Annotated in this window: 57 protein-coding genes and 2 pseudogenes (1 of these 59 cut by a window edge); 10 read left to right on the top strand and 49 right to left on the bottom strand. The window is 43.7% G+C overall.

Features of this window, described 5'->3' with window-relative positions; genetic code table 11:
- Window positions 1–340: 340 nt before the first annotated feature.
- The 18 genes and pseudogenes from PCORN_RS04930 to PCORN_RS04860 form a co-directional block, all read right to left on the bottom strand.
- The gene (locus PCORN_RS04930; RefSeq protein ID WP_206537425.1) at window positions 341–1,054 is read right to left on the bottom strand and encodes a DUF2238 domain-containing protein; all 714 of its coding nucleotides are present in this window, start codon (window positions 1,052–1,054) and stop codon (window positions 341–343) included.
- An 85-nt stretch (window positions 1,055–1,139) separates the two neighbouring features.
- On the bottom strand, window positions 1,140–1,790 hold the full coding sequence (locus tag PCORN_RS04925; protein ID WP_077913793.1) for a response regulator: 651 nt from the start codon (window positions 1,788–1,790) through the stop codon (window positions 1,140–1,142).
- Window positions 1,787–2,269, bottom strand: a complete 483-nt coding sequence (locus PCORN_RS18230; RefSeq protein WP_241433070.1) for a sensor histidine kinase — start codon at window positions 2,267–2,269, stop codon at window positions 1,787–1,789. The genes PCORN_RS04925 and PCORN_RS18230 overlap by 4 nt, the downstream gene beginning before the upstream one ends.
- Window positions 2,205–2,438, bottom strand: a complete 234-nt coding sequence (locus tag PCORN_RS21230; RefSeq protein WP_077913794.1) for a histidine kinase — start codon at window positions 2,436–2,438, stop codon at window positions 2,205–2,207. Before PCORN_RS21230 ends, PCORN_RS18230 begins: the two co-directional genes overlap by 65 nt.
- Window positions 2,439–2,830: 392 nt before the next feature.
- Entirely contained in the window at window positions 2,831–3,274 is a 444-nt protein-coding gene (locus PCORN_RS04915; protein ID WP_036078095.1) for a GAF domain-containing protein, read from the bottom strand.
- A 24-nt stretch (window positions 3,275–3,298) separates the two neighbouring features.
- Window positions 3,299–4,318, bottom strand: coding sequence for a uroporphyrinogen-III C-methyltransferase (gene cobA / locus PCORN_RS04910; protein WP_051999260.1), 1,020 nt, complete (start codon window positions 4,316–4,318; stop codon window positions 3,299–3,301).
- Entirely contained in the window at window positions 4,315–4,626 is a 312-nt protein-coding gene (gene nirD / locus PCORN_RS04905) for a nitrite reductase small subunit NirD (RefSeq protein ID WP_036078092.1), read from the bottom strand. The genes cobA and nirD overlap by 4 nt, the downstream gene beginning before the upstream one ends.
- A 5-nt stretch (window positions 4,627–4,631) precedes the next feature.
- Window positions 4,632–7,034, bottom strand: a pseudogene (gene nirB / locus PCORN_RS04900) (nitrite reductase large subunit NirB).
- Between the two features lie 121 nt (window positions 7,035–7,155).
- Window positions 7,156–7,581 carry a precorrin-2 dehydrogenase/sirohydrochlorin ferrochelatase family protein gene (locus PCORN_RS04895; protein WP_036078090.1) on the bottom strand — a complete coding sequence of 142 codons (426 nt, stop codon included), beginning with the start codon at window positions 7,579–7,581 and terminating at the stop codon, window positions 7,156–7,158.
- Window positions 7,578–7,901, bottom strand: coding sequence for a CbiX/SirB N-terminal domain-containing protein (locus tag PCORN_RS20745; protein WP_277620164.1), 324 nt, complete (start codon window positions 7,899–7,901; stop codon window positions 7,578–7,580). Before PCORN_RS20745 ends, PCORN_RS04895 begins: the two co-directional genes overlap by 4 nt.
- A gap of 72 nt (window positions 7,902–7,973) precedes the next feature.
- Window positions 7,974–8,189, bottom strand: a pseudogene (locus tag PCORN_RS20740) (sirohydrochlorin chelatase); the annotation flags it as partial.
- Between the two features lie 170 nt (window positions 8,190–8,359).
- Complete coding sequence (locus PCORN_RS04885) at window positions 8,360–8,623, bottom strand: RNA-binding S4 domain-containing protein (RefSeq protein WP_277619741.1); 264 nt, start codon at window positions 8,621–8,623, stop codon at window positions 8,360–8,362.
- Window positions 8,624–8,758: 135 nt separating this feature from the next.
- A complete protein-coding gene (locus tag PCORN_RS04880; protein WP_036078083.1) occupies window positions 8,759–10,330 on the bottom strand; it encodes a putative polysaccharide biosynthesis protein in 1,572 nt (523 codons plus the stop codon).
- Window positions 10,331–10,367: 37 nt separating this feature from the next.
- Window positions 10,368–13,913 carry a transcription-repair coupling factor gene (mfd, locus tag PCORN_RS04875; RefSeq protein WP_036078081.1) on the bottom strand — a complete coding sequence of 1,182 codons (3,546 nt, stop codon included), beginning with the start codon at window positions 13,911–13,913 and terminating at the stop codon, window positions 10,368–10,370.
- A 146-nt stretch (window positions 13,914–14,059) separates the two neighbouring features.
- Window positions 14,060–14,614, bottom strand: coding sequence for an aminoacyl-tRNA hydrolase (gene pth / locus PCORN_RS04870; protein WP_036078079.1), 555 nt, complete (start codon window positions 14,612–14,614; stop codon window positions 14,060–14,062).
- Between the two features lie 302 nt (window positions 14,615–14,916).
- Window positions 14,917–15,120, bottom strand: coding sequence for a hypothetical protein (locus PCORN_RS20735; protein WP_277620161.1), 204 nt, complete (start codon window positions 15,118–15,120; stop codon window positions 14,917–14,919).
- A complete protein-coding gene (locus tag PCORN_RS04865) occupies window positions 15,089–15,679 on the bottom strand; it encodes a tyrosine-protein phosphatase (RefSeq protein ID WP_277620160.1) in 591 nt (196 codons plus the stop codon). Before PCORN_RS04865 ends, PCORN_RS20735 begins: the two co-directional genes overlap by 32 nt.
- A gap of 22 nt (window positions 15,680–15,701) precedes the next feature.
- A complete protein-coding gene (locus tag PCORN_RS04860; RefSeq protein ID WP_036078077.1) occupies window positions 15,702–17,204 on the bottom strand; it encodes a phosphohexomutase domain-containing protein in 1,503 nt (500 codons plus the stop codon).
- A gap of 224 nt (window positions 17,205–17,428) precedes the next feature.
- On the opposite strand from PCORN_RS04860, the gene PCORN_RS04855 reads away from it, so the two are divergent.
- Entirely contained in the window at window positions 17,429–18,493 is a 1,065-nt protein-coding gene (locus tag PCORN_RS04855) for an AAA family ATPase (RefSeq protein WP_065520113.1), read from the top strand.
- Window positions 18,483–19,238: a hypothetical protein gene (locus tag PCORN_RS04850; RefSeq protein WP_036078075.1), complete on the top strand. Its 756-nt coding sequence runs from the start codon at window positions 18,483–18,485 to the stop codon at window positions 19,236–19,238. Before PCORN_RS04855 ends, PCORN_RS04850 begins: the two co-directional genes overlap by 11 nt.
- Window positions 19,239–19,277: 39 nt before the next feature.
- On the opposite strand, the gene PCORN_RS04845 is transcribed toward PCORN_RS04850, so the two are convergent.
- From PCORN_RS04845 to PCORN_RS04835, 3 genes are read right to left on the bottom strand one after another with little or no spacing between them, the layout of a single operon-like run.
- Complete coding sequence (locus tag PCORN_RS04845; protein ID WP_149024259.1) at window positions 19,278–19,610, bottom strand: WCX domain-containing protein; 333 nt, start codon at window positions 19,608–19,610, stop codon at window positions 19,278–19,280.
- Between the two features lie 49 nt (window positions 19,611–19,659).
- The gene (locus PCORN_RS04840) at window positions 19,660–20,208 is read right to left on the bottom strand and encodes a hypothetical protein (protein ID WP_036078071.1); all 549 of its coding nucleotides are present in this window, start codon (window positions 20,206–20,208) and stop codon (window positions 19,660–19,662) included.
- Window positions 20,209–20,263: 55 nt separating this feature from the next.
- On the bottom strand, window positions 20,264–21,442 hold the full coding sequence (locus tag PCORN_RS04835) for a WYL domain-containing protein (protein WP_077913791.1): 1,179 nt from the start codon (window positions 21,440–21,442) through the stop codon (window positions 20,264–20,266).
- Between the two features lie 85 nt (window positions 21,443–21,527).
- On the opposite strand from PCORN_RS04835, the gene PCORN_RS04830 reads away from it, so the two are divergent.
- Window positions 21,528–22,745, top strand: coding sequence for an RtcB family protein (locus PCORN_RS04830; RefSeq protein ID WP_036078070.1), 1,218 nt, complete (start codon window positions 21,528–21,530; stop codon window positions 22,743–22,745).
- 64 nt (window positions 22,746–22,809) lie between these two features.
- Here PCORN_RS04830 and PCORN_RS04825 read toward each other — a convergent pair whose 3' ends face one another.
- The 7 genes from PCORN_RS04825 to PCORN_RS04795 form a co-directional block, all read right to left on the bottom strand.
- Window positions 22,810–23,163, bottom strand: a complete 354-nt coding sequence (locus PCORN_RS04825; RefSeq protein WP_036078115.1) for a DUF2200 domain-containing protein — start codon at window positions 23,161–23,163, stop codon at window positions 22,810–22,812.
- A 160-nt stretch (window positions 23,164–23,323) separates the two neighbouring features.
- Window positions 23,324–23,713 carry a DUF956 family protein gene (locus PCORN_RS04820; RefSeq protein ID WP_036078067.1) on the bottom strand — a complete coding sequence of 130 codons (390 nt, stop codon included), beginning with the start codon at window positions 23,711–23,713 and terminating at the stop codon, window positions 23,324–23,326.
- A 118-nt stretch (window positions 23,714–23,831) separates the two neighbouring features.
- Complete coding sequence (locus PCORN_RS04815; RefSeq protein WP_036078064.1) at window positions 23,832–24,731, bottom strand: PTS system mannose/fructose/sorbose family transporter subunit IID; 900 nt, start codon at window positions 24,729–24,731, stop codon at window positions 23,832–23,834.
- A 41-nt stretch (window positions 24,732–24,772) separates the two neighbouring features.
- Window positions 24,773–25,579 (bottom strand): PTS mannose/fructose/sorbose transporter subunit IIC, encoded by an 807-nt coding sequence (locus tag PCORN_RS04810; protein ID WP_036078062.1) that lies wholly within the window; start codon window positions 25,577–25,579, stop codon window positions 24,773–24,775.
- A 25-nt stretch (window positions 25,580–25,604) separates the two neighbouring features.
- Entirely contained in the window at window positions 25,605–26,588 is a 984-nt protein-coding gene (locus tag PCORN_RS04805) for a mannose/fructose/sorbose PTS transporter subunit IIA (protein ID WP_036078060.1), read from the bottom strand.
- Between the two features lie 271 nt (window positions 26,589–26,859).
- Complete coding sequence (locus tag PCORN_RS04800; RefSeq protein ID WP_036078058.1) at window positions 26,860–27,054, bottom strand: hypothetical protein; 195 nt, start codon at window positions 27,052–27,054, stop codon at window positions 26,860–26,862.
- Window positions 27,055–27,183: 129 nt separating this feature from the next.
- Window positions 27,184–28,197 carry a choloylglycine hydrolase family protein gene (locus PCORN_RS04795; RefSeq protein ID WP_036078056.1) on the bottom strand — a complete coding sequence of 338 codons (1,014 nt, stop codon included), beginning with the start codon at window positions 28,195–28,197 and terminating at the stop codon, window positions 27,184–27,186.
- Between the two features lie 121 nt (window positions 28,198–28,318).
- Here PCORN_RS04795 and PCORN_RS04790 point away from each other — a divergent pair, with 121 nt between their 5' ends.
- A complete protein-coding gene (locus PCORN_RS04790) occupies window positions 28,319–29,197 on the top strand; it encodes a hypothetical protein (protein ID WP_036078054.1) in 879 nt (292 codons plus the stop codon).
- Window positions 29,198–29,242: 45 nt separating this feature from the next.
- Here the strand turns inward: PCORN_RS04790 and PCORN_RS04785 are convergent, their stop codons facing one another.
- The 3 genes from PCORN_RS04785 to PCORN_RS04775 all read right to left on the bottom strand — a co-directional run bounded on the left by PCORN_RS04785 (window position 29,243) and on the right by PCORN_RS04775 (window position 30,738).
- Complete coding sequence (locus tag PCORN_RS04785) at window positions 29,243–29,653, bottom strand: type II toxin-antitoxin system HicB family antitoxin (protein ID WP_206537424.1); 411 nt, start codon at window positions 29,651–29,653, stop codon at window positions 29,243–29,245.
- Between the two features lie 29 nt (window positions 29,654–29,682).
- The gene (locus PCORN_RS04780) at window positions 29,683–29,850 is read right to left on the bottom strand and encodes a type II toxin-antitoxin system HicA family toxin (RefSeq protein ID WP_241433073.1); all 168 of its coding nucleotides are present in this window, start codon (window positions 29,848–29,850) and stop codon (window positions 29,683–29,685) included.
- 120 nt (window positions 29,851–29,970) lie between these two features.
- The gene (locus tag PCORN_RS04775; RefSeq protein WP_036078048.1) at window positions 29,971–30,738 is read right to left on the bottom strand and encodes an SDR family NAD(P)-dependent oxidoreductase; all 768 of its coding nucleotides are present in this window, start codon (window positions 30,736–30,738) and stop codon (window positions 29,971–29,973) included.
- Window positions 30,739–30,834: 96 nt separating this feature from the next.
- On the opposite strand from PCORN_RS04775, the gene PCORN_RS04770 reads away from it, so the two are divergent.
- Window positions 30,835–31,200 (top strand): MerR family transcriptional regulator, encoded by a 366-nt coding sequence (locus PCORN_RS04770; protein WP_036078043.1) that lies wholly within the window; start codon window positions 30,835–30,837, stop codon window positions 31,198–31,200.
- A 50-nt stretch (window positions 31,201–31,250) separates the two neighbouring features.
- Here the strand turns inward: PCORN_RS04770 and PCORN_RS04765 are convergent, their stop codons facing one another.
- The 13 genes from PCORN_RS04765 to PCORN_RS04705 all read right to left on the bottom strand — a co-directional run bounded on the left by PCORN_RS04765 (window position 31,251) and on the right by PCORN_RS04705 (window position 41,507).
- Window positions 31,251–31,607 carry a DUF805 domain-containing protein gene (locus PCORN_RS04765; RefSeq protein ID WP_036078041.1) on the bottom strand — a complete coding sequence of 119 codons (357 nt, stop codon included), beginning with the start codon at window positions 31,605–31,607 and terminating at the stop codon, window positions 31,251–31,253.
- 76 nt (window positions 31,608–31,683) lie between these two features.
- Window positions 31,684–33,876, bottom strand: coding sequence for an alpha-galactosidase (locus tag PCORN_RS04760; RefSeq protein ID WP_036078039.1), 2,193 nt, complete (start codon window positions 33,874–33,876; stop codon window positions 31,684–31,686).
- A gap of 15 nt (window positions 33,877–33,891) precedes the next feature.
- A complete protein-coding gene (locus PCORN_RS04755; protein ID WP_174391358.1) occupies window positions 33,892–35,880 on the bottom strand; it encodes a beta-galactosidase in 1,989 nt (662 codons plus the stop codon).
- 18 nt (window positions 35,881–35,898) lie between these two features.
- Window positions 35,899–36,723 carry a carbohydrate ABC transporter permease gene (locus tag PCORN_RS04750; RefSeq protein ID WP_036078037.1) on the bottom strand — a complete coding sequence of 275 codons (825 nt, stop codon included), beginning with the start codon at window positions 36,721–36,723 and terminating at the stop codon, window positions 35,899–35,901.
- Entirely contained in the window at window positions 36,720–37,577 is an 858-nt protein-coding gene (locus tag PCORN_RS04745; protein ID WP_036078035.1) for a carbohydrate ABC transporter permease, read from the bottom strand. Before PCORN_RS04745 ends, PCORN_RS04750 begins: the two co-directional genes overlap by 4 nt.
- Before the next feature lie 100 nt (window positions 37,578–37,677).
- On the bottom strand, window positions 37,678–38,958 hold the full coding sequence (locus PCORN_RS04740) for an ABC transporter substrate-binding protein (RefSeq protein WP_036078033.1): 1,281 nt from the start codon (window positions 38,956–38,958) through the stop codon (window positions 37,678–37,680).
- Window positions 38,959–39,142: 184 nt separating this feature from the next.
- Window positions 39,143–39,391 (bottom strand): substrate-binding domain-containing protein, encoded by a 249-nt coding sequence (locus PCORN_RS20085; RefSeq protein ID WP_036078030.1) that lies wholly within the window; start codon window positions 39,389–39,391, stop codon window positions 39,143–39,145.
- Window positions 39,392–39,395: 4 nt separating this feature from the next.
- Window positions 39,396–39,944: a substrate-binding domain-containing protein gene (locus PCORN_RS20080; protein WP_241433069.1), complete on the bottom strand. Its 549-nt coding sequence runs from the start codon at window positions 39,942–39,944 to the stop codon at window positions 39,396–39,398.
- Entirely contained in the window at window positions 39,910–40,134 is a 225-nt protein-coding gene (locus PCORN_RS20075) for a LacI family DNA-binding transcriptional regulator (RefSeq protein WP_036078026.1), read from the bottom strand. The genes PCORN_RS20080 and PCORN_RS20075 overlap by 35 nt, the downstream gene beginning before the upstream one ends.
- Window positions 40,135–40,275: 141 nt before the next feature.
- A complete protein-coding gene (locus tag PCORN_RS04720; RefSeq protein WP_036078023.1) occupies window positions 40,276–40,464 on the bottom strand; it encodes a hypothetical protein in 189 nt (62 codons plus the stop codon).
- Between the two features lie 19 nt (window positions 40,465–40,483).
- Window positions 40,484–40,822 carry a zinc ribbon domain-containing protein YjdM gene (locus PCORN_RS04715; RefSeq protein WP_036078022.1) on the bottom strand — a complete coding sequence of 113 codons (339 nt, stop codon included), beginning with the start codon at window positions 40,820–40,822 and terminating at the stop codon, window positions 40,484–40,486.
- A gap of 44 nt (window positions 40,823–40,866) precedes the next feature.
- Complete coding sequence (locus PCORN_RS04710; RefSeq protein WP_051999257.1) at window positions 40,867–41,190, bottom strand: type II toxin-antitoxin system RelE family toxin; 324 nt, start codon at window positions 41,188–41,190, stop codon at window positions 40,867–40,869.
- Complete coding sequence (locus tag PCORN_RS04705; protein WP_036078019.1) at window positions 41,187–41,507, bottom strand: hypothetical protein; 321 nt, start codon at window positions 41,505–41,507, stop codon at window positions 41,187–41,189. The genes PCORN_RS04710 and PCORN_RS04705 overlap by 4 nt, the downstream gene beginning before the upstream one ends.
- Window positions 41,508–41,733: 226 nt before the next feature.
- On the opposite strand from PCORN_RS04705, the gene PCORN_RS04700 reads away from it, so the two are divergent.
- The 5 genes from PCORN_RS04700 to PCORN_RS04685 all read left to right on the top strand — a co-directional run bounded on the left by PCORN_RS04700 (window position 41,734) and on the right by PCORN_RS04685 (window position 47,669).
- Window positions 41,734–42,453, top strand: a complete 720-nt coding sequence (locus PCORN_RS04700; protein ID WP_036078016.1) for a YebC/PmpR family DNA-binding transcriptional regulator — start codon at window positions 41,734–41,736, stop codon at window positions 42,451–42,453.
- Window positions 42,454–43,023: 570 nt separating this feature from the next.
- Window positions 43,024–43,200: a hypothetical protein gene (locus PCORN_RS19265; protein ID WP_159102535.1), complete on the top strand. Its 177-nt coding sequence runs from the start codon at window positions 43,024–43,026 to the stop codon at window positions 43,198–43,200.
- A gap of 65 nt (window positions 43,201–43,265) precedes the next feature.
- Window positions 43,266–45,050, top strand: a complete 1,785-nt coding sequence (locus PCORN_RS04695) for a hypothetical protein (protein WP_036078012.1) — start codon at window positions 43,266–43,268, stop codon at window positions 45,048–45,050.
- 133 nt (window positions 45,051–45,183) lie between these two features.
- A complete protein-coding gene (locus tag PCORN_RS04690; protein WP_036078009.1) occupies window positions 45,184–45,924 on the top strand; it encodes a WxL domain-containing protein in 741 nt (246 codons plus the stop codon).
- Between the two features lie 332 nt (window positions 45,925–46,256).
- Window positions 46,257–47,669 (top strand): MFS transporter, encoded by a 1,413-nt coding sequence (locus PCORN_RS04685; RefSeq protein WP_036078006.1) that lies wholly within the window; start codon window positions 46,257–46,259, stop codon window positions 47,667–47,669.
- Window positions 47,670–47,712: 43 nt separating this feature from the next.
- On the opposite strand, the gene PCORN_RS04680 is transcribed toward PCORN_RS04685, so the two are convergent.
- The 5 genes from PCORN_RS04680 to PCORN_RS04670 form a co-directional block, all read right to left on the bottom strand.
- Entirely contained in the window at window positions 47,713–48,063 is a 351-nt protein-coding gene (locus PCORN_RS04680) for a nucleotide pyrophosphohydrolase (protein WP_077913790.1), read from the bottom strand.
- Window positions 48,063–48,551, bottom strand: a complete 489-nt coding sequence (locus tag PCORN_RS20730; protein WP_277620159.1) for a DNA/RNA helicase domain-containing protein — start codon at window positions 48,549–48,551, stop codon at window positions 48,063–48,065. The genes PCORN_RS04680 and PCORN_RS20730 overlap by 1 nt, the downstream gene beginning before the upstream one ends.
- Window positions 48,511–49,176 (bottom strand): DNA/RNA helicase domain-containing protein, encoded by a 666-nt coding sequence (locus tag PCORN_RS20725; RefSeq protein WP_277620158.1) that lies wholly within the window; start codon window positions 49,174–49,176, stop codon window positions 48,511–48,513. Before PCORN_RS20725 ends, PCORN_RS20730 begins: the two co-directional genes overlap by 41 nt.
- Before the next feature lie 143 nt (window positions 49,177–49,319).
- Complete coding sequence (locus PCORN_RS20070; RefSeq protein WP_241433068.1) at window positions 49,320–49,715, bottom strand: GIY-YIG nuclease family protein; 396 nt, start codon at window positions 49,713–49,715, stop codon at window positions 49,320–49,322.
- A 169-nt stretch (window positions 49,716–49,884) separates the two neighbouring features.
- Window positions 49,885–50,805: the 3' portion of a tetratricopeptide repeat-containing protein gene (locus tag PCORN_RS04670; RefSeq protein WP_036078003.1), read on the bottom strand. The gene runs 219 nt beyond the window's last position; 921 of the gene's 1,140 nt are visible here — the last part of the coding sequence; its start codon lies off the right edge, out of view; its stop codon occupies window positions 49,885–49,887.

Below are 50,805 nucleotides of genomic sequence, written 5' to 3'. Positions count from 1 at the left end.
TCTTGTTTAAAATGATACCAATTATTTTCCAAGCCTTTTTGTTCCATTGGTATTTCCGTTTATTTTGTACGATCTTTTTTTAAGTTACATTCTGTTCTATTTTAGTTGCATAATTTTATTTTTTTTATGCTTTATGGTCTGGATATTTGTCCCTAGTTGCGTTGTTTTTCCTTCTTGATAAAGTGATTATAAGTAGCATTATTGCCATAATGATTGTTAGCGGGACGAAAAATACGACTGCTGTAAAAACCATGTCTCCCAACGAAAATGCCATTGTTTTTCTCCTTCTTTTCAAAAAAGGCTTATAACGAAAAACCATTACAAGCCTTTAATCGTACTATTACTTTTTCACTGTTTTTTTGAATTCGAATTTCTCCATCCAACCTTTTTTACGTTTTAGATTGATGTAGCCGATGGTGGCGAATACGAACGCACCGAGGAAATCAACAAACAAGTCTTCCATCGTATCTGTCACCGCAGCGGTTCCAGCGAGTTTTGTGCCGTCTTCTAGCATTGTTTTTTGCATGTTCATACCTAGCCATCTATCGGAGGCGAATTCGTAAAATTCCCAGACAACGCCAAGTGTTACCGCAAAACATACGGCGAACAAGGCTACGAAAGCTGGGCTTAAATTCATCGTTGTACGTTCGTCTTCGTTAAGAAAAGATATAACAGAAAATCCGAGTGCGCCGAGCATAGCACCACTAAATGTGTGCAAAATCGTGTCCCAATTCGGAATTAAGTAGTAGAAGCTTTGAACTTCTCCAAGGTAAATCGAGCAATATAGAAAAATAATGAATACGAGATACATGTTCCCCGGAATTTCAAATTTAAATCGGCGTCCAAGAATCGATGGTAAAAACATAGCGACTAGCCCTAGGATACATTGGCTGACCATTAATGAATAATCGCTACGCGTTGGCTCTCCGGCTGGCACGCCTGTTTCCGGTGTTGTTATTAAATTGTAGATGGAAAATACTAACGATACTAACAGCGATGCGAAAATAAATATCGCGATGATTTTCGTCCAATTCCACTTTCTAGTTTTCTTCAAATGAATTACACTCCCTTTTCAAAACTTTTATCATTTATTCATTATAATTACTTTTTTGCTAAAAAGGAAGTTTAAACCGAACTTGTTATAAATCAATGAGGTTTTTCTTTATAGCGTATTTAACGATTTCGGCGCGGGTAGTAAGGTCGAGCTTATTCATGATGTTTGATTTGTGTGTTTCCACGGTTTTCACCGAGATGCATAGTTTATTGGCGATTTCTTTGTTGCCGTAGCCAAGCGCGATTAAAGGCAAAACTTCTTGTTCGCGATTGGAGAGTTGGACATAGGAATCACTGACTTCTTCGCCGTTATTTTGTTGTAAAAATTGGCGGACGAGAGCCGTCGTGACTTTTGGATAGATGTAGGTTTCGCCTTGTTGTAAAGCGCGGATGGCATCTAGGAGTTCGTCGTCTTTGGCGTTTTTCAAGATGTAGCCGGACGCGCCTAATTTTAAAGCTCGAAACAGGTATTCTTCGTCGTCGTGCATCGTCAAAATGAGGACCTTGGTGCCTGGAAAGTTCTCCTTGATTCTTTTTGTGGTGACTAAACCATTTTCGCCTGGTGGCATACTAAGATCCATTAAAACAACGTCTGGCGTGTGGCGCTCGGTTTCGAGATAAGCCTCCAGACCGTCTGCAGCGTCCGCTACTACGGTCATATCTTCTTGGGAGTTGATGACAAAAGATAGGCCGCTTCTGACTACGGCATGGTCGTCTACAACGAGTACTTTGATCATGTTGTTTTGCCTCCTTTTAGCTCGATTGGTATTCTGACTAGTACTTTCGTCCCTTGATTGGGCTCTGAACGAAGCTCGAATTCCCCGTGCAAAAGTTCTACGCGTTCTTTCATGTTTAGCAAGCCTAAGCCACTTCCTTCTGCGGTGAAATGGTCTGGTGAAAAGCCAATACCTTGGTCATTTATTTCGAGTACGATCGTTTGTTTCGTTTTGAAAAGGTATACTTCGATTTCGTCTACGTCCGCGTATTTGGCGGCGTTTGTTAGCGCTTCTTGGGTGACGCGGTATAGCATGGTTTCGATGCTTGCTGGGAAACGCGTGCCATAAAGTTCGGAAACAAAAACGACATGGACACCGAAAAGTTGCTCATAGCGTTTAAAATAGGCTTTTAGCGCTGCAAAAATACCGAGATCGTCAAGGGAAGATGGGCGTAATTCTACCGCCATATTGCGAATGTCTTCCAGGGTCGTCGCGAGCATCGAGTCCATTTCCGCAATGCTTGATTCGTAATCTTCTTTTTTTTGTCATGTATTTGATTTTGCGAAGTTCGATGAGCGTGCTGAAAAGGCCTTGCGCCAAACCATCGTGAAGCTCGCGGGATAGGCGTTTTCGTTCGTTTTCCTGAGCATTGATAACGTATTCGGTCATTGTTTTTTTGCTTCAAAAGCTGTTCGGTCTGTTGTTGTTGCGTTAGGTTGCGCAGGAGTAACACGCTGATTCCAGCTGATTCATCGATGAGCGTGTAACTCGCGCTGAATGGAATGTTTTCGCCATTTTTCACGTTCAGGAAGATTTGGAAGGCTTCGTTGTCGATTCGTTTTCGCAAGGAGCAGCCGAGACATGTCCGTTCTTCAAAAATCGAGGTGTAGCCGTTGCAATAAGTGCAGAAATCGTCTAGCTTCACTTCATAGCGGTCGAGCAATTGGTTTGCCGCTGGGTTCGATGCGATGATTTCACTTTTATCCCGTAACAAAAAAAACAGCGTCGCTCATCTGTTCGTAGGCTTTCATGAATAGTTTGGATGTTATTTCCATTTCGCATCATTCCTTTACGGCTAGTAGACTTTGTTGCATTTTGTCGGCAATTGTTTGGAAATCTGTGGGCATCGAGGTTTTTATTTGCGTCAGTTTACGGTAGCCGCCCAACATTACACCGATAACAGCGCCCTCGGACATAATTGGCACGGCGATAATGCTCGCTAAATTTTCAGTGAGTGCAATGGGGTATTCTTGAATTGGCGCGAGTCTATCGGTTTTGAGGTCTTCTGAAATCATTGGTCTCGCGGTCCGCCAAACGATGCCGGCGATGCCTTTGCCAACTTGGAGGACGATTTTTTGATAGCGGTTATTGCGGTTGCCAGCGACGTATTTCCAGCGTATTTCTTTTTGTCCGCCAGCTGCGATTGCGGTGGCAATGCCGACAAAGTCTAGCCCGAATTGCAACCTAATATCGATCAGTTCGTTTGCTATATCTTGTTCTTTCATTAGTATGTCATTCCTCCTTAACTACTACTCTAGAATAACATGCGGAGGTTCGTTTTGGAATATGTGAAAGGTTTCATTTATGCCCAAACGGATTAATTCTTCTTGAAAAATTCGAGCTGGTGTTCCATCGTGTAAAATGACGCCATCCCATTGTTGCTCGGATAGGACGCGGGTGGTGATGTCGTCGAATCTCGCGTCTTGGATTGGGAGCGCATAAATGTGAGCGCCAAGGTCGGTATAGTCGCAAATTTGGTCGAAGGTGATGCCCGTTTCGGATGCTAGTAGGTAGCGTTTGCCGAATAGTGGCGTTTGTTCGAACCAAGAGGTGTCGCTGCGTTCTTTGACGACGTTTCCGATGATGATCATGGCAGGATTCGCCATGTTGGTTTGCGCTAGTTCGGATTCGATCGTCGCGATGGTTCCTGTTAGTACTTTTTGACGGCCTAGCGTTCCCCATTCGATGATGGCCACGGGAAGTTTGGCGAGCTCTGGTTGCGTGGTGATTTTCTCGCAGATGCGCGGGAGATTTTCGATTCCCATGTAAAATGCGAGTGTGCCACCTTGTGCGAGTGTTGTCATGTCAATTTCCGTGAGGGCGTTGTTTTTCTGATGACCAGTTGCAAAAGTGACGTGCCCGTTATGGTCGCGATGTGTTAGGGGAATTCCCGCATAGATTGCCGCGGCGGAACTGGACGTGATGCCTGGGATGACTTGGTAGGTCAAACCGGCGTCTGAGATTGCTTTCATTTCTTCACCTACGCGTCCAAAAATGGCTGGATCGCCACCTTTAAGACGGACTACTTTTTTACCTTGTGCGGCGTTCGTGACGATGGCTGTGTTGATTTGGTCTTGGCGCATCGTGTGATGGTGTGGAAGTTTGCCGCAGTATAGGAACTCGGCATCTTTTTTCGCTAAGTGAAGCAGTATCGGGTTGACGAGCCGGTCGTAAATGATAATATCTGCTGTTTCTAGGCGGCGCCGACCTTTCTGTGTCAGGAGTCCTGGATCGCCTGGGCCTGCGCCAATGAGATAGACGTTTGTCATGGATTCGTTACCAGATAGATTTTGCCGTTTTCGACTACGGTTTCGTAGGTTTTGACGCAACCTTCATCAGGTGCCGCGACTAGACCTGTTTCTAGTGATATTTTATAGTCGTGAAGTGGGCAGAAAACGTCGGTTCCAGATACGGTGCCTTCTGCTAGTGGTCCATTTTTGTGTGGGCATCGGTTTTCGATAGCTTTCACGCTGTCGTCTGATAGTCGGAATAACGCGATTTTGGCGCTATCTAGGAGCACTTCGCGACCGATGAGTGGGGTCAAATTTTCTAAGTCTGCTATATATTTTTTCTCCATCGCGGTCACACTCTTTCTACGTGATATAGTTTTTTGTTTTTTCTTCGTCTTGTAAAACTTGCTTCCATGGGTCGTCGCGGCCTGCGAGCGCTTCATCTAGCGCGGCTTTTAGGGTCGCTTGTTCGGCTGGGTCAAGAATGATGTCGCGGACGTGTTCCATGCCCATTCGTTCCAGCCATGGTGCGGTTCGTTCCATGTAGACGCCTGTTTCGCGGTAGTATTGAACGAAGGCGCTGCAAATGTCGAGTACTTCTTGTTCGGTCGCGACGGTGGTTAGGAGCTGTGCTTCTTTGATTTCTGTGCCGCCGTTTCCGCCGATGTAGATTTGATAACCGTTCTCGACACAGATGATGCCGTAGTCTTTGACGCCTGATTCGACGCAACTTCTTGGGCAACCGGAGACGCCCATTTTGAATTTATGTGGTGTGTCGACGAACTCAAATCTACGTTCTAAGGCTTCGCCAAGTGCGAGTGCATCTTGGGTGCCAAAGCGGCAAAATTTCGAGCCGACACAGGATTTGACGGTGCGCAATGTTTTTCCATATGCAAAACCGGAGCGCATGTCGAGTTCTTCCCAGATTTTCGGGAGGTCTTCTTTTTTGACGCCGTATAGGCCGATGCGTTGTCCGCCGGTTAGTTTTACTAGTGGGACGTCGTATTTTTCGGCGACTTTAGCGATTTTGATGAGTTGTTGTGGATTGGTTTGGCCTGCGTACATCCGTGGAATAACGGAGTACGTGCCGTCGTTTTGAATATTGGCGTGTAGCCGTTCGTTGACGTAGCGACTTTCAGGTTCGTCGGCGTGCGTTTGCGGCCAGATCATGTTGAGGTAGTAATTGAGTGCTGGACGGCATTTAGAGCAGCCTTCTGGGTTGCGGAACGCTAGGACGTGACGGACTTCTTTCGCGGTCTGTAGTTGTTTGGAGCGGATTTGGATGATGAGCTGGTCGCGTGTGAAGTCGGTACATCCGCAAATTCCTGCTGGCGCTGCGCTTACGAAATCGTCGCCGAGTGTGTGTTCTAGAATGTCACCGATGATTGGTTTACATTTCCCGCAAGATCCGCCGGCTTTCGTGTGCGCAGTGACTTCGCCAATCGTGGTGAGGCCTTTGTCGGTGATAGCTTGCGTGATATCGCCTTTCGTGACACCGTTACAGCCACATACGGATTCGTCATCGGGCATTTCTGCGACGCTCGTACTTTCGGATTCGCCTGATTTGTGGAGCAGTGAAACGAGCGTGAAGTCGGTGAGTTCTTCTTCTTTTTTGAGCAGGTTGTATAGACGGTTGCCTTCTGTTGTATCGCCGTAAAGCACGACACCGACTAGCTTGCCATCGCGCATGAAGATTTTTTTTATATTTGTTTTCGATGCTATTGAAAATCGTGACGCCTTTGATTTCAGCGTTTTCTTTGATGTCGCCGGCCGAGAAGAGATCGCAACCGGATACTTTGAGTTGGGTGAACATTTTGCTACCGTGATAGCCTTTCGTTTCGATGCCGCATAAATGGTCTGCGAGAACTTTCCCTTGTTCGTAAAGTGGCGCTACAAGGCCGTATGCGATACCATTATGTTCCGCGCATTCTCCAACGGCAAAAATTGCGGGATCGGCGGTTGTCATGAAATCATCGACTACGATGCCGCGTCCTGTCGGCAAGTTCGCGTGTTGCGCTAGTTCGATTTCGGGTTTGATGCCAATCGCCATGACTACGAGGTCGGTCTCGATTTGCGTGCCGTCTTTGAATGCCAGGCCTGTGACGCGTGATTTACCGAGGATTTTGGAGGTGGCTTTTTGCATGAGGAATTTCATGCCTTGCGCTTCAAGATCTGCTTTTAAAAGTTCTCCTGCTTTGGCGTCGAGTTGTGTTTCCATCAGCCAGTCCGCGAGATGGATAACGGTGACGTCCATGCCTTGATCGAGAAGTCCACGCGCTGCTTCCAAACCAAGTAGACCACCGCCAATGACGGTAGCTCGTTCGTATTTTTTGGATGCTGCAATCATTTTTTCTGTGTCAGCAATTGTTCGGAATCCAAGTACGCCTTCTAGGTCAGCGCCTGGGATGGGCAGGATGAAAGCTCTTGATCCTGTCGCTAAAATGAGCCGGTCGTACGTGATGTTGCGTTTCGTGGTTGTAACTGTGTTGGTGAGCCTGTCGATTAATATGGCTTGCTCGTCGGTATGTAGCGTGATGTTGTTGGACGCGTACCACGTTTCGTCATTTAGGATGATTTCGGATGGCGTCATTTTGTTTTGCAGGATATTGGACAGCATGATGCGATTGTAGTTCGGATGCGGTTCGTCGCCGATAATCGTGATGTCATATTTGTCTGGATTGCGGTCTAGGATTTCTTCGATGGTGCGTACGCCAGCCATTCCATTGCCGATCATGAGTAGTTTTTGTTTTGGCATGTGTTTTTCCTCCTGTTAATTGTGAATATATGAACAAATAATTATAAAATTAGATAGGTCTATTATACAGGGGTTGGAGGGTTCGGAGTATGGGGGAAAACACTGAAAAAGCGCCTACGTTTCAGCGCTTCTTTCGGATTTTTTGAAGGATTTCTTTGGCTCGTGTCGGGTTGTCTCCACTTGTCGAAATCGCGATGAGGTGGTCTTCTTGTTGCAGCGTTGCCATGTTGAAAAAATCGGACCTAGATTTGTCGGTGCAGTCGTTGATTAGTTGATGCGCGGTGGCGTCTTGGGTTATTTGGGTGTTCACCGCTGGATCGTTTGTGCAGCAAAAAATGAGAAAGGCTCCGTTTAGATGCGCAGCTTGGTAATTTTCTGGGATTCGGTGGATGGGCATTTGTTGTAGTTCTTCCGTGAAAGTTGGTGCGATAACTGTGATGTTGGCACCAGTTGTGAGCAAACCTCTTGCTTTTCTTGTTGCGATTTTGCCGCCGCCGATGATGGTAACGTTTTTGTCGGTTAGTTGCAGGAGAACTGGGTAGCTCATGTCGTGGCCTCCTCGATTTTCCGCAGGACTGCGGTTGTAAGGTTTGCATCTAATTCAAGGCAGCTAGTTTCGTGCCAAGTTGGGCTGATTTCGGTGTTGCCTGTGCGAATTTTGTCGACGAGCTGACCTGCGAAAAGGAAATAAGGCATCCAGTAGACATTTTCCTGTGCCGCGGCTAATTCGGTGGCGACTTGTTTGTAATTCGGCTCACCGTGAAGCATGCCTAGTGTTACTTTGTGGCCTAGTTGAGCGCTTAGTTCTGCGATGACGCGTTGCATTTGATTTCTTGGTTCCGCGTACGATGCGCTTCCGTGGGCGATGACGAGGATGATCGCGTCGGGCTCGGGCTTGGCATCGCGGATTCGTGTGGCTGCTGTAGCGATTGTTTCAGGTTCGGCGCCAAATGTGTCTGTGATCCGGAATGTCACGTTTGGGTGCGCAGATTGCAAGCTAGCGACCTGTTCTGGGATGTCTTTTGTCGCGTGCATCGCTGGGAATAGGAGCATGGGCACGACTGTAATCTCGGTGGCACCTTCTTCCATCATCGCTTCACCGACGAGTTGCATCGTTTCGTCTTCTTTTTCTAGAAAAGCGATTTTTTGACAGGGTTCCGGTCTTTTTTTGGGCGATTTTTGCTACGAAAGCTCGGAATTCGCGGTTTTTTTTCTGGCAAACGGCTTCCGTGGGCAACGTACATGATGGCTTTCATTGATTTTCCTCCTTGAAATGTGAAAAAAGAGCTTGAAACCAGTCGTGCGTCTCAAGCTCAGATTTTCATTTATTCTTCGTCTTTGCGCTCTTCTTTTAAAATCGTGTACATCTCTGTTGCGACTTCTTTGCGGGCGTTTTCTTCTAAACGATCGATGCGCGCCGTCACGGTTTTTTGTCCGAATTTGATGACAAGTTCATCTTCAACTTTGACATTCGTACCTGGTTTGGCGACAACACCGTTCACGGAAATACGGCCTTTTTCAGCGACTTCTTTTGCGACGGTGCGCCGTTTGATTAGTCGGGATACTTTTAAAAATTTATCTAAACGCATTGTTACTGCCATGGTTCATCCATCCTTTGTTTGTAAAATTTATCTTTATCTTCGCATGATTGACGCGAAATTGCAACTATCTCAGCGTGGCGACGCGATTCGGCGGGATATCCTGAAAACTATTTTTCTGATTCACTACCTCTTATGGATTTTATTAGCGAGCCACATCAGCTTGGAGCCAAATGGCATGTAGACGAGGTCGCGGGCGGTGAGTAGTCGGAATTTGATGATGCAGTAGAAAAAGATCGTCCCTCCGATTAGGGCGCCAAGCAACGCTTCGACGGCACTACCCATGCGACTTGTGAGCGGCCAGAACGCTTCCCACGCGACTGGGACGGCGATCATTGCTGCGAACGCGAGTAGGGCCCAGCCAATCATGTGTTTTCGGATGAACGGGACTGGTAGTTGGCGTTTGAGCAGGATGTAACACATGATGAGTGTTGCTGTAAGGCCAATGACGGTGGACCATGAGGCGCCGTATGTGGCGAATCGCGGTACTAGGATGGCATTGGTGGCGATTTTGACGGCGAGTCCCAGGCACACGGCGACGGCTGGTCCTGCCATATTTCCAAACCCTTGTAGAATGCTGCTCATGGTTACGATTAGCGAGCTTAGGAACAAGGATAGGATGAAAATTTGTAGGACCCCGGTTCCAGCTGCGGTTTCGAAAAGCATTTGGTTTGTTGGGCGCATAATTGCGATGAGTCCAAGTGTCGCTGCGCCTGAAAGTAAGATGGTTAACTTGATGATGAGCAGGACAGAGCGCCGTAATTCTTTTGTTTCACCGCGTGCTTTTGCGGATGTAATCATGGGTACGATAGCGAGCGCGAGGCCCATGCACAGTACCAAGCCTAGTTGTAACAAAGGCTGTCCGCGATCGTAGACTCCTTTTAGACTTTTCGCGGTGGTACTGTCAATGCCTGATTCACGCATGAGGCGGTACACTTGGAAGGAGTCTAAAAGTTGAAACAGGATGAGCATGGCGCTTGTAGTGCAGACGGCGATGCTTTGCGCTAGGAAGCGTTTGACGAACTTCGCGCTGGCCCATTTTCTGGTGAATTTGATGGTTTCGGGTTTCTTGCGCAGATAGAAATAGAGGAGCGTGCCAAGTGCGCCGAATCCACCGACGACTGCACCACTCATGGCTACAGCCCCAGTCATGTAGAGGTTCCATCCGAGTGCGACGGCACCTGTTGCTCCAGCGATAATGATGATAACGCGCACGAGTTGTTCGATGGTTTGCGAGATGGCGGTCGGAATCATCTGCTCATGTCCTTGGAAAAAGCCGCGCAAACTGGCTAGAAACGGCATTAATAGAAATGCAAAACTGATGACGCGAATCAGCACGGTTAAGTGGACGTCGCCCATGACGCGGGCGATGAACTCGGCTCCAAAGAAAATCGCGAAGAAAAAGACGAGTCCGACGCCGATCATAACTTGCAATGCCGATTGAAAAATTTCTTCACGTTTCGTGACGTCTTTTTCTTCCGCAATCAGACGCGAAACAATGATTGGAAATCCTGCTAAAGCTAACGTCATCGCGATTCCATAGATGGGATACACTTGTTGAAATATGTAAAGACCAATATCCCCAACCATGTTCTGGAAAGGGATACGGTATACCGCGCTGAGTATTTTAGAAAGCAGTGACGCAAGTGTTAGCCAAACCGCGCCCTTCATTAAATTCTTAATTGTTGTTTGAGCCATTGTACGCCACCGCCTTTTCTAGAAATTTAGTATCAACTTATTCTGCGTTTGATTCTGCAACTTCTTTTTTCGCTTCTGAAAGTTTGTCCGTCAATGTTTTCAGTTCAAATAGCCATTCTTGAAGCGGCTTGGCGCCGACGTTAACCGTAATTCTAAGTTGTTGACCGTCCATACCCACACCAATTTGGCGACCGTATTCACCGATAACTTGCATCACCATGTCGCCGCGCATATTTTGCGTACCATCCTCTGAGAACTGAATCGTAATCTTCGTCGCATCTTGTTTCACCGACTCAATGCCAACTCGCATCGCGTACACTTTCAGCTCTGTAATCGTGAATAAATATTCGACTTGCTCTGGATATTCGCCGAATCGGTCCATCATGTCTGAACGCAATTCCTCCAAGTCATCCATATCAAGAACCGTCCGGAAACGTTTGTACATCTCAATTTTTTGACGTCCGTCCTGAATATAATGCTCCGGAATATACGCATCCACCGTGATATCAATCTCCACCGGCACGATTTTCTCATGATCTTCTTTAGGCTGACGCGCCGCAATCGCTTCTTGCAACATTTGCGAATACAAATCAAAGCCGACCGAGTCAATAAAGCCATGCTGCTGCGACCCTAAAATATTACCCGCGCCCCGAATCGACAAGTCACGCATCGCAATTTTGAACCCAGAACCAAGCTCTGTAAATTCCTTAATCGCCTGCAGTCTCTTCTCGGCTTCTTCACGCAAAATTTTATCCTTCTGATACATAAAATACGCATAGGCAATCCGGTTCCAACGACCAACACGACCGCGCAATTGATACAGCTGGGAAAGTCCCATATGATCCGCATTTTGAACGAATAGCGTATTCACATTCGGAATATCGACACCCGTTTCAATAATCGTCGTCGTCACCAACACATCATATTCCCCTTCAAGGAAACTCAAAATCACAGACTCAAGCTCCGTTTCCGTCATCTGACCATGTGCCACCGCAACACGTGCATCCGGAACGAGCATCTTAATCTCATCCGCCTTTTGCAAAATGGAATCTACTCGGTTATGCAGGAAGAAAACTTGACCGTCACGCGCGAGCTCCCGCTCAATTGCTTCCCGAATCAACACATTATTCTGCTCCACCACATAGGTTTGCACTGGAAAACGGTTGGCTGGAGGCGTCTCAATGACTGACAAATCACGCACACCGAGCATCGACATATGTAGCGTCCGCGGAATCGGCGTCGCCGTCAGCGTCAACACATCAATTTTCGATCGAATATGCTTAATCTTCTCCTTATGCGTCACGCCAAACCGTTGCTCCTCATCGATGACAAGGAAGCCCAAATCATGGTATTCCACATCCTTCGAAAGCAGGCGATGCGTTCCAACTACTATATCCACGTGACCCGACTTCAAACCTTTTAGCGTCTCATTCTGCTGTTTACGCGTCCGGAATCGACTCAGCAACCCGACCTCAATCGGGAATCCTTGGAACCGCTCCTTCATCGTTTCATAATGTTGCTGCGCCAGAATCGTTGTCGGCACAAGGAACGCGACCTGTTTCCCGTCCATCATCGCCTTAAACGCCGCACGCAAGGCAACCTCTGTTTTCCCATAACCAACGTCCCCGACAAGCAAGCGATCCATTGGCCGTTCGCGTTCCATATCCTTCTTGATTTCCATAACCGAACGCAGCTGATCCTCCGTCGCCTGGTACGGAAACGCATCTTCAAACTCGCGCATTATTTCGCCGTCAGGGCTGTAGCCATAACCCCGCTCCGCCTCACGTTCCGCGTACAGCTTAATCAAATCATCCGCAATATCCTGCACAGAAGCCTGAACCCGCGTCTTCACACGTTTCCACTCCGCGCCACCAAGCTTGTTCAACTTCGGCGCTTTACCTTCCGAGCCAACATATTTTTGCACGAGCTCCAGTTGCTCCACCGGAATAAATAACTTATCATCGCCTTGATACATCAACAATAAGTAATCCTTATGAACACCGTTAATATCCAGCGTCTCCATCCCGACATAACGCGCAATCCCGTGATTCACGTGAACCACATAATCGCCAACCTTCAGCTCCGAATAACTCTGAATCCGCTCCGCATTCGACAACTTCTGCCGTTTTTTCGGCTTCTGCTGCTTCTTACTGTTAAAAAGTTCCGTCTCACTGATAAAAACAACCTTGGCAAGCGGCAACTCAAATCCATTCTGAAAACTACCAAGCACAAATTGCGTCTGACCAAATTTCGGAACCTCCGCCTCATCCTTCAAAATCACGCTTTCCATCTCATAATCCGCGAGCGTCTGCTTCATTTTCTCCGCACGCTCAATAGACGGCGCCAAAATCACGACCGCATAATTGTTTTTCGCCCAGCTATCCATTTCCGTTTTCAAAACACTCATCTGGCCGTGGAATTGCTGCATTTGCTTATACACAATATTCGTCATCTTCGCAATCCGCACACTGTTCGGCGTCTTTTGGAACAACGACAAATAAATCCGCGACAAGCGATCCGTTTCCAGAAGCGCTCGGAAATTGTGGCTCATCTTCGTATCACGAACCGTCTCCAACCGTTCTAGCGTCTCCGTTTGCCACTCCGCTTCCTCTTTTTCTAAACGCTCATCCGTCTCCTGAATCCTCGCAAATTCATCAAATAACAAAATCGAGTTTTGCGGCACATAATCCAGTAACGAAGCCGGATCAGGATAACACATCCCAATATACTTGAAAAACATATCCGGTTTTTGGCCGTCACGAAGCAACTCCAAATCCTCTTCCAAGTTTTCTACCAGTTGCTGTTTATCCTTCTCGCCCGCCATCTGTTTCAGCGTCTGCGCTAATTTTTTCTCAATCCGCACCACCAAATCCGGGAAAAACGCTGGCTCCAGCAAAATCTCCGTCGCAGGCACCAAGCGGAACTCCTCCACCGTCTCAATCGATCGTTGCGAGTCCACATCAAAGAAGCGCAACGACTCCACTTCCGTATCAAATAACTCCATCCGAATCGGGTGCTCCTCCGTAATCGGATAAATATCAATAATCCCGCCGCGAATACTAAACTCACCAGGCGTGTTGACCATATCACTTCTCGAATACCCCATCGTCACTAACTGGCTCTGTAAAGCTTCAGGCTCAATTTCCGCACCTTGAATCAGCGAAATATTATACTTCTCCCAAATCGAAACCGGCGGCAAAATTTTGCGCATCCCAGAAACAGGTACAATCACGATTCCCGGTTTTCGAGACAGCAGAAATTGTAGTACCTCCACACGTTGCCCTCGAAGTTCTGGGCTTGAGATACTAAGTTCCGACGAAATCAACTCATCAGCAGGATATAAGTAAAGACGATCACTGTCCACCAAAGCCGACAAATCATCGTATAATTTCTGAGCATGGTATAAATTATGTGTCACAAAAATAACCGGTCGCTGCGTTCCGCCCTCGATAACACTGGCAAATAACGCCCGACTTGAACCCGAAAGCCCCGTTACTAATTGCGATTTTCCCTTTTCATCCAATTCTTTGATAACGCCACGAATATCTTTTTGTTCATAGACAAGCTGTTGCAATCCCTTCACACTAAAAGGCCTCCTTTATTTCCTTGATATGTTGCATATTTCTAATAAATAGGCGACAAGCGTTCGTATTTAATTTGTTTAAAGCATAATGTTAGCCTTACCTAAAAAAAAACATTATCGCTTTATTTCGCGTTCTATTCCACAGTTTAGTTAAATTGATTCATAACCTCTGCAAAACCTTTATTTGACCAGGCTTCCACGGCATCCGCACTCTTCTTTATTGCGTCGATAATATCCGCTTGCTCCGATTTCGGAAAATCCCCAAGCACATAATTAATAATATCCCCATTCGCAGGCCGATCCACACCAACACGAATCCTGTTAAAATCCTGCGTTTTCAAATGCTGAATTAATGATTTCATCCCATTATGACCACCCGCGCTGCCTTTTTGCCTAAGTCTAATTTTCCCCGTAGGCAAGTCCAAATCATCATAAATAATCATCACATCATCGACTGAAATATCATAATAATCCATTAATGGACGCACGCATTCCCCTGAAAGATTCATAAAAGTTAACGGTTTCACGAGTAACATTTTCTCACCATTCACAACGATACTGCTCGTCATCCCATTAAATTTCGACTTCTTCCAAGGCATTTGATATCTAAAACTAAGCTCATCGACGACCATAAAGCCGACATTATGCCTAGTACGTTCATATTTTTTACCCGGATTCCCGAGCCCAACAATCATCTTCATAACGACTCTCCTCAATGAATTAAACCACTTCACTAATGAAATGGTTGTTTACGGCTATACGCTTCGTTTGATTATACCACGATTTGGCGCTGTAAGAAAGGGATGTCTTTTGGCAAAATAAAATTAGCAACCCCCTCGCAGAATACGTCCCGCGTTAGCCTAACCACCCAATTTTTTTATTATCTCGCGATAAGCGGCGCCGGCATTGTAACATTCCTGCTCATGCTACTGATAGATTATCTTAGAAACAAAAAAAACTGGTAAGAACATGAACTAACCGTCCCTACCAATTTTTCACCATACTAAAACAAGAAAAACCGTTTTTGCGATGGTATCGTGTAATCTTCCGCCATAATCACGTCATTATTAAGTACTTTCGCGCCATTTCCTTTTAAGTAATCCACATAACGCGAGCCAATCTTCTTCACCAAGCGCTGCTCGATTTCCTTATGCAAAAGTGGCCTGCGAACCGTATCATGCGCATCCGTCGCCAAAAAGTGAACCAACTGATTTTCCAGCAAAATCTCGCTCGATTTCTTCGACTTTTTCCCCGAACTTCCCGTCTAAACTCGACCAAGTAAGTTGTGCCAAAGCCCCGTGCGACACAAATTCATACAACCGCTCCGGATTTTCCATAATCTCAAAATTCCGCTCTGGATGCGCAATTACCGGCACATATCCCGCCATCTGCAAATCGTAAAATAATTGTTCCGTGAAAACCGGAATGCTCTGCGTCGGAAACTCAATCAATACATAACGGCTTCCCGCAAGCGACGCCAAATCTCCGTTTTTTAAGCCCTCAATAATTTCGCCATGCAAGCGCACTTCCTGCCCCACATGCACTTGCAGCTCCATTCCGTTATCCTTAATCGCCTCGTTCAGCTCCGCCACATGCTCTGCCACAGAAGGCCGTAGATTAAAATAATCACCTTTCAAATGATGCGGTGTCGCAATGATATCCGTGAAACCCTCTGCTATTGCTTGTTGCGCCATGGCAAGACTGCCCGTTTCCGTTTTTGGTCCGTCATCCAACTGATTCAAGATGTGGCAATGTATATCAATCATACTTCTCATTCCTTCTATTGGCTTATTTTTGCAGGCTCGTACTATCAATTTCCTCGTATTCGCCGAAGAATTCTTGCAATACCGCCTTAATTTTATCGACTCCGCCTACTTCATCACTCTCTAAGTTTACTGGCATAACCGGCTCGTGTAAACTCATACGTAACAAGAACCAGCCATTTCCGAACGCACCGCTCGTGTTGACCCTTACGCCCTCTTGATTTACAGGCTCCAATTCCAAGCCATCCGTTTTAGCCACAAATCCTTTAAAATCTTCCAAAGCAGCCAACCCATACGCCTTAAAATTACTTGCCAAAATCGATAAACGAATCTCGTCATTGTCCGCTGGAACTTTCAAATCCCGCGTCAAATCCGCCAAATCCTTACCTTCTTTGCGTAATTTTGCATAACGCATCAAGATTTTCGCAATCAAATACGCGCCATCATCCAAGAAATAATTCTCCTTCAAAGCCGCATGACCACTAACCTCAATCGCAATCTCACTCTGCGTCCCAGCCTCGTTCAAGCGAATCGCCTCATTGATCACGTTACGATATCCACGCTTAAATCGGTGTTGCTTCCCACCAAGCCCTTCGATGAAATGCTCCAAATGCGTCGAAGTTGTCGAGTCCGTCACAATCGTCGTTCCCGGATGCTCCTCCAAAATAATCGCCGAAATCACAGCAATTAGCGGATTCCGATTCAGACTCTCACCATTCCCGTTCACAATCGCCGCCCGGTCCACATCCGTATCAAAAATAACGCCCAAATCAGCCTTATTAGCTAATACTGCTTCCTTCAAGCTCGCCATTGCCTCATTATTATCCGGATTCGGAATATGGTTTGGGAAATTCCCATTAGGATCAAGGAACTGGCTCCCCGTAATATCCGCGCCTAATTTTGCCAACACTTCCGTCGCAAAAAAGCCACCAGCACCATTTCCCGCATCCACCACGATATGGCTTCCACCAAGCGGTTTCTCATAATCCGCCCGATCATCAATCCCAGCGCGAATTTTGCCGACCAAGTCCGCCGCATAATTTTGCAATAAAGGTTTGTGCGTCACCGTTCCTGCAACACCCGCCACAACAACCGCATCCGCGTGCTCCACAATATAATCAATGTCCTCGTGCTCCGCGCCACCGTCACGCGTGAACAATTTCAAGCCATTATAGAAATAAGGAAGATGGCTCGCCGTAATCATAATCGCCGCATCACATTGGTAATCCTCATATTGCGTCGCCATAAACATCGCCGGCGTCGTCGCCAAACCAACATCCACGACATTAATTCCAGACCGCGTCAAGCTCGCCACAAGCACGTCTTTCACTCGATCCGCAGACAAACGACTATCATGCCCAATCGCCACTGATGGCTGGTCGCCCATCTTTTTCACGTCACGAAGCCAAGCCGCAAAACCAATCGCAATCGCACTTACATGTTCATCCGTCAACGTCACATCGTGTTTCTCCGTTCCAATCGCAATTCCTCTAATATCCGAGCCATTCTGCAAGTCCTTCAAAGCCATAATCCCACTCCTCCAATTTCTATGTATATTCTCTCGTCCATTGTACCAAAAATCCGCCCCGATAGCGACGCATGTTCCTTCCCAATTTTGTTTTACAACTCCAAGGTAAAGAATAGTTAAAAACGAATAGATACGTTATACTTATAATAACAATCTATGAAACGGGGGTACTAGCATGCTAAAAAAATTCTCAGTTAAAAAATTTCAAAAACTTTAGCAAAGAAATCACAATTGATTTTTCAGATACCGGTGACTACAATTTCAACACACCACTCATCAAAAACTCACTATTAAACAATGTCCTTATTTACGGAAAAAACGCTGTAGGCAAGTCCAATTTGGGCTTGGCACTTTTCGATATTACAATCCATGTGGTTGATAAAGTTAATTTGGCAAACTATAAAAATTATATTAATGCAGACAATCCCAATGAACCTGCCACCTTTTCTTATACTTTCCAATTTGATAAACATATTTTAGAATACACCTATCAAAAATCAGACAAAAACACACTATTCAGCGAAATTTTAAGCATCAATGGTAGCAAACTTTTTGAGTATAATTTCGAGAGCAAAGAAGGCGATTTCGCTGGGATTCAAAACTATCCTGATTTAGCTACGTTAAATTGGGAGTTCCGAGACAGTTCTCTTTCTGTGCTAAAATACATCGCAAATAACAGCAACTTGGCTCCCGACTCACCTATTCGCTCATTGATTCATTTCGTTTCATCGATGATTTGGCTTAGCTCTCCTGGTGGGCAGGCTAATAGAATTATTGGTATGATATCCGAAATCAGCCCCATGACAACCAAGCTAATTGAGATGGATAAAGTCCAAGAATTTCAAGATTTTCTCAACCAAAATGGTGTTCCTGATAAATTAATCGTGAAAACAGATGTGACCGGTGAAAAAGCTATTTATATAGACTACGCCAAACCAGTAAAATTTATTGAAGTTTTTTCTGGTGGAACAGCATCCTTAACAGCTATTTTCTATCTATCTCTATATTTCGAAAATGCTTCTTTTGTTTTCATCGACGAATTCGATGCGAACTATCATTTTGAAGTTGCTGAAAACATCGTAAAACTGCTTCAAAATAAGAATTTCCAATCAGTGCTAACATCTCATAACACAAACTTGATGAGCAATAACCTCATGCGACCAGACTGCTACCTCATATTAACAAAGGAAGGACTAACCCCATTTTTCCGAGCAACAGAACGAGAACTACGTGAAGGCCACAATTTAGAAAAACTTTATCAGAGCGGAGAATTCGAAAATGACAGATAAAAACATACTACTCATCGTTGAAGGCGCTAAACAAGAACCTAGACTCATAGAATTTATTTTTAACAAGCTTTTCCCTGCTGCTGCTCCTTATCAAATTTATTCATTCAAAACAAATCTATACAGTCTATATAATCACCTAAAAAAGCATTATGCTGATACATCTGGAAAAATTGATTTGGATAGCATTGATTTACTCGGTGTTTTGAAAGAATATAGTAAAGCTTCCTCCGAAAAAGAAGTTTTATCTAAAAAATACACAGATATACTGCTGATTTTCGACTTTGATCCACATGATTCCGAGTATAACAAGTCCATTTTGACCGACTTCCAATCTAAATTTAGCGAGTCTACAGAAGATGGTCAACTTTTTATTAACTATCCTATGGTTGAGTCATTCAAACACTTCAAGTCATTACCTGACCCTGAATATAGTAACAGAGATATCGATTTAGCTACATTATCTAGTGGAAAATACAAATCACTTGTAGATAACGAAACATTCCAAACCGACCTCAGAAAATACTCATCGGGGGATTATCTACAAATCATACAACACAATATCACGAAGATAAACTACTTATTAAACACAGACCTAACTAGTAAAACGCATGCCGGTGAGAGTAACCTTGTATACAGCAAGCTTCTAGACTATGAAATCAATTATTTAGAACAATCCGATAAAGTTCATATTTTGAATACCTCTATCCTCTTTGCCCTCGAATATAATCCAGATCTTCTACATTGAAAAGATGACGGCTATCGAACACTGATAGCTATCATCTTTTTACAACTCCAATTGCCTCGCCAGTCGCGCCTTCAACTCCCCAACCACGCTCGCCGGCTCCAAAACCTGCATCATCGGTCCAAAAGACAATATTTGAATCACTAACTCCGTCAAATCTCCACGCGGACAATAGATCTCCATCTCAAACACATTCGCACGCTCCGTCCGAAACGCCTTTTTCTTATAATCGGCAAAATGAATCATCGCCCGATCCACCGCGTTCCGATGGTTCACCACATGACACGTCACAATCACCAACTCCGCCCGATGCTCCGGCAACGCCACATCCATAAGCATACCCACCCGCGCCTCCATCACCTTCCCAACATTCATCGTAAACGGCTTCAAATCACCTTTTCGAAAACAAAGCAACCGAAACCGATCATTCTTCTGCGAAAACTCCAACCGATACGGAAAAAAAAGTCCCCGTCAAAACATCCCGTTCTCGCGCCCGATACACCAATTCCAACTCCCGCTTCTCCTCACAAGCCTGCAAAATCACATCAAAACGCGTCCGATATCCCGGCTCCAAATAAGCGTCCCCATCCCGAAACTGATCAAAACACCAAATCGAATCCGCATCAAACAACACCTCATAATCCGCAAGCTCCCGCTCCAAATCCCCAATCTCATCATCCGTCAAAAACAACCCCATCCGCGGATCCCGCAAAACCGTTTTCAACCACCGTTTTTCAAGCACACCTTGCACCGGCATCCAATCCCTCTTCAGAAGCGACACATACTCACCGTTCCGCTCCGCCAACAAATGCCACTGCTCCGTCAATTGTGGCAACAAGTGCAAACCACTCTCATCAAACCCAAGCTCCCGCACAATCCCCGCCATCTCCTGTTTCGTCAACCCACGCCTCTGCATCAAAATCTCCAGAACGACTCGGTAATACGTCCCGTACATCTCATTAAATATCTCCAACCGTCGTCCCCTCCTCAAAATAAAGCCGATACATATCCGCGAGCTCCGCAAAAAATTACCGTTCCCACGCCTCATCCCCCGAATCAAGCGCGACAATCCGTCCCATAAACGTCCGCAAAAACGGCTTCATCCCATTCAAATCATACGTCTCAATCCGAAATACAAATCGCTTCGAAGTCAACCGCTCAAGCGTCCCATGCCGCCCCTCCATCCGAATCCGGTCCAACATATACGCCTCGCGAATCTCATCAATCGCCAGCGTCACACAAAGCGTATGCACGACCCGTCGATCAAATCCCGCGCTCCACATAAATTTTCGCACCTCATCAAAATGCTCCTTTTCCATCTCAAAATCCGTCGCAACCTCCGCAATCTCCACCCGTTCAATCTGATCCAGCCGATGAAACGCAAAAAACTGTCCCTTTTTTGATTTCCCAACCACATACCGCCGTCCCGACTGCGCGCTCACCAGCAACTTCACCGGCATAAATCCCAGCCCTCGCTCACGCCCAAACCGCATCAACACCACCCAACGCTCCTCCCGAATCGCAGCCAGCAAATCCAAGCAAACCTGCTCCTCCAACGTATGCATCACAAAATAATGCTTATAACTAAACACTGAATCCATCGCGTCCTCTTGTTGCAACAAATAATGCCCCAACACCCCAACCGGCGCCATCTCCTTGAAAAACTGCACCGCTCGCCGCGCCCGATCCGATAACATCACACTCACAACCCGCGAAAAATAAACCTCCCGTCCACGCATTTCCCGTCGCAACACAGCAAGCGCCACATACTCCGCCAATTTCTTCCGTAACGTCAACGGCTCGATCATAAATCCATCCCGAAAATGCACCAAATAATCCGCATCAATCCGCGCCAACACCTGATTCACCGAATATGCCTCGCCCACCTGAAAAATATCCATCAACACAAAATGCAGAAAAACATCATTCTTCGTAAAACTCTTCGCCTGCCAAACCGCAAACATCGGATTCTCCGTCACCTCATTCGGATCAATAAACAACCGCAACGCCTTCCCGCTCCCTTGCTGCTCCACCTCCACATACTCCCGCAAATAACTCTCAATCCGACGCCGCTCATTATCATAACTCCGACCACTTTTTGCCTTGAAATCCTCACGCTGCTTAAACCCATACACATAAAATTCCCGCACATAATTCCGAATCACCGCGAAATTTTTAATCAACTCATTAAACGATTTTGCCATCATGTCCCCCGTTCGCACCTTTTTTTATAAGATAAACCCGTGCAACTTCTCTATACTAAAACCATAAACCAGAAATGAGGAATTGACAATGTTTACTTACTACGAAAAAAATGAAACCGCAAAACCAATCAAAATCTGGCTTCCCGACCAATCAGCAATTGAAGACGGGTGCTTCGAGCAAGCAAAACAAATCGCGAACCTCCCATTCGTCTACAAATGGCTGTCCCTCATGCCTGACACCCATCTTGGCGCAGGTATGCCGATTGGCGGCGTTCTCGCCACAAAAAACACGATTGTCCCATACGCAGTCGGCATGGACATCGGATGCGGCATGTGTTACGTCCAAACCGACATTCACGAAAGCGATATCACCAAGAACTTCATCCAAAGCGTCGTCAACGAAACGCTGTTCACCATCCCTGTCGGCAAAGCCCGTCACCGTGAAGCCCAAAAATCCGCCGTTATCGACATGGCATTCGCACAAAAAGACCATTACGAACTCCTGCCAAACGCAGCGGAACTACTAGAAAACGCCTACTATCAAGTCGGCACACTCGGTGGCGGAAACCATTTCATCGAATTTCAAAAAGACGAAACCGGCTATCTCGGCATCATGCTCCACTCCGGAAGCCGCCATCTCGGCGCCCAAATTTGCCAGCACTTTCAAAAACTCGCCGTGAAGCTCAACAAACAATGGCTCAGCGACACACCAGAACGAAACCCGCTCGCTTTCCTACCGACTGATTCACTAGAAGGAAAAGCCTACATCGAATGGATGAACCTCGCGCTCGACTACGCATTCGAAAACCGCGAAGCCATGCTCGAAGCCACGATGGCGATTTTTGCGAAACACAGCGAGAAAAAACTCGGCAAAACACCCACATTCACCGACAAAATCAACTGCCACCACAACTACGCATCACTCGAAAACCATTACGGCCAAAATGTCTGGGTCCACCGTAAAGGCGCAACACGAGCAAGAATCGGCGAACTCGGCATCATCCCCGGAGCGATGGGCGCAACAAGCTATCTCGTTCGCGGCCTAGGCAACCCAGAAAGCTTCCACTCCTCCTCACACGGCGCCGGACGAAACTTCTCCAGAACCCGCGCCAAAAGCAATTTTCCGATGGAGGAAGTACTGCAAGACCTAAACGAACACAACATCGCAATCGGCAAGAAAAACCTCCAAGATGTCGCCGAAGAAAGCCGTTTCGCCTACAAAAATATCGAAGAAGTCATGCACAACCAAACCGATCTCGTCGAAACCATCAAGACACTAACCACACTAGGCGTCGTCAAGGGCTAACAATAAAATACGAAGCGTAGAAGCTAAACCACAATCTTGGCTACATCTTCTACGCTCCGTATTTTTAATTCGTCCTCAATATCTTCTCCATCGCTTTTCCTTTTGCCAACTCATCAATCAACTTATCCAAATATCGAATCTGCTGCATCAACGGATCTTCAATTTCCTCCACCCGATAACCACAAATAACTCCCGTAATCAGCGACACATTAGGATTCATCACCGGCGCCTCTTTAAAAAACGTTTCAAAGTCCACCTTCTGATCTAGAACGTGCTGTAACCCCGCCTCATCATAACCCGTCAACCAAAAAATAATCTCATCAACCTCCGCCTTCGTTCGCTCTTTTTTCTCAGCTTTTTGTATGTAAAGCGGGTATACACTGCCAAATGACATCCCAAAAATTCTCGGTTTCTTCACCATTATTCTCCTCCTCTAGTTTACCTATATCCTCTATTCTACATAGGCTAGGCACTTTTCTCAATGTTTAACGCTTACATCAGCACAACAAAAAGAGCCTCACCTACATTATCGCCAGGGAGGCACGTTTCGGTCCAACTTCTATTTTAAAAAAAACGTCTCATTTCTTCTTTTTCGGCTTCTTCTTGAACATCGATTGAAAAGCATTTTTCAGTACATCGAAGAAGCTCAGAGAAGTCACCATATTGGCCGGATCTACATATACACGAATCGCTCGAAGTACGTCTTTCGGTTTTTTAGAAGCAAACGTAAATGTCCCATTGCGCTTTGTTTTAATTGCATAACGCGGAATCCACTTCCCTTTCAGCATAACAGAAACGATAACTTGATCGACTTCTTCCCAAGGAATCTGGATAAACTTACGAACATCACGCGAGTTGAAAAATTCAAAACCGCTGTCACCGATCATGATCTCTCCGTAATCTGTAAGCCCTGTAAACGCAGTGGCATCTATTTTCATGTCTACCTTTGTATTAATCGATTGAACCAACTATTTTCGCTCCATTTCTTTTCACCTGTTTTCTTCATTATACGTTTTTTCACGCCATATACAAACAAAAAGAGGCTAGCGATGTTTGCCCAGCCTCTTTTTTTTATCGGCTTATTTTTTACAGAAGTCCGATGACGTGACCAACAACACCAACTACGAATAGACCTAGAATGATGATGATTGGACTAATTTTCTTCTTAAGCAACCACATACAGAAGAACGTAAGTAGTAATGCTGCAAGACCTGGAATTAAGCTATCCAAGTTATTTTGTAAAGTTGTTACTTTTAGTTGAGAAAGCGATAATCCTTGAGTGTACTGTTCAAATGCCATTTTAACACCGTCAACACCGCTTGGAAGTGAATTCCAATCAATATAGGCACCATTATCTAGCTTAACTTCAGAAATGACTGGTTTAAAGACGATGGACACCCACCTCTGAACCAAGGCGGCGAGTACGAACATCCCGAGTATGGAAGCACCTTTTGTGATATCTTGTAAAAGGCCACCAGATAGATCGTCCGTGATTTTAGAACCTGCTTTGTAACCAAACTCTTGTGTGTACCACATGAAGCTCCAACGAATAATGTTCCAAGCTACGAAGAAAATGATTGGGCCAAGGATGTTTCCGCTGATTGCAAGGGAAGCTCCTAGTGCACCTAACATTGGACGAACTGTAAACCAGAATACTGGATCTCCAATACCGGCTAGAGGTCCCATCATCCCAACTTTTACCCCTTGGATTGCTACATCATCAACTGGCGCACCATTTGCACGTTCTTCTTCCAGTGCTAGTGTTACCCCAAGAATTGGTGATGCTACATATGGATGTGTATTGAAGAATTCCAAGTGACGTTTCATCGCCGCTGAACGGTCTTCTTTTGATTTATATAATTTTTTGATTGCTGGAATCATTGAGAATGCCCAACCACCATTTTGCATACGCTCATAGTTCCAAGAACCTTGAATAAACGTAGAACGCCAAGCTACACTCAAGCGGTCTTTTTTCGTTAAGACAATTTTTTTCTGTTTCTGCCATTCTTTTCTCCTCCTTTTTAGGTTTAATAGTCGTTTAGGATGTCGCCGAGCGGATCTTTGGAATTACCGCCTCCGCCACCGTTTGAATTACCGCCACCCATTTTAGAAAGGTTAAGGTAAATAAGAGCTAACGCAACACCTAGAGCACCAATTGCGATAAGTGTTAATTGAGTAATTGCTGCTACGACAAAACCGATGATGAAAAATGGCCATACTTCTTTTGTTGCCATCATGTTAATAACAAGCGCATAACCTACTGCTACTACCATTCCCCCACCAATTGCCATACCTTCTGTTAACCATGCAGGCATTGATTCTAGGAAAGATTGTACGCTGTCTGCTGGAATGAATAAAAGTGCTGCTGCTGGAATCGCAATACGAACACCTTGCATACAGATGGCACCGATATGCAGCATTTCCACTTCTCTAAAACTTCCTTTTGCTGCAGCTCTATCCATTAAATGTACGATAGGAACAGCCAAAGTACGAACGATCATTGTTAAGAAAAGACCTGCTACTGCAAGTGGAATCGCGATAGCAATCGCTGAAGGAATACCTGCTACGCCTTGTCCACCTAATACTAAAATAATTGCTGACGCTACAGATGCAAGTGCTGCATCGGGTGCTACGGCTGCTCCAATGTTTGCCCAACCAAGTGCGATCATTTGGAGTGTTCCACCAAGGATAATACATGCCGTTAAATTACCTGTTACTAGACCGATTAATGTACATGCTACTAGCGGCTGATGGAATTGGAATTCGTCTAAGATTCCTTCCATACCAGCTAGAAAGGCAATTAAGATTACTAAAATTATTGCTATTACAGACATAAATATACCTCCTATTTTGAATTTATTACTGCGCTTTTAATTCAACTTTTGCTTTTTTGATGATGTCGTCCATGTTTGCGCTCGAATCGTTAGGAACTTTACGAACATCAAACTTGATACCTTTAGCTTTTAATTTTTCGAAAGCTTCTACGTCTTCTTGTCCCATTGCAAGTACTTTACTCACAACTGCTTTCCCAACAGAATGGGCCATTGAGCCAACGTTTACTTGCTCGATTTCTACGCCGCCTTCTACAGCACGAAGAACATCTTGCGGATTTTCGAATAAAAGAAGTGCTTTTGTATTCCCAAAACGCGTATCTTTTGCAATCTCAATCATTTTGTCTACCGGAATAACATTGGCTTTAACGCCCGGTGGTGCTGCTTGTTCGATTAATTTTTTACGAAGATCGTCTTTTGCAACCGCGTCAGATACGACGATGATGCGCGTTGGATTTGTTGATTTTGTCCATGCAGTAGCAACTTGACCGTGTAATAAACGAGAGTCAACGCGTGCTAAGACAAATTTAATTTTGCCGTCGCCAACAACTGTTCCTGGAGCAAGGTCCGCTTTCGGTTGTTCAGCAACTGCTGCTTCTTGTGGTTGCGGTTGTAATTCTTCTGGCTTGACACGCACGCCTTCTTGACCTGGTGTCAAAATAGCTTTAGCGATTTCTTGCGCAGAGTTCATTGAAAAACGTGATGCAAAAGATTCAATCAACATTGGCAAGTTAAGACCTGCTACAATTGCCCACTTATCTTTATGTTCTTCATACAAACCGTTTGCTTGGTTGAACGGGGTGCCTCCCCAAAGATCAACTAAGAATAGTACTTCATCTTGGCTATCAAATGATGCGATTGCAGCTTCCATCTTGGCTTTGATATCTTCTGGGCCTTCGCTTGGCATCAATGTGATTGCTTTAACGTTTTCTTGTTCTCCGAAAATCATCGTTCCGGACTGCAAGATACCTTCAGCAAATTCGCCGTGAGTTGCGAGGATAATTCCTACCATCTTTTTCCCTCCTAAATAATTAAACTTTACTTTCCCAACATTTTAGAGACGTCTAACGTAAGCTCTAGCTAGTTCATTCGTTATGCCTCTTCATAAGCCCGAAATCCCTCTCCCCCTTTCAAATCGTCAGAGCCTCCATCAAACTCTGCGCGCGTTTATAAGCCCAATCCCCTGGCTATTTTAAAATTTTGAGAAGCTACAGGGTTAGTATCATCTACCGCTCCTGCCTTGGATACCAATTAATACCCAATATTTACTTCTTTCAATCCTGTTAGTTTTCATTATCTGCTACCGGTTTAATATAAAGCAATTTCCGTGCCAACTTTAGTGTATCGCCAAGTAAACAGCTATGTAGCAACAACAAAGGTGCGATAATACGTAATAAAATGAGTAGTGTATTATTTACCGATACGCTATTTCCACTTCTAATATAGTATATTATTTCGGGATTGATACTGTATGACATTATACCATACTCCTCTAAACGCCACTACTGTAAAGTCATTATTTTGTACATATTACTTCTTTTTCTAAAAAAAAAACGATACAGTCCCTAGATCAAATCTTAAATCTAAGAACCATATCGTTTCTTGTTTTATTTGGCTATGTCAGCAAACTGAGAAGTATGGCTAATTTCGAAGGACTGAACTATTGTTGCATCTGCGTCCGCTAAGCAAACACGAGAAAAAGTTGAAGTGTCATAAGGCTTGATATAAAGTGTTCGGGATTTCGTATCATAGCCACTCCAGTAGCTGGTGAAATCGCTTGCTGTATCAGATATTTCCTCCCATCCTGAAGCAATTTGAGCTGTGTTAAATAGATTATAAAGCGCGTCAATCGCCTCACTATCTGTCGGTGTATTCATGAACCTTGATAGGTAAACAGCTCGGATGAATCGTGACGGGGAGGTGAAATCACCAGGTAGTCCAAGTAGGCCTGAACCACTTTCAATTTGTGGAATAGCCATGTCGCCCTCTAATTTTTTAGTACCTCGATTATGGTCGGATAACTCAATATAATTCCGCAAATTCGTCATGTGCCAATCATAGGTCGGGCTATTCGTCATCACGCCAATCGTATTCTCAAAAATCCTGAAAGCTCCATTATCCGTAGGTTCTAGTACAATCGAATGGCCTGTCACATCTGTGAACGTATAGTGGAGCGTTGTTGGCCTGTTCATGTCTGGATTCCCCTCAGCCAATGTAGCTAGCGTCTCATTAACCAGTCCAAAATGGCGCATTCCCTCACTCACTTCTTGTACAGTACTGTATTGACTAAGCACCCAAGCCAAAACTTCCTCACCAAGCAATGGCTTGAGATTTCTTTTTTGAAGGTCCTCTCGCGTACTCCAAGAACATTCTTCCAAATATAGTAATCCGCCAACTAATCCCGCTTCGTTTATACCATCAAAGAAACAGTAGGAACCTGATAAATTAACGCCCATATAAGCATATTTACTCGTCCAATTTCCGCTATCAGCTTCGATTTGATGATTTTTAGGAACAGTAGACACGACACATCCATACTCAAAAGGATTGATTGGAAAGTCCATCGTGCGAGCCCAGTATGTATTTCCTTCCGTCGACTTAATATTTATATTTGTACACATAAAACAACCTCCTATTTTCTTAATCCTTTGAGTATACCCTAATTAATTGCTAATTATACTTCCAGATATTGCTTTTATTTTGTGATGTTGTATACTTACATATATAGGGAGGAAGATAAAAATGATAGAATTAGCTTTATCGTGTGTTTTTATTGGTTTACTAATGTTTTTCACTAAGAAGAAAAGCTTCAAAAAAGGGATATCACTATTTCTAGCTATCGGTATGGTTGGGATTATTTTAGCGGGTTGCGGTGCTACAAGTGACGAATTAACAAAGGCAGACGAACCGACTACGACGCAGAAAGCAAAAATGCCGAAGCTTGTCTTGAAATCTGAAAGCACCTTTAAATCGGATGAAAACGGAACCGTCACCATCACTGGGAAAACAAAGCCTAACGCGGAGTTGACACTCGTAGCAAGCGGTCAGCCAGATCAAGCCGCAACTTCAGATTCTGATGGGAACTTCTCATTCGAAATGACAGAAGTGCCCTATGACGGGACGGCAGTACTCACTACCACGTGGAAAGGTCTAAACAAGTCAAAAGATATTACATATGAGGCCAATCAAACTTATAAAGCAAAAGTCGCGAAAATAGAGCAGGAAAAACAAGTTGCTGAGGCAAAACGTGTGGAAGCGGAGAAACAAGAACAAGCGCGCATTGCCGAGGCTCAGCGTGTAGAAACAGCTCGAATTGCGGAAGAAAATAGGAAAGCTGAAGAAAAACGAGTTGCCGATCAAAAAGCAGCAGCTGAGAAAGCACGGATCGTCGCCGAACAAAAAGAACAGGCAGCCGCAGAACAAAGAAAAGCGGAACAACGTAGGCAAGCCAAAGAGCAACAGCCAGCAGATGACCAAGGTGAAATGGTTTATATCACAGCTACCGGCAAACGCTATCACTTCAACCAAAATTGCCAAGGACTCAATAATTCTAACGGCGAGACACAAGTTACTTTGTCCAACGCACAGTCACGCGGACTCACAAAATGTAAATTTGAATAAAATGAAACGCTAGTTCAGCATTAGTCGCGAACTAGCGTTTTTTTTCTATACGTTTAATTTCTCTTTCAAACTTTCTTGCAGTGTTTGTGAGAAGTTGATATTTTCTCTTTCTGCCAGACTATTTAACCAAGACGGGATTGTAAGCGTCTTTTTTACTGATTGATTGCCATTCTTTATTTTGTAAGCTAAGTAATCGAAATCAATCAACGCGATAAAAGCACCTTCTTCATCTACAGAAACATATCCTGGGTTTGACACAGTTGGAAGAGACTCCCCGTTCTCCTCCAGATCATACAAATAAATACCTAATGCGTCCTCCGCCATTTCTGTTGCTGCAGCAATATCCTCGCCCCCAGATAGTACTTCTGGAATATCAGGAAACGAAACCCAGTAACCGCCATCTTCTTCTGGATGATAAATCGCTGGATAATATACTTTTTTCGGGAATTCCATCATACACTCCTCCTCTCATTGTTGGATATCTACTACTTTAATCCTGCCTGTTTTAAAATTGCCTGCTCTAGCCCTTTTCCTAGTGTCTTGCTGTGGTATGGTACTGTCGTCGCCCTGTTTGATACTGGATTTTTGAAAAACATGTGCGATCCTTGCGTCCTGATGTGCTTGAACCCATTCTTTTTCAATATCCTCGCCATTTTCTTAGGAGTTATCGGCATACTCATACCTCCTTTTCTCTGTATTAACATGATAACACGTATTAACACGTATGTAAAGACGTGAAAAAACAGATCGCTAGGAACGACCTGTTTTTGGCGCTATTTAGATGTTTGGGCTCTTGTTGCATAATGGAATTGCGGATCTTTCAGTTGGAACGTATAATTATCCGTCTCCACGATGCCAAGCACTTTTTCACTGTCATATAGGTCTAATAGAAAACCTGCCATTTCTTTACTTGTATGGTATTTTGCTACCGCGCCTTTATACTCAAATGTTTCTTCGTCACGTGCGCGTTTGGCAAATTCGGTTTCCGTCGCTGCTGGGGCTAGAACTTTAGCTTGCATTTTTGCGTTGTTGGCTTTTAGTTCATGTGATAAACCTTCTGTAAAAGCGCTGACGTAGAATTTGGTTGCGCAGTAAGTGACGGCGTTGGGAACGATTGTATATCCGCCGCCTGAGGATATATTGATTAGCTGCGTGCCATCAACATCGGCGTAATCTCGGACGAAGAGCGAGGACAGAATCGTCAAGGCTTCGATATTTAAATGTAGCATCGACTCGATTTTGGATAATTTCTGTTCGCCTACTGTATCAAAATTACCGAATCCAGCGTTATTTACCCATGTTTCCAGTTCTAAATCTTTTAAATCATGGTACAAGCCGTAAACATTTTCTGCTACTGTCAAATCTGCTATTTTGATTTGTACATCTACATCTGCTCGGATTTTCGCAATTTCTGCTTTTAGTTGCGTCAGCTCTGTTTCGCGACGAGCCACGACGACCAGGTTTTTTCCTCTCATCGCAAAGGCTAGCGCCGTTTCGTAACCAATTCCTGAACTCGCTCCCGTAATGACTGTATATTTCATCTTCATTCCTCCAATGACTTTCGCCGGATATTTATGGTATAGTTGCAAGTATAGACCTTATAGTAAACTCTAAGTCAAGCATTTAGGAGGATTTCGATGTATTCTATTGGAGAAACTGCAAAATTGGTCGGTTTGAGCACGTATACATTGCGATATTACGAAAAAGAGAAAATTATCACGCCTCATAGAAATGCGAATGGCGAGCGGGAATTTGATGAGCAGCACATTGCTTGGCTCCGATTCGTGATTCGGCTAAAAGCTACGCAAATGCCAGTCGCTCAGATCAGAGAGTATACAGAGTTATTTTTAGCAGGCGAACACACTGCACCGCAGCGAGTTGAGCTTTTGCAGAACCACCAAGCTTTCATTCAAGAGCAGTTGCAGAATTTGACGAGCGTGGAAAGTGAACTGCAATATAAGATTGAGAATTATGAAAAACTGATTGCGACTTCGGTGAAATAAAAAAGTTTGAAGTTCTGTTTTGACGCAGAATTTCAAACTTTTTTTTCATATTACTTCGCTAGTGGGTCTTCGCCAAAGCGGTTCGAACCTCTATCTCCTGCTGTACAGTAGAAGACAAGCATGATAATCCAACCAACTAATGGGATAAGCCCCAACAGAATAAACCAACCGCGCTTGTTTGTGTCGTGTAGACGACGAATCGCTAGGCTTAGCATCGGAAGAATAACAATCAACCCGAAAAGCCCGTCTAAATAATAAATAAATTCACTAACATAACTAAAGATTCCTAGTACGAAGAAAATAATCCAAAGTGCCAACTGTGCAAACCAATACTCCGAACGGCTTGCTCTACCGCTAAAATTAATATAATTCCCCCAAAACGCCTTGAATGCTTCTGAAAATCCCATTTTTAAAACTCTCCTTTTTTGTAATCTATCAAACATTCATTTTACCATAGTTCAGCTCATTTTTGGGTGAATATTGCTATTTTCTTAACTGGAAGTGCCAGCTTACCGTTTGGAAGTCGCCGATGAGTGCTGTTGGGACTTTGACTCCTGCATACATTAGTTCATCGCCACCGAATACCTGCTCTGTTCCGCGTAATTGGTATTGCGCTGCTTCATTTAGACCTGCTAGCTTCACGAATTGCAATGGTCTTGCTGGTACAGCCAAGACTTGGAAGTAGAATACATAGCATTCTGTTTTCGCCTCATCGACGAACATCCAAGCCGTTTCATTTCCTTCAAAAGGACTTTTTAAGCGGTAGAAATCGCCGAATTGGATAAGTTGTCGAATTTCTTTGTATGTCGCGATTTGTTGTTTTACTATTTTTTGTTCGGCATCGGTTAGCGTTGTTAAATCGAGCTCGTAGCCTAGATTCCCTGACATTGCAACGTTTCCGCGCATTTCTAGTGAGGTAAAGCGCCCAACTTGATGATTCGGAGCACTAGAAACATGGGAACCCATCGTGACAATCGGGTAAACAAGACTCGTGCCGTATTGAATTTTCAGGCGGGAAACGGCGTCGGTATTGTCGCTCGTCCACGTTTGCGGCATGTAGTAAAGCATGCCCGGATCAAAACGCCCGCCACCGCCAGAGCAACTCTCGAATAAAATATCAGGAAATTGTGTAGTGATTGTATCCATGACGCTGTACACGCCTAAAATGTGACGGTGCGAAATCTCTTGTTGCCGATTACTCGGGAAATACGCGGAGCCAACCTCGGTCAAATGTCGATTCATATCCCATTTCACATAACTAACTGGCACTTCTTCCAAAATCGCTGCCATCCGACGCGTAATTTCTGCGCAAACATCTTCACGTGAAAAATCAAGAACGAGCTGGTTTCGACTCTCTGATTTCGCGCGTTTCGGAACATGAATACACCATTCTGGATGCTCTCTGTAAAGATCGCTATCCACTGATACCATTTCAGGTTCAAACCATAATCCAAATTTCATTCCGAGATTGTTTACGTTTTCCGCTAGATTTTTAAGCCCATTTGGCAGTTTTTCATCGTTTACGAACCAATCTCCAAGTGAGGATTTATCTGAATTTCGCTTGCCAAACCAGCCGTCATCCAACACAAGAAGTTCCATTCCAAGCTTCCCGCCAACTTTTGCAATATCCAAAATCTTTTCTTCGGTAAAATCAAAATACGTCGCTTCCCAATTATTTACCAGAATCGGGCGAGTTTGGTCACGGCAAACACCTCGTAATAAGTGTTTTTGGTAAAAACGGTGATACTGGCGAGACATGCAGCCAAGCCCAGTGTCCGAGTATACCATCACGATTTCTGGCGTTTGGAACTCCGCGCCTCGCTCCAGTTCCCAGTCAAAATTAAACGAATGAAGCCCAAGTATGACCCGCGTCGTCGCAAACTGATCGACCTCTACAGACGCTTCGAAATTCCCGCTGTAGACCAAGTTAAAGCCATATACCTCACCCGCGTCCTCCGTCGCATTTTTACCGAGCAAAGCCACAAATGGATTCTGCTGATGGCTACTCCCACCACGCACACTATCCACGCTCTGCATCCCGTGGCGCAACGGCGCGCGCTCCACTTGTCGCTCATTTCCCCAAGCACCCGGCAACGTCAACAAATCATAATCACTATCCTTGAAATCCACACTCGCGCTAGCCGCCTTCAAAATTTGCAAAGCTTCTTGTCCATCATTTATAAATCGCGCAGACCTCGTAATCACATTTTCCGCCACAAAAACCGTATACTGCAAAATGACACGCAATCCGAGAATCGCATCCACCATCGTGATTTCAAGCGTATCCGCGTCACCATCACTCTCCACATACGTCGCCGGCAATCCGTCCAGCGCCACTTTTCCAGCAAAAATGCAGTGAGAATCATAGCGCAAATCCGAAATCGTCGTCCCGTCCGCACCCTTCACCTGATACGCCGGTTTCCGAAAATCCGTATTGCCATATTGCGGATACTCCTGCGGCAACGAATCCAGTGAAAACGTCTCGTCCCCAATGCCAACACTCGGCGAGAAATCCCGCTTAATGAACGTCAAACCATTGGAACCCGCGAATTCACGAATCCCTTTCCCATAATACAAATGCGCCAAATAGCCCTCACGCACAACGCCGAGCACATAGCTCACATCTTTTCCGCGTAAATGAAACACCCGCTGCGCCTCATCATAAAAAATTCCCATTTGCGCGCACCTCCATCATCCTTTTAAAATTTTCACATCACGCGCAGGCAACGTCATAAAGTCCGCGACCGCTCCGCCGCCAACCAGTTCCGCAAAAGTTCCACCAATCGGGAAAACTTGCGTCACATCTGTGTGATTCAAAAAGAAGTAATACGTCACGTCCCCTTTGCGGCGCACCGTCACTTCCACACCATCCGGCACAGCAAAAGCAGGCGCAATGTCCGCCGCATCCAGACAATCTCGCAACAAGCGCTCCAAATAACCCGAATCCGGCTGCGTCCCGACATAATACGCCGTTCCCGCGCCAAACTTATTCACCGCCACAGCCGGCATATCCTTCATATACCCGTCCTTAAACGATGCAATCGCCTCCGCGCCACGTAAATGAATCACTTCCTCCCAAACCGCAATATCAAAATCACCATACTGCGTCTGAATTTCGTGTTTCTCCCCATGTTTTAGAGGCGCAAATTCCTCCACATAAATGCCCAGCACATCGCGATACGCACCTGGATAACCGCCCAAATACACGCGCTCATTCTCGTCCACGATACCACTAAAGAAGTTCGCGACAAAATGACCGCCCGCCTCCACGTATTCCGTCACTTTTGCCGCAAAATCCCGCGAAGCCTGATAACTAGCTGGTGCAAATACCACTTTATAACCCGTCAAATCCTCACTCGGATGCACAAAATCAACCCGCACGTTCAGGCGATGCAACACCTTGTAATAAGCCAATAACTGGCGCATATACGTCACCAAATCAGACGGTTTCGAATCAAGCTCCAGCGCCCACCAATTTTCCCAATCAAAAACAATCGCGACTTGCGCATCAAACTCCGAACCAACGAGCTCGTCCAATCCGCGCAACTCCTGCCCCAACTCCGCAACCTCTCTAAAATTACGGCTGTCCTCATCACCAGAATGCGGCACCATCCCACTATGAAACTTCTCCGCACCACCTTGAGACGCCCGCCATTGGAAAAACATGATCCCGTCCGCACCATGCGCAATCGACTCATAACTCCACAACCGCATCACGCCTGGCGTCTTCACCCCATTCTGACTCCGCCAATTCACCGCACTCGCCGCCTGCTCCATTAATAAAAACGGCTTTTTCTTCAAACTCCGCGTCAAATCATGCGCCATAAATTGCGCGTACGGAATCACGTCATGCGGATCAGGATACGCATCCCAAGACACCAAATCCATCTCCGGCGCCCATTTAAAGCCATCAATCGGCTTATGCAGCCCCATCAAATTCGTCATAATCGGAATATCCACCGAAAACTCCCGCAAAATATCCCGCTCCATTTTATACAAATCCAGCAACGAATCACTCATGAATCGCTTAAAGTCCACCTGCTGATTCGGATTCGCGTACGTCGGCGTCTTCCCAGGCAAGAAAATTTCCTCCCATTCATAATACCGCTGACTCCAAAAATCTGTCGACCAACTCACGTTCAACTGCTCCGTCGTGCCATACTTCCCCTTCAACCAGTCCTGAAAATCAGTTTGGCATTTCCCGCAATAACACTCGCCAATATGGCACCCATACTCATTGTTAATATGCCACATCACAAGCGCCGGATGGTCATGGTACCGCTCCGCCACTTTTCGCGTCAACGCCCCCGCCAAACGCGCATAATCCACACTATTCGGACAATAATGCTGTCTCGACCCTGGCAACAAACGCGTCCCGTCGACATCCACCGGCAACGACTCCGGATACTTCCGCGCAATCCAAGCAGGCGGCGCCGCAGTCCCCGTCGCCAAATCCGCCCCGATACCATTTTCCGCAAGCATATTCATAATCTTATCGAGCGTCGTGAAATCATACGTCTCCTCATTCGGCTGCAACTTCGCCCAACTAAAAATATTGACGCTGACATAATTCACGCCCGCCTTCTTCATCAAACGCATATCCTCTAACCAAACCCGTTCATCCCACTGCTCCGGGTTATAATCCCCACCATAATAAAAATTCTGCTGTTCACGCAACATTCCCATAACCTCCTAAAATTATTTGAGCGCACTGCCCAACATTCCTGAAATAAAGTGTTTTTGCAACATCAAGAAGAAAATAATGATCGGAATCGTCGCAAAAGTAATCCCCGTCATCACTTGTCCATAATCCGTAAACGACACGCCCATCAAGCTTGAAAGCGCAACCGGGAACGTGTACATCTCACTCGAAGTCGTCACAACGAGCGGCCACATAAAGTTATTCCACTGCGTCATAAACAAGAAAATCGACGTCGCGGCAAGCGCTGGTTTCATCGACGGCAACACGATCTGGAAGAAAATCCGATATTCCCCCGCCCCGTCCAATCGCGCCGACTCCAACAATTCACTCGGAAACGCCATGAAATTTTGCCGCATTAAAAAGATCGCGAACGGGTAGCAAAGTTGTGGCACAATCAACGCAAAATACGTGTTCAACAACTCAAAATTCGACATCAATTTAAACAGCGGAATCACCGTTGCCTGCGACGGGATCATCATCGAAAGCATAAACAATAAGAAAATCAAATTCGCGCCACGGAACCTAAATTTGGCGAGCACATAAGCCGCAGCCGTACTAATCGCGAGCGCCAAAAGCACATAAGCCCCCGACACAAGTAGCGAGTTAAACAGCACCCGATAAATTCCGATATTATCATTCAAATTCACCAAGTTCGTAATAAATTCCTTACCCGGTAAAAGCGTAATCGGCTTCGAAAACATCTTGCTCGAATGGTTTGTCGCCCCAATTAACATCCAATAAAACGGAAAGATTGAAATGACCATAAAAATCGCGAGCAACATATATCTACCAATTGTTTTCCCCATTATTCTCTGACTCATTTTTTCTCAGCTCCCGTAAATTTGAATTGGATAAAGGACAGCACCGCAACGATGATCACGACAACATACGCAACCGCCGACGCGTAACTAAAGTCAAAATACTTAAATCCGTTCTGGTAAATATACAAACCAAGCGTCATCGTCGAATCCGCCGGCCCACCTTTTGTTAAGTTGAAAGGCTCGTCAAACAACTGCAGCGTCCCAATCGTCGACAGAATCGCCGTAAACAGAATTACCGGTTTCAACTGCGGAATCGTAATACTGAAAAACTGACGTATTTTCCCAGCGCCATCCATATCCGCCGCCTCATACGTGTCCTCCGGAATATTTTGCAACGCCGCCAAATAAATAACCATATTGTACCCCGTCCAACGCCAAATCATCGCTAAAATAATCGACACCTTCGACCAACTCGCCGAAGACAGCCAAGGAATCGGTCCAATCCCTATGTACGACAACAAATTATTAATCAATCCCGAATCTTGCAACATAATCGAAAATAGCAACGAATACGCTACCAACGAAGTCACCGCCGGCAAATAAAATCCAACCCGGAAAAAACCTTTCCATTTCAGTAGCTTATTGTTCAGCACCGTCGCCAAAACAAGCCCCAAAAATAGCATAATCGGCACTTGGAAAATGAAAATAATAAACGTATTTTTCAAAGCTTTCCAAAAGATCTCGTCATGCAACAAGCGTTCATAATTCGCCAATCCCGCAAACGACAATTCCCCACCATCACTCGTCTGAAAACTAAGCACAAACGACGAAATAATCGGATACAAAATAAAAACAACAAATAATAATACCGATGGCAAAATAAAAATATACGGAAACGCCTTACTTCTACTCATAATGTCCATTCTCCTATCAGGTAAGGAAGAAGAAATCTCCTCCCCACCTTTTCTTTATAAGACTACCCCAGACCTCCCGCTAAACCTCGGTGTGGCGAATTTACTGTTGAATTCGGTTGGCCAGACTCTTCTTCGCGGCTTCTAATGCATCTTTCACATCTCCGCCCTCAAGCGCTTTCGATTGCGCCTTCACTGCTTCATCCTTTGCTATGGAGAAATTCCCAGTATAATTCGCTGGTTTAATCTCGTCCATTTCAGCCGCAAACAACTGCCAAATGTTATCTTGCGTGAAGTAATCACCTGCTTTTTTGAACGTCTCTGTTTCATATACTGTGTTCAGCGACGGGAATAGCCCGCCTTCGCTCATCGCCAATTCTTGCACATCATTGGAAGTACTGAAATATTTCAAGAACTTGTACGCTTCATCCGATTTTTCGCTCGATGTCGGAATCATGAAATTACTACCGCCATTGTTAGCCGCATGACTGCCACCTTTTTCAACAGACGGAATCGGGAAAACGCTCCATTTTCCAGCTAAATCAGGCGCTTGTTGAATCAACGAACCGGAGAACCAAGCCCCAGTTGGCGCCGTCACGACTTCCCCATTTGCAAGTGCGCTCACCCACGGATCCCAGCCAGACGTATTTTTCGAAATGCCAGCATCCTTGATTTTTTGAATCGTGCTCAGCGCCTTCACAGACTCATCCGACGTAAACGCGATGTCCCCTTTATCATCAAAATAGAACGTGCCAAGCGTATTCAACATAATTCGATATTGACCATCATCATTGTTATAATCCATACCAATCATATCTTTACCTGTTTTTTGCTTAATAGTTTTACCTGCTGCAATGTAATCATCCCACGTTTGAATCGTTTTAGGATCTACACCAGCCTCTTTAAAAATATCCGTACGATAGAAAACGCCTGCAGGACCAGCGTCGAACGGGAAACCGTAGATTTTATCTTTTTTACTTAAAAGACTAATTTTATAATCTGGGAATTTACTTTTCTCATCATCAAATCCCTTATCGGACAAATTAACAAACGCTTTCGGAAAATTTTCTAAATAACCTTGCACTTGATCATCTTCAATCAGCAGAATATCCGGCAAACCCTTTCCACCAGCTTGAAGACCCGTCGTAATTTTTTGGTAAGCATCCGTGTTACTCATTTCGACAACCTTTAACTTGAACCCCTTATTATCCTTCTCGTATTCCTTGGCCGCTTCCTCTAATGCTTTCACATTCACATTCCAAGCCCAAGCTGTCAATTCTTTCTTATTCTCATTCATGCTATCCTCGGAACCACTTCCACAAGCCGCTAAAGCAAGCATGGCTACCATACTAACCATCAACAAAATCGCAAAACGTTTCTTCATTCCTTACCCCTCCATTTTTGTAATCGCTAACATTTCATTCGTTTGTGAAAAGATTTAATGTACTTCTCCAACAGAATATCAAGTTTTTAGTTAAAAGTCAATGATTTTTACCTTTTGTTTACTAAAAACAACAAAAACCCGATAAAATCAGCTTAATATCTGACCTCATCGGAATTTTACATCATTATTTGGAACTCTCTCTAATAATTAAGTCCGTTTCTAAAATCGTGCGCTTGGCAATTTTGCGTCCGTTCATGCGTTCATACAACATGTCCATACCTTCCTCACCCATGAACTCGGTGTAGACACGAATCGTGCTCAGCGCTGGTGATACATACTGCGAGACACTGATATCATTGAAACCAACAATACTCACACGCCGAGGAACCGGAATATGATTTTCCGCAAGAGCCCGCATGCAACCAATTGCCATCGGATCATTCGCTACAAAAAAAAGCAGTCGGCAAATCGTCCCCCAGTTGTTGAATCGCTTGCTTCATCTGCTCGTAACCCGATGGCACATCAAAGCGCCCACCGACCACAAACATATTCTGCTTCTCATACAATCCTCGCTCTTTCATATAAGCAACATAGGCGACCGAACGTGGATCATTCATGCCACCGTCCATTTCACTGCGCTCCTCCGCCCCAATAAAACCGATATTCGTATGCCCAGCCTGAAAAAAATAATCGATCACATCACGCGTCGACTGCCGGAAATCAATCACAACCGAATCATATTTATTAAGCCTGTAATCCGTATCCACAAAACAAATATTGCTGTGAATCGCTTGCAACTGCTCCACTTGCTGCCACGTGAATTTACCGATTGCCAAAATCCCATCAATAGTCGCCGACGTAATCTTCCCCAGTTCATACAACGTCGAAATCTCAATTCCATGATCCCGCGCACGATTCTCCGCGCCAATCCGAATCGACATATAATAAATATCATTGAGCTCTTCTTCTTCCGTATTCCACTGCACAATCGCTATCTTGCCAACTTTTTTTCGTCGATTTCTGTTTATGTTTTGTATAATCCAAACTCTCTGCAATCTCAAAAATTTTACGCCGCGTTTCCTCCGAAGCCGAAAGCGTTTCATCATAATTCAACACCCGAGAAACCGTTGCTATCGAAACCCCCGCCAATTTCGCAATATCTGTCATCGTCGCCATTTTATCACCTTTTAAAAGTATTTAATAGCCTTATTATAGAGCTAAAGTAAAAAAATCGCCAGACAAAACGGTAAAAACAGCTAATTTTTTTTATTTATTTTACTAAAAACCCGATTCTGCGATAGAATCGGGCTAACTAAATTATTTCAAATCGTCGAGTTCGCGGTATGCTTCCATATACTTCCCGCTATCCGCAACTTCCGCATGATATAGCGCCTTCAAAGCAAAACTCTTCTCCAAATCATGCTCCTCCATCAACTGTTTCAGCTTCTGTTGCAACCTCACATCTTCTCGCACTAACTGCTTCATCTGTGATTTAATATATCTCATTTTCTATTCCCTTCGTAAATCAAAGTTTCTTAACAAACTCCGATTTCAGTTTCATTGGTCCGAAACCATCAATTTTACAGTCGATATCATGATCACCGTCGACTAAACGAATGTTTTTTACTTTTGTTCCGATTTTGACCACGGATGAACTTCCTTTTACTTTCAAGTCCTTAATTACCGTGATAGAATCGCCATCTGTTAAAACATTGCCATTAGAATCGCGGACAACCTTCACGTCATCACTTGCTTCAGCCGCATCAGCAGACCACTCATGACCACATTCTGGACAAATAAATAGACCTCTATCTTCGTACGTGTATTCTGAATTACATTCTGGGCATTTTGGCAAATCAGCCATATTTTAGTTCCTCCATTTCGATTTTATACTTCTATTATAGTACATTATCGCGAGGAACTCCATGCCGCGGCGATTTCTTTCTTTAACTCGTTCAGAGCCATCTGAAAAACAACGTCGTCTTCCCGCTTCGCTATCGTTAAAATCGTGATCACAATCTTGCCATTATCCATCGTGTATATAAGCCTCAAACCATCCGCGCGAAACTTCAACTCTCGGCACCCCGCAAGTTCTCCACCAAGCGGCTTACCAATCGTATCGCCACGTTCCGCCAACCGTTTGATACCTTTTAAAAGCATTTGTTTCACCGAGCCATCCATTTTCTTAAGCTGTTTCGCCGCCAAGTTGGTTAATTCGATGTCGTACTTCATTCAAAAAGCTCCGCATCTGGCGTTCCATCATCCTCTATTCCCGATAAATCTAGCGCCACTGTATTACTTGTTCCACTTTGAATAGCCCGCAACTCTACCCCTGCCTGTTTGTAGTATTCCATTTCCTGTGCCTCCAGTGCCAAATTATACATCGCTAAATAATCATCATAACTTAAAATCACGGTATCAATTTGATTCTTATTTGATACAAAAATAGGATTGTTCCGCGCTTGTTTCTTAATTTTGCTGAACTCTTTGTTGACTTCACTCGTACTCACAAGCTGGCTTGGTTTTAATGACGGTTCTATGAACATCATTTTAATCACGCTCCTCATTTAAAGTATATCATAATCCACTTTAAATTCATATATAAAATATATTTTTAAATCGATTAATTAATAGATTTAATGAATATACGCCCTTCAAAAACTAAGTAGCCAAGGCTTCTACAAATAATTCTGTCTGAGACTTAACAAATCGCAGCAATACATTTATAATGAGACATAGTAACTGAAAACTCCTAATCAGAAAGAGAGTGGTAATATGGGCCGCAAATGGGCAAATATTAAAGAAAAGAAAGCATCAAAAGACGCAAATAACAGTCGTATTTACGCAAAATTCGGGGTTGAAATCTACGTAGCCGCCAAACAAGGCGATCCAGATCCCCATTCCAACCAAAAACTGCGCTTCGTTATTGAACGCGCCAAAACATACAACGTACCAAAACATATCATTGACCGCGCTATCGAAAAAGCAAAAGGAACTGGCGACGAGAACTACTCCGAGCTACGCTACGAAGGTTTCGGTCCAAACGGCTCGATGGTGATTGTAGATGCCTTAACAAACAACGTAAACCGTACAGCATCAGACGTTCGTGCCGCTTACAGTAAGAATGGCGGAAACATGGGCGTGAGTGGTTCTGTAGCGTACATGTTCGACAACACCGCGATTTTTGGAATTCCCGATAAAGATGCGGATGAGTTGTTAGAATCATTGATGGAAGCGGATATCGACGTTCGTGACGTGGTAGATGAAGATGGGCAAGCGATTGTTTACGCAGAACCCGAAGATTTCCACAGCGTCCAAGAAGCCCTTAAAGCCACTGGAATTGAAGCGTTCACAGTAGCCGAAATCGAAATGATCGCGCAAAATGAAGTGACGCTTGAAGAAGATGATTTGGTGAAATTTGAGAAGATGGTAGACGCATTGGAAGATTTAGAAGACGTGCAAAAAGTGTATCATAATGTGGATTTAGGAGAATAATCTCTGACACCAGAATAAACGCTATGTCTCACTGTCGAGGCATAGCGTTTATTTCTTTTTAAAACCTCTCAAAATGATCGAAAAACAAAATAAACTACTCTAGGAATAGTTATTGCCATACAGTCCCATTCCTCCATCATTTTCTCCGAGCGTATTTACACCTCACGAATCATTGTGAGGTGTATTTTTTTATCTTCTTCCTTCATTATAAGATTTATTCAGATCCTCCATTCTTCGTTTAGAAACCACATTGGCCTCCTTATTTTTATATCGCTAGAGCAACATTTCTCCCATATAACATTACAAATAAGCTTATTATTCTCTTATATGTAGAACAGGAGCAATAAACGATCGATTTCATAGTAACTTTCATTGTTCACCAATTGTTCATAAAGTCCCTTACAGCCTCATAATAACGTAAAAATATCAAGAAAATATTCCTCTACCTCCATATAACTCTTGTTTAAGAGCTCCTACACACCTATTAGACCCAAAAAAAGAAAAAAATCGATTCGTTGTATACTAAACGTGTTCCAAAGAAAGTTAAACAAAAAAAAAGAAGGTGATGTTATGAAAAAGAAATTTTTAATCTTAGCCATAACCGTTTTATTACCACTTCCAGTATTCACTAACATTATAAAAGCGGAGACTATTGAGAACAATAAATCAAGTAGCCAAATACAAGAAAATAATATAGTGAATGAAGAAAACAAAGAAGCTACTCCAAAAATTAAAAAAGTGTACTAAAAGCGGAAGCCCCCTTTGCTGTCGCTGTTCCTCAAAGTGTTATTTTAGGTACAGACCTTTCAACTATGGATCCAAACACCTTTGTGAAAGATGTTGTTCGGAACGGAGAAGATGTTACTGTATCTTTTGGTGCTCTGGCTGCAACAGACGAAATTGGTACCTATAATACCACAGTCAATGTGACGGATAATACGACCCAAACAACACAAAACATTCTAGTTCCCGTAACTATTAACTACGGAGATACTATTTTCTCAACGGGACTTGGTGTTGCGGGAGCAACCAATCGTGGGATTTCAGCCATTACAATCCATCACGGAGAATACCCATACTTGACAAATTCAATTGCTAGATATAAATCGTCAGGTGGCTTCAAAATGCATAGCGGTGCAGGAGACAAGCTATATTATCAAAACAAACTCCGCACGGTAACAGATGACCATCAATTAAGCGACACACCTTATTTCGACAAGGCAGGATTGGGTAGTACGATAGCATCCACATTTATAAGCCAATACGGCACTCCCCGCGTGGAATATGGTGATATCCTTGAATTTTTCCATGAAGAACCTAAAACTTATATCCAGACACCGAATACATCATTTTCAACAGCGAATGGAGTCTCTCGTGGAACCCACTATTTCGAGATCACTCCCGCTGGTTATAATGAAGTGTTGAAAAATAATATTACAACGAAGAAACCAACTGTTGAAGTTGGAACTAGTCTTAATCCTAGTGATTTTGTAACCATGCCAGCAGACGATAGCGTTACGTTATCTAGCGATTTTATTCAAGCGCCAGATTCAACGAAACTAGGAACTAGCACCGTACAAGTCGAGGTTCGTGATCACTTAAAATCCGGAAAATACCTCACACGTACGTTTAGCAGCACCGTAACCATCAAAGATACCATCGCACCTACAGCAGATGGTGTAACCCAAATCTTAGACAAAGGTGCTGCACTTCCATCCGCGCAAAGTTTTGTCACAAACATTCAGGATAATGGCGATGCTTACCTCACAGATAATAGTAAGACGGTCACGTATCAAACACCGCCTACCACGGCAACAGTTGGCGCTAGAATTGCTAAGATTTCCATTAAAGATAAAGGTGGTAACGTACTCATCAAAGACGTTCCTTATTTTGTAAAAGATAGTCAAACAACAGTCACAGGAAATAGCGCGATTCGTTCAGAGCCTATTACCTTAAACAAGAGTGAACTCGCTAATAAAAATAGGACGGAAGTAGAAGCACTCATCAGAGAGCGTGCCCAAGTTCAAGGTTGGATCATTTCTACCTCACAAGAAGTTAGTGCCCAAGTTGTATTGTCTAGTGATGATATGATGAATCTCACACCTGGAAGTACGCACGCTATCACCGCAACACTTGAAGATACCACCGCGACCGTCCAAGTCACAGTTATTGATGACACTATTCTAGAATTCAACGCAACTCCAGAGACACTTGTCTTTCAAACCATGGGAATTAGCAGTAACGAAACAACCGCTGCCCGAAGCAATCCCGATTGGAACATCCAAGTCAAAGATACCCGCAATAATGGTAGTCATTGGGCAGTCACAGCAACCGTCAACGGACCTTTTATCAATGCAAACGAACCTGCGGGCAAACAGCTTCACGATGCACTTACCTATACTTCTGGAAATACTGAAACCCGCATCACAGATAACATTGCCTTCCCAATTTTTGAAGGATCATCCAACACCCAGCAAATTACTACAATCAAATCTCCAAGCGAACAAGGAATCCACATGAAAATTAATCCAACTGGTGTGAAAGCAGGCGCAGACTATACATCAAGTATTACTTGGACGTTAAACGACACGCCATAAAAAAATCCCCTGAAAGGATGTGATGACCTAGGACGAGCTTTCCAACTTTTTCTAAGCCATTCATTTAGTTCCACCAAGTGACCTCGGATAGCACCATCAAATCTGAGCACTTATAAAGGAGAAAATAATCATTATGAATTTCAAAAAATACGCAGTTGTAGGTCTAGTTGCAGCATCAGTAGTTTTAACTCAAATGAACGCATCAGCAAGTGCCGCAGAAGTCGGATCTGTTACTACAAACAGCAAAATCCAATTCAAAAAACAAGAAGAATCTATCGTTAATCCTCCAGTAAATCCGCTTGATCCAGACCAAACGCTTGATCCTGCAGATGGTGGCACAACTTATCCTAGTACTAGTGGACCACTTAGTATCGATTACGCGTCACAGTTTGACTTCGGAACACAAGAAATTTCCGGGGAAACGAAAGTCTACAAAGCAAAACTGGATAAAGTCAAAGTTAACGGCGAGTATATCGATGTTCCAAATAATATTCAAGTATCCGATAACCGTGGTAACAACGCTGGTTGGCATTTAACAGTGGCGCAAGATGGTCAATTAAAAGATGGTTCTAATCGTAGCCTAAATGGTGCAGAAATTGCTATCACAAAAACAACACCTACCACAAAAACAGGTACAGGCGTTGTAGCACCGACAGCTAGCCAAAGTATTAAACTCAATCCAAATGGTACGGCATCTACAGTATTAGATGCTAAAGCAGAACAAGGTATGGGTAAATGGGTTGCTAATTTTGGCGCTGACAACACAGCTGCAGCAGATGCAGTAACACTCACTGTTCCAGGTAAAAGCGCGAAATATGCCGATTCAGAATATGCAACAACGCTAACTTGGACATTGTCTGATACTCCTGAATGATAACTGACCAACTTATAGTCTGAACTATCCTCTGGTAAATCAGTAACACGTATTTTTTATATCGAAACATAAAAGTCGCCTTACCCAATATATTGGATAAGGCGACTTTTTATTTATGTCATATGCTTCATTCAGATTTCCTATACTTCTTTTGACTAATGCAACGAAAATTAGAGAAATGAGCTCTCCTTAGGATGATGCCTAACCCTTCTTAAAATTAGTAAATTAATTCTATTTTATACAATATATCGACATCCTATCAATATACTTTCGAATAGGCGTTTAGAATTTGGCATGAAGGAAATAGACTAATTAAACGAGGGGGTTCGAAAATGGAGAAAACGGATAGACGAAGAATGTTGGCACTAGTTTCTATCATGCTCGGCGCTTTTATATCATTACTCGATACAACGATTGTCAATGTCGCCCTACCTGATATCACGATTGCGCTTCATGCCACGAGTGAATCGATTGAGTGGATTATTTCGGGATATGCATTGGCGTTTGGGGTCGTTCTTATTTTAGCAGGACGTTTAGGGGATCGCTTCGGTCGGAAAAATATTTATATCTTCGGGATTTTGCTATTTTTAATTATGAGTATCACGGCCGGCTACGCGCAGACGGAGAAAAGCTTGATTATTTCCCGGGTAATACAGGGGCTAGCGGCAGGATTATTCTTCCCGCAAATCAACGCGGTTATTATGGACATGTATCACGGCAAACAACTCGGAAAAATCTTCGGGATACTTGGCTCGGTGATTGGTGTTGCAACGGCGATTGGACCACTTGCAGGCGGACTCTTGATTGAGTTATTTGGGCCTGATAACGGTTGGCGCGCTGTATTTTTTGTCAATGTACCGATTGTTTTAGTGACCTTGGTTCTGGCGATGCTGTACTTGCCGAAACATCAAGCGCCTAAAGAGAAGGTGCGATTCGACATTCCAGGTGTTCTCGGTTTAACGCTTGCTTTGATGTTATTGCTGTATCCTGTGATTTCACGAGGGTCGAATGGATTCCGGTTCATCGATTATATGTGGATGGCGTCTTCCATACCGTTCTTCCTGTTACTGTATTGGTGGAGTGTGCGACAAGCAAAACGCGGAAATCAGCCTTTAATTTCACCTAACTTGCTTAAAAACCAGCCATTTGTATCTGGAATGTTGCTTTCATTGGTTTATTTTGCAGCATTTACGAGTATTTTCTTCATTCTCTCGGTGACGTGGCAAACTGGTTTTGGTCAGTCCGCGATTGCATCAGGGCTTGCCATTACGCCATTTGCGATTGGAAGTGTGGTTGCCGCAGCGAACAGTAATCGGTTTATTATAAAAGTTGGGCGACGGCTTCTGCATCTTGGGGTGGCGTTAGTCATAATCGGATTGTCAGCGGTTTCCGTTGTTTTTCAGATGCACGATGGTGTTTTTTCAGCTTGGTGGCTTGCGCTGCCGTTGTTGATTGCCGGACTTGGAAGTGGTTTGATTATTGCACCACTGAACAGTTTCACGCTTTCGACGGTAGTTGGGCCAGAACGCGGTGGGGCCAGCGGAATGTTTAACACGGCGCAACGTGTTGGTTCCTCTTTCGGGATCGCGGTTGTTGGTTCGGTGTTTTTCAGAACACTCGGCGATGCTACCGGCGTGTCACAAGCCAAGGCATTCTCAGACGGTTTGCAGACGAGTATGTATGTGAATATCGCACTGTTGATGGTTTGTTTTGTGTTGGTTTTTAGATTGCCGAAGAGGATATAATCAGAAAACGGCTCATTCCATGATGCGAATGAGCCGTTTTATTTTATAACTCTGTATACTTTTTATTGTTTCCCTTACTTCTTGCAACAGGGTATTTCAAACTATTTTTGTGCAACTTCTCCTCAATAATCTCCTTAACATCCATATTCAAATCGGATGAAAGCATCAACGAGTATATAAGAACATCCGCGATTTCTTCTTTCACATTCTCCATGTCCCCATTTAAAACTTCCTCACTTGTTTTCCATTGAAAATTTTCTAGCAATTCTGCAGCTTCCAATGAAATCGAAATAGATAAATCTTTCGGATTGTGGAATTGTCGCCAATCACGTTCTTCCCTGAAGGCGTTTATTTTAGCCAGTATATCATCCAATTCAGAATTCCTCCTAAAAATTAATCGTTTAATGAATCTAGTTTCTGACGCAGTTTTGGATCAGTCGCATAAATATATAAGCCATGAATTCCGCGTTTCATCAGCACATTGATAGAATTTAAAATTATTTGTATTTTTACTTCTTCTATTTGATTAACAGGAATATCTTCTCTAGCCTTGAATGCCTCAGAATCCTTATAATTGGCGGCTATAATCTCCAATTCGTCTTTTTCAAAATTGTAGGAAACCGATGGACCCAAGATGAGGCCGACATAATTCAAATCAAAACCTTGAATCGTATAAATCGAACCTACTTCATGAATGGTTTCTTCAACCTCGGCCCATGTTTTCTTATAGTGGGTACGATTCCACGGAAGTTTGAAATTGGGCTCCTCTATAAAGTAGTCTTTTTTATCTTTTTTGTGTAGATAATCGAACGTTGATACTAATCTGGACAGGCCGTATTTCTTATTTTTTTTGCTGAATTTTCTTGTACATTTCACCGGCATCTGAAAAAATTTCAAGTTCAAAGCTATCTTTTCTTGCGGTCATGGCCGATTTTGGCAACGGTAAAACCTGTTTATTCGTAAATGCGTCCATCCAATTTAGAATTTCCTCTTCTGCTCGAATCCTGAATTGATTTGTTAGCAGGAGTACTTCACTATGAATGCCACGTTTGACATGATCAATTAGATTGTCATCCCAATAACTTTTGAATTTTAGTACTTGTTTCCGATCGTATACGACAATTGTAATCTTGCTCTGCTTGATGATCTCTTCCAAATGATTGTCTTGATTGAAATTATTATAACTATCTTTTTTCGAAAGTAGTAAATGGGCCTCGTCGACAAACACAATATCGGCTACAGCCTTCTCTGGACTCATTTTTCTATTGATAAAACTTGTTGGCTTCATGAAATTCTTTTTCTTTAGGTTTGGCAATGTCTCTGAAATTTCTTTGTATGTTTTCAGCATTTCTTGGTGGTTTACAAGTAAATAATTTTCCGTGCCATATAATTTCGAACCCTTATCCTTTGACAAATCTTGTATCGTATTGAAAGTCGAACTTAAAACCACACTTTTTTCCCGTACCAGCGTCACCCTCAATGAAAAATATACTGTGCTTGTCCTCATCAATATGCCTTTTGCAATAGTCAATAATATGATGCTTCAGATCCATTTGTTCTGCGGATAATTCTTTATACGGCGATATTTTGAAAACATCTTTATTCCTCAGATCTTCAAGAGACTCCCTGACAATATCTTGCTCGCGAAGTTCATCCCAGATAGAGTCGAAAAAACGTTTGGTCGTAATATTCTTTGTTGTAGTAATCATGCATCTTATTATCCAAAGTTTGGCTGACATTTTGAAGTTTATATCTTTTCTCTGCAATAAAAAAGTTGATTAGATTTGTTTCTACATTATAGGTGGCCGACTGATTGAACTTTTCATTACCAATGAGCAAGGCGGTTTTTAAGGATTTCCGCTTTGTGTCGCTTAAATGTTGTTTCATTCTTCGTTGCAAATGAACAGTTTGGCCAATGTACGCGGCTGGTTTTTTGGTATCGTTATAGAGAATGTAGACGATTGGATAGTTATTGAAATACGCCGAATCGATTTCTTGGATTGGTTCTTTTTCAAATTTTGTGATTTGGATTAGTTTTGAAGTCATGTTCATTTCCCCTATTTTCTGCTGTTTTTTCCTTTACAATTTAGGACAATTCAACAACTTTATTTAATTCAATACTTCCATTTCGATATCAAGCAACTGCTTTAATTTAAACAATTGCTCGTTCGTTGATTTTAGCTCCGCTTTACCTGGTTTATAGAATAGAGCCATATTATTTGTTTTTTTTATACATATCTATGTTTTTTTTGCAATAATACACCTCACTTAAGGTTGCATAAATCCAATAACAATCTTCTCTAGAATCAAACTCTTCCTCCTGTATCAATCTATCGCAGATTTTCCTAACCTGTTCTCTATAATAATTAGCTATTTGCTCATGCATTTGTGGTTCTTCTTTCTTTGCCATTAAATTATGCAAATACGCTAAATTAATTCCATTGTAATAGTTTTTATTTATTACGAAACCTTTTAAGCACACATCAATTGCTCGTTGTAAATATAATTTATTATCTGTCAGTTCAAATAATCGCTTAAATATACTACCTGATAATCCTAACACTTCACTATCTGTAGAAGCAAATACTTGAAAATGTTGATTAAGTATTTCTATTGCCTCTAGATATCTATCAGCTTCGTCTCTATGTGGATTTTTATAAACAGATAGTACTTTTCTTTGAACTAAATAATCACTATTCTCGATATTCATCGCTGCAGAAAACGCTTCCTCTGCCGCAAAATATTTCTCCTCTGTCAGTTTCAAATTGCCTTCTTGAATAAGCTCCCTTAATGACTTCTTTTTCTTATCTAGTTCTGGATTAGTTAAGTTCATTGTCCTCATAGTAGGGGGTGTTATACCATCTCCTATAAGGGAATATATTGGACTGTCTATCCGTTTATCGCTCGCTACTGCCTTTACTAATTCAATCAACTCAGCCTTCACCTTACATACTTCTTCCTGTAATGAGCTAGTATTTATATCGTCGTAGCTAAATATTGATATATGATTAACATCAAAAGGCGCTCCTCCTTGAAGAAAATCTTTGTTGGAAATAAGGATTGTTGACTGTGGACGAACTGCATGCCTCACTCCTAACTCGTAAATTGCATTAAAGTTCGTCGTCGACATATCTGC

This window comes from Listeria cornellensis FSL F6-0969, assembly GCF_000525855.1.
GTDB classification, from domain to species: Bacteria; Bacillota; Bacilli; order Lactobacillales; family Listeriaceae; genus Listeria_A; species Listeria_A cornellensis.
This window is presented reverse-complemented; position numbering and strand designations above follow the sequence as displayed.

What these genes read in the sequence shown, in the direction of transcription:
- PCORN_RS04780 (WP_241433073.1), bottom strand. Translation starts at nt 29,850, where the DNA reads ATGGCGAGGATATTGAAAAAGAATGGGTTCAAGCACATCAGGACGCAA.
- PCORN_RS04895 (WP_036078090.1), bottom strand. Translation starts at nt 7,581, where the DNA reads ATGAGCTACCCAGTTCTCCTGCAACTAACCGACAAAAACGTTACCATC.
- PCORN_RS04760 (WP_036078039.1), bottom strand. Translation starts at nt 33,876, where the DNA reads ATGGGAATTTTTTATGATGAGGCGCAGCGGGTGTTTCATTTACGCGGA.
- PCORN_RS20085 (WP_036078030.1), bottom strand. Translation starts at nt 39,391, where the DNA reads ATGGCAATTGGTTGCATGCGGGCTCTTGCGGAAAATCATATTCCGGTT.
- PCORN_RS20730 (WP_277620159.1), bottom strand. Translation starts at nt 48,551, where the DNA reads ATGCCGGTGAAATGTACAAGAAAATTCAGCAAAAAAAATAAGAAATAC.
- PCORN_RS20070 (WP_241433068.1), bottom strand. Translation starts at nt 49,715, where the DNA reads ATGACTTCAAAACTAATCCAAATCACAAAATTTGAAAAAGAACCAATC.
- PCORN_RS21230 (WP_077913794.1), bottom strand. Translation starts at nt 2,438, where the DNA reads ATGACCGAATACGTTATCAATGCTCAGGAAAACGAACGAAAACGCCTA.
- PCORN_RS04835 (WP_077913791.1), bottom strand. Translation starts at nt 21,442, where the DNA reads ATGATGGCAAAATCGTTTAATGAGTTGATTAAAAATTTCGCGGTGATT.
- PCORN_RS04860 (WP_036078077.1), bottom strand. Translation starts at nt 17,204, where the DNA reads ATGGCTTTGAAGGACTTGCAGAATGGCTCGGATATTAGAGGAATTGCG.
- PCORN_RS04915 (WP_036078095.1), bottom strand. Translation starts at nt 3,274, where the DNA reads ATGAAAGAACAAGATATAGCAAACGAACTGATCGATATTAGGTTGCAA.
- PCORN_RS18230 (WP_241433070.1), bottom strand. Translation starts at nt 2,269, where the DNA reads ATGCTCGCGACGACCCTGGAAGACATTCGCAATATGGCGGTAGAATTA.
- PCORN_RS04720 (WP_036078023.1), bottom strand. Translation starts at nt 40,464, where the DNA reads ATGAGATATATTAAATCACAGATGAAGCAGTTAGTGCGAGAAGATGTG.
- PCORN_RS04850 (WP_036078075.1), top strand. Translation starts at nt 18,483, where the DNA reads ATGACAGATAAAAACATACTACTCATCGTTGAAGGCGCTAAACAAGAA.
- PCORN_RS04685 (WP_036078006.1), top strand. Translation starts at nt 46,257, where the DNA reads ATGGAGAAAACGGATAGACGAAGAATGTTGGCACTAGTTTCTATCATG.
- pth (WP_036078079.1), bottom strand. Translation starts at nt 14,614, where the DNA reads ATGAAGATGATTGTTGGGCTCGGGAATCCGGGTAAAAAATATGAACGT.
- PCORN_RS04750 (WP_036078037.1), bottom strand. Translation starts at nt 36,723, where the DNA reads ATGAGTCAGAGAATAATGGGGAAAACAATTGGTAGATATATGTTGCTC.
- PCORN_RS04710 (WP_051999257.1), bottom strand. Translation starts at nt 41,190, where the DNA reads ATGAAGTACGACATCGAATTAACCAACTTGGCGGCGAAACAGCTTAAG.
- PCORN_RS04770 (WP_036078043.1), top strand. Translation starts at nt 30,835, where the DNA reads ATGTATTCTATTGGAGAAACTGCAAAATTGGTCGGTTTGAGCACGTAT.
- PCORN_RS04795 (WP_036078056.1), bottom strand. Translation starts at nt 28,197, where the DNA reads ATGTGTACAAATATAAATATTAAGTCGACGGAAGGAAATACATACTGG.
- PCORN_RS04785 (WP_206537424.1), bottom strand. Translation starts at nt 29,653, where the DNA reads ATGATGGAATTCCCGAAAAAAGTATATTATCCAGCGATTTATCATCCA.
- PCORN_RS04885 (WP_277619741.1), bottom strand. Translation starts at nt 8,623, where the DNA reads ATGCGTTTAGATAAATTTTTAAAAGTATCCCGACTAATCAAACGGCGC.
- PCORN_RS04765 (WP_036078041.1), bottom strand. Translation starts at nt 31,607, where the DNA reads ATGGGATTTTCAGAAGCATTCAAGGCGTTTTGGGGGAATTATATTAAT.
- PCORN_RS04690 (WP_036078009.1), top strand. Translation starts at nt 45,184, where the DNA reads ATGAATTTCAAAAAATACGCAGTTGTAGGTCTAGTTGCAGCATCAGTA.
- PCORN_RS20075 (WP_036078026.1), bottom strand. Translation starts at nt 40,134, where the DNA reads ATGGCGACGATGACAGATATTGCGAAATTGGCGGGGGTTTCGATAGCA.
- PCORN_RS04705 (WP_036078019.1), bottom strand. Translation starts at nt 41,507, where the DNA reads ATGATGTTCATAGAACCGTCATTAAAACCAAGCCAGCTTGTGAGTACG.
- cobA (WP_051999260.1), bottom strand. Translation starts at nt 4,318, where the DNA reads ATGACAAACGTCTATCTCATTGGCGCAGGCCCAGGCGATCCAGGACTC.
- PCORN_RS04695 (WP_036078012.1), top strand. Translation starts at nt 43,266, where the DNA reads ATGGATCCAAACACCTTTGTGAAAGATGTTGTTCGGAACGGAGAAGAT.
- PCORN_RS04830 (WP_036078070.1), top strand. Translation starts at nt 21,528, where the DNA reads ATGTTTACTTACTACGAAAAAAATGAAACCGCAAAACCAATCAAAATC.
- PCORN_RS04800 (WP_036078058.1), bottom strand. Translation starts at nt 27,054, where the DNA reads ATGTCATACAGTATCAATCCCGAAATAATATACTATATTAGAAGTGGA.
- PCORN_RS04805 (WP_036078060.1), bottom strand. Translation starts at nt 26,588, where the DNA reads ATGGTAGGAATTATCCTCGCAACTCACGGCGAATTTGCTGAAGGTATC.
- PCORN_RS04755 (WP_174391358.1), bottom strand. Translation starts at nt 35,880, where the DNA reads ATGTTGCGTGAACAGCAGAATTTTTATTATGGTGGGGATTATAACCCG.
- PCORN_RS19265 (WP_159102535.1), top strand. Translation starts at nt 43,024, where the DNA reads ATGAAAAAGAAATTTTTAATCTTAGCCATAACCGTTTTATTACCACTT.
- PCORN_RS04925 (WP_077913793.1), bottom strand. Translation starts at nt 1,790, where the DNA reads ATGATCAAAGTACTCGTTGTAGACGACCATGCCGTAGTCAGAAGCGGC.
- PCORN_RS20725 (WP_277620158.1), bottom strand. Translation starts at nt 49,176, where the DNA reads ATGAGGACAAGCACAGTATATTTTTCATTGAGGGTGACGCTGGTACGG.
- PCORN_RS04775 (WP_036078048.1), bottom strand. Translation starts at nt 30,738, where the DNA reads ATGAAATATACAGTCATTACGGGAGCGAGTTCAGGAATTGGTTACGAA.
- PCORN_RS04845 (WP_149024259.1), bottom strand. Translation starts at nt 19,610, where the DNA reads ATGAATGTTGGGAAGGTGATGGAGGCGCGGGTGGGTATGCTTATGGAT.
- PCORN_RS04865 (WP_277620160.1), bottom strand. Translation starts at nt 15,679, where the DNA reads ATGATTGATATACATTGCCACATCTTGAATCAGTTGGATGACGGACCA.
- PCORN_RS04790 (WP_036078054.1), top strand. Translation starts at nt 28,319, where the DNA reads ATGATAGAATTAGCTTTATCGTGTGTTTTTATTGGTTTACTAATGTTT.
- PCORN_RS04880 (WP_036078083.1), bottom strand. Translation starts at nt 10,330, where the DNA reads ATGGCTCAAACAACAATTAAGAATTTAATGAAGGGCGCGGTTTGGCTA.
- PCORN_RS04715 (WP_036078022.1), bottom strand. Translation starts at nt 40,822, where the DNA reads ATGGCTGATTTGCCAAAATGCCCAGAATGTAATTCAGAATACACGTAC.
- PCORN_RS04745 (WP_036078035.1), bottom strand. Translation starts at nt 37,577, where the DNA reads ATGAGTAGAAGTAAGGCGTTTCCGTATATTTTTATTTTGCCATCGGTA.
- PCORN_RS04700 (WP_036078016.1), top strand. Translation starts at nt 41,734, where the DNA reads ATGGGCCGCAAATGGGCAAATATTAAAGAAAAGAAAGCATCAAAAGAC.
- PCORN_RS04740 (WP_036078033.1), bottom strand. Translation starts at nt 38,958, where the DNA reads ATGAAGAAACGTTTTGCGATTTTGTTGATGGTTAGTATGGTAGCCATG.
- PCORN_RS04810 (WP_036078062.1), bottom strand. Translation starts at nt 25,579, where the DNA reads ATGTCTGTAATAGCAATAATTTTAGTAATCTTAATTGCCTTTCTAGCT.
- nirD (WP_036078092.1), bottom strand. Translation starts at nt 4,626, where the DNA reads ATGGAGAAAAAATATATAGCAGACTTAGAAAATTTGACCCCACTCATC.